General features: G+C 64.9%; 53 protein-coding genes (2 of these 53 cut by a window edge). 20 read left to right on the top strand and 33 right to left on the bottom strand.

Going from position 1 to position 56,528, the window contains the following annotated elements; translation table 11 throughout:
* Positions 1 to 574: the 3' portion of a lipoyl synthase gene (lipA, locus tag AYB31_RS18395; RefSeq protein WP_068830375.1), read on the top strand. The gene continues 479 nt to the left of window position 1, outside the view; the window shows 574 of its 1,053 coding nt (coding positions 480-1,053); its start codon lies beyond the left edge, outside the window; its stop codon occupies positions 572 to 574.
* Positions 575 to 647: 73 nt separating this feature from the next.
* Here the strand turns inward: lipA and lipB are convergent, their stop codons facing one another.
* From lipB to AYB31_RS18340, 11 genes are all read right to left on the bottom strand, one after another.
* Complete coding sequence (lipB, locus tag AYB31_RS18390) at positions 648 to 1,265, bottom strand: lipoyl(octanoyl) transferase LipB (protein WP_068830374.1); 618 nt, start codon at positions 1,263 to 1,265, stop codon at positions 648 to 650.
* Entirely contained in the window at positions 1,265 to 1,543 is a 279-nt protein-coding gene (locus AYB31_RS18385; protein WP_068830372.1) for a DUF493 domain-containing protein, read from the bottom strand. The genes lipB and AYB31_RS18385 overlap by 1 nt, the downstream gene beginning before the upstream one ends.
* A gap of 122 nt (positions 1,544 to 1,665) precedes the next feature.
* Positions 1,666 to 2,841, bottom strand: a complete 1,176-nt coding sequence (locus AYB31_RS18380) for a D-alanyl-D-alanine carboxypeptidase family protein (protein ID WP_068830370.1) — start codon at positions 2,839 to 2,841, stop codon at positions 1,666 to 1,668.
* Positions 2,842 to 2,937: 96 nt separating this feature from the next.
* Complete coding sequence (locus AYB31_RS18375; protein ID WP_068830368.1) at positions 2,938 to 3,948, bottom strand: septal ring lytic transglycosylase RlpA family protein; 1,011 nt, start codon at positions 3,946 to 3,948, stop codon at positions 2,938 to 2,940.
* Positions 3,945 to 4,961 (bottom strand): lytic murein transglycosylase B, encoded by a 1,017-nt coding sequence (mltB, locus tag AYB31_RS18370; RefSeq protein ID WP_082805354.1) that lies wholly within the window; start codon positions 4,959 to 4,961, stop codon positions 3,945 to 3,947. Before mltB ends, AYB31_RS18375 begins: the two co-directional genes overlap by 4 nt.
* Complete coding sequence (gene rodA, locus AYB31_RS18365; protein ID WP_068830364.1) at positions 4,958 to 6,106, bottom strand: rod shape-determining protein RodA; 1,149 nt, start codon at positions 6,104 to 6,106, stop codon at positions 4,958 to 4,960. The genes mltB and rodA overlap by 4 nt, the downstream gene beginning before the upstream one ends.
* On the bottom strand, positions 6,103 to 8,028 hold the full coding sequence (gene mrdA / locus AYB31_RS18360) for a penicillin-binding protein 2 (RefSeq protein WP_068830362.1): 1,926 nt from the start codon (positions 8,026 to 8,028) through the stop codon (positions 6,103 to 6,105). Before mrdA ends, rodA begins: the two co-directional genes overlap by 4 nt.
* Before the next feature lie 10 nt (positions 8,029 to 8,038).
* Positions 8,039 to 8,506, bottom strand: a complete 468-nt coding sequence (gene rlmH / locus AYB31_RS18355; RefSeq protein ID WP_068830361.1) for a 23S rRNA (pseudouridine(1915)-N(3))-methyltransferase RlmH — start codon at positions 8,504 to 8,506, stop codon at positions 8,039 to 8,041.
* Positions 8,507 to 8,515: 9 nt separating this feature from the next.
* Positions 8,516 to 8,875, bottom strand: coding sequence for a ribosome silencing factor (gene rsfS, locus AYB31_RS18350; protein WP_068830359.1), 360 nt, complete (start codon positions 8,873 to 8,875; stop codon positions 8,516 to 8,518).
* Positions 8,876 to 8,894: 19 nt separating this feature from the next.
* Positions 8,895 to 9,533: a nicotinate-nucleotide adenylyltransferase gene (nadD, locus tag AYB31_RS18345; protein WP_068830358.1), complete on the bottom strand. Its 639-nt coding sequence runs from the start codon at positions 9,531 to 9,533 to the stop codon at positions 8,895 to 8,897.
* A complete protein-coding gene (locus tag AYB31_RS18340; protein ID WP_068830356.1) occupies positions 9,533 to 10,798 on the bottom strand; it encodes a glutamate-5-semialdehyde dehydrogenase in 1,266 nt (421 codons plus the stop codon). Before AYB31_RS18340 ends, nadD begins: the two co-directional genes overlap by 1 nt.
* A 172-nt stretch (positions 10,799 to 10,970) precedes the next feature.
* On the opposite strand from AYB31_RS18340, the gene AYB31_RS18335 reads away from it, so the two are divergent.
* Together AYB31_RS18335 and AYB31_RS18330 are read left to right on the top strand one after the other, a co-directional pair.
* A complete protein-coding gene (locus tag AYB31_RS18335; protein ID WP_068830355.1) occupies positions 10,971 to 11,657 on the top strand; it encodes a DNA-3-methyladenine glycosylase in 687 nt (228 codons plus the stop codon).
* The gene (locus tag AYB31_RS18330) at positions 11,654 to 12,970 is read left to right on the top strand and encodes a bifunctional DedA family/phosphatase PAP2 family protein (protein WP_068830353.1); all 1,317 of its coding nucleotides are present in this window, start codon (positions 11,654 to 11,656) and stop codon (positions 12,968 to 12,970) included. Before AYB31_RS18335 ends, AYB31_RS18330 begins: the two co-directional genes overlap by 4 nt.
* Before the next feature lie 82 nt (positions 12,971 to 13,052).
* Here the strand turns inward: AYB31_RS18330 and AYB31_RS18325 are convergent, their stop codons facing one another.
* From AYB31_RS18325 to AYB31_RS18315, 3 genes are read right to left on the bottom strand one after another with little or no spacing between them, the layout of a single operon-like run.
* Positions 13,053 to 13,643 (bottom strand): LON peptidase substrate-binding domain-containing protein, encoded by a 591-nt coding sequence (locus AYB31_RS18325; protein WP_068830352.1) that lies wholly within the window; start codon positions 13,641 to 13,643, stop codon positions 13,053 to 13,055.
* A 34-nt stretch (positions 13,644 to 13,677) separates the two neighbouring features.
* Positions 13,678 to 14,394 carry an LrgB family protein gene (locus AYB31_RS18320; RefSeq protein ID WP_068830350.1) on the bottom strand — a complete coding sequence of 239 codons (717 nt, stop codon included), beginning with the start codon at positions 14,392 to 14,394 and terminating at the stop codon, positions 13,678 to 13,680.
* Positions 14,391 to 14,753, bottom strand: a complete 363-nt coding sequence (locus AYB31_RS18315) for a CidA/LrgA family protein (protein ID WP_068830349.1) — start codon at positions 14,751 to 14,753, stop codon at positions 14,391 to 14,393. Before AYB31_RS18315 ends, AYB31_RS18320 begins: the two co-directional genes overlap by 4 nt.
* 162 nt (positions 14,754 to 14,915) lie before the next feature.
* Here AYB31_RS18315 and AYB31_RS18310 point away from each other — a divergent pair, with 162 nt between their 5' ends.
* From AYB31_RS18310 to AYB31_RS18285, 6 genes are all read left to right on the top strand, one after another.
* Positions 14,916 to 15,371: a MaoC family dehydratase gene (locus AYB31_RS18310; protein WP_068830347.1), complete on the top strand. Its 456-nt coding sequence runs from the start codon at positions 14,916 to 14,918 to the stop codon at positions 15,369 to 15,371.
* 92 nt (positions 15,372 to 15,463) lie between these two features.
* Positions 15,464 to 17,179, top strand: a complete 1,716-nt coding sequence (locus AYB31_RS18305) for a C13 family peptidase (RefSeq protein WP_068830345.1) — start codon at positions 15,464 to 15,466, stop codon at positions 17,177 to 17,179.
* Between the two features lie 68 nt (positions 17,180 to 17,247).
* A complete protein-coding gene (locus AYB31_RS18300; RefSeq protein WP_068830343.1) occupies positions 17,248 to 17,889 on the top strand; it encodes an oxidoreductase in 642 nt (213 codons plus the stop codon).
* Complete coding sequence (locus AYB31_RS18295; RefSeq protein WP_068830342.1) at positions 17,889 to 18,500, top strand: class I SAM-dependent methyltransferase; 612 nt, start codon at positions 17,889 to 17,891, stop codon at positions 18,498 to 18,500. The genes AYB31_RS18300 and AYB31_RS18295 overlap by 1 nt, the downstream gene beginning before the upstream one ends.
* Positions 18,501 to 18,693: 193 nt before the next feature.
* The gene (locus AYB31_RS18290) at positions 18,694 to 21,282 is read left to right on the top strand and encodes an EAL domain-containing protein (protein ID WP_068830340.1); all 2,589 of its coding nucleotides are present in this window, start codon (positions 18,694 to 18,696) and stop codon (positions 21,280 to 21,282) included.
* A gap of 49 nt (positions 21,283 to 21,331) precedes the next feature.
* Positions 21,332 to 21,805 carry a YbaK/EbsC family protein gene (locus tag AYB31_RS18285; protein ID WP_068830338.1) on the top strand — a complete coding sequence of 158 codons (474 nt, stop codon included), beginning with the start codon at positions 21,332 to 21,334 and terminating at the stop codon, positions 21,803 to 21,805.
* A gap of 51 nt (positions 21,806 to 21,856) precedes the next feature.
* On the opposite strand, the gene AYB31_RS18280 is transcribed toward AYB31_RS18285, so the two are convergent.
* The 6 genes from AYB31_RS18280 to mpl form a co-directional block, all read right to left on the bottom strand.
* Positions 21,857 to 22,900, bottom strand: a complete 1,044-nt coding sequence (locus AYB31_RS18280; protein ID WP_068830336.1) for a TRAP transporter substrate-binding protein — start codon at positions 22,898 to 22,900, stop codon at positions 21,857 to 21,859.
* A gap of 110 nt (positions 22,901 to 23,010) precedes the next feature.
* Positions 23,011 to 24,336, bottom strand: coding sequence for a TRAP transporter large permease (locus AYB31_RS18275; RefSeq protein WP_068830335.1), 1,326 nt, complete (start codon positions 24,334 to 24,336; stop codon positions 23,011 to 23,013).
* Positions 24,333 to 24,842: a TRAP transporter small permease subunit gene (locus AYB31_RS18270; protein WP_068830333.1), complete on the bottom strand. Its 510-nt coding sequence runs from the start codon at positions 24,840 to 24,842 to the stop codon at positions 24,333 to 24,335. Before AYB31_RS18270 ends, AYB31_RS18275 begins: the two co-directional genes overlap by 4 nt.
* 131 nt (positions 24,843 to 24,973) lie before the next feature.
* Positions 24,974 to 25,258, bottom strand: coding sequence for a YceK/YidQ family lipoprotein (locus AYB31_RS18265; protein ID WP_068830332.1), 285 nt, complete (start codon positions 25,256 to 25,258; stop codon positions 24,974 to 24,976).
* Positions 25,251 to 25,880, bottom strand: coding sequence for a flavin prenyltransferase UbiX (gene ubiX, locus AYB31_RS18260; protein WP_068830330.1), 630 nt, complete (start codon positions 25,878 to 25,880; stop codon positions 25,251 to 25,253). Before ubiX ends, AYB31_RS18265 begins: the two co-directional genes overlap by 8 nt.
* A 359-nt stretch (positions 25,881 to 26,239) precedes the next feature.
* Positions 26,240 to 27,592, bottom strand: a complete 1,353-nt coding sequence (gene mpl / locus AYB31_RS18255) for a UDP-N-acetylmuramate:L-alanyl-gamma-D-glutamyl-meso-diaminopimelate ligase (protein ID WP_068830328.1) — start codon at positions 27,590 to 27,592, stop codon at positions 26,240 to 26,242.
* A gap of 206 nt (positions 27,593 to 27,798) precedes the next feature.
* On the opposite strand from mpl, the gene AYB31_RS18250 reads away from it, so the two are divergent.
* The 3 genes from AYB31_RS18250 to AYB31_RS18240 are packed head-to-tail and all read left to right on the top strand — an operon-like array spanning position 27,799 to position 31,741.
* A complete protein-coding gene (locus tag AYB31_RS18250) occupies positions 27,799 to 29,166 on the top strand; it encodes a glutamine synthetase family protein (RefSeq protein ID WP_068830326.1) in 1,368 nt (455 codons plus the stop codon).
* Between the two features lie 13 nt (positions 29,167 to 29,179).
* Positions 29,180 to 30,568: an aldehyde dehydrogenase family protein gene (locus tag AYB31_RS18245; protein WP_068830324.1), complete on the top strand. Its 1,389-nt coding sequence runs from the start codon at positions 29,180 to 29,182 to the stop codon at positions 30,566 to 30,568.
* A 12-nt stretch (positions 30,569 to 30,580) separates the two neighbouring features.
* Positions 30,581 to 31,741, top strand: a complete 1,161-nt coding sequence (locus AYB31_RS18240) for an iron-containing alcohol dehydrogenase (RefSeq protein ID WP_068830322.1) — start codon at positions 30,581 to 30,583, stop codon at positions 31,739 to 31,741.
* A gap of 369 nt (positions 31,742 to 32,110) precedes the next feature.
* Here AYB31_RS18240 and AYB31_RS18235 read toward each other — a convergent pair whose 3' ends face one another.
* The gene (locus tag AYB31_RS18235; RefSeq protein ID WP_068830320.1) at positions 32,111 to 34,015 is read right to left on the bottom strand and encodes a sigma-54-dependent Fis family transcriptional regulator; all 1,905 of its coding nucleotides are present in this window, start codon (positions 34,013 to 34,015) and stop codon (positions 32,111 to 32,113) included.
* A gap of 302 nt (positions 34,016 to 34,317) precedes the next feature.
* On the opposite strand from AYB31_RS18235, the gene exaC reads away from it, so the two are divergent.
* On the top strand, positions 34,318 to 35,838 hold the full coding sequence (gene exaC, locus AYB31_RS18230; RefSeq protein ID WP_068830318.1) for an acetaldehyde dehydrogenase ExaC: 1,521 nt from the start codon (positions 34,318 to 34,320) through the stop codon (positions 35,836 to 35,838).
* A 115-nt stretch (positions 35,839 to 35,953) separates the two neighbouring features.
* On the opposite strand, the gene qhpR is transcribed toward exaC, so the two are convergent.
* Positions 35,954 to 36,991, bottom strand: a complete 1,038-nt coding sequence (gene qhpR, locus AYB31_RS18225) for an AraC-like transcriptional regulator QhpR (protein ID WP_068830453.1) — start codon at positions 36,989 to 36,991, stop codon at positions 35,954 to 35,956.
* A 258-nt stretch (positions 36,992 to 37,249) separates the two neighbouring features.
* On the opposite strand from qhpR, the gene eat reads away from it, so the two are divergent.
* From eat to ppa, 6 genes are all read left to right on the top strand, one after another.
* Positions 37,250 to 38,614 (top strand): ethanolamine permease, encoded by a 1,365-nt coding sequence (eat, locus tag AYB31_RS18220; protein ID WP_068830316.1) that lies wholly within the window; start codon positions 37,250 to 37,252, stop codon positions 38,612 to 38,614.
* Between the two features lie 63 nt (positions 38,615 to 38,677).
* Positions 38,678 to 40,072 (top strand): ethanolamine ammonia-lyase subunit EutB, encoded by a 1,395-nt coding sequence (locus AYB31_RS18215; RefSeq protein WP_068830314.1) that lies wholly within the window; start codon positions 38,678 to 38,680, stop codon positions 40,070 to 40,072.
* Entirely contained in the window at positions 40,069 to 40,920 is an 852-nt protein-coding gene (gene eutC / locus AYB31_RS18210; protein WP_082805353.1) for an ethanolamine ammonia-lyase subunit EutC, read from the top strand. Before AYB31_RS18215 ends, eutC begins: the two co-directional genes overlap by 4 nt.
* A 119-nt stretch (positions 40,921 to 41,039) precedes the next feature.
* A complete protein-coding gene (locus tag AYB31_RS18205; protein ID WP_068830313.1) occupies positions 41,040 to 41,492 on the top strand; it encodes a GNAT family N-acetyltransferase in 453 nt (150 codons plus the stop codon).
* 48 nt (positions 41,493 to 41,540) lie between these two features.
* Positions 41,541 to 42,359, top strand: coding sequence for a zinc-dependent peptidase (locus AYB31_RS18200; protein ID WP_068830311.1), 819 nt, complete (start codon positions 41,541 to 41,543; stop codon positions 42,357 to 42,359).
* 77 nt (positions 42,360 to 42,436) lie between these two features.
* Complete coding sequence (gene ppa / locus AYB31_RS18195) at positions 42,437 to 42,964, top strand: inorganic diphosphatase (protein ID WP_068830309.1); 528 nt, start codon at positions 42,437 to 42,439, stop codon at positions 42,962 to 42,964.
* Between the two features lie 55 nt (positions 42,965 to 43,019).
* Here the strand turns inward: ppa and aspT are convergent, their stop codons facing one another.
* A complete protein-coding gene (gene aspT, locus AYB31_RS18190; protein WP_068830307.1) occupies positions 43,020 to 44,708 on the bottom strand; it encodes an aspartate-alanine antiporter in 1,689 nt (562 codons plus the stop codon).
* 64 nt (positions 44,709 to 44,772) lie between these two features.
* Positions 44,773 to 46,407, bottom strand: coding sequence for a mechanosensitive ion channel family protein (locus AYB31_RS18185; protein WP_068830305.1), 1,635 nt, complete (start codon positions 46,405 to 46,407; stop codon positions 44,773 to 44,775).
* 274 nt (positions 46,408 to 46,681) lie between these two features.
* On the opposite strand from AYB31_RS18185, the gene AYB31_RS18180 reads away from it, so the two are divergent.
* Positions 46,682 to 47,971: an OmpP1/FadL family transporter gene (locus AYB31_RS18180; RefSeq protein ID WP_068830303.1), complete on the top strand. Its 1,290-nt coding sequence runs from the start codon at positions 46,682 to 46,684 to the stop codon at positions 47,969 to 47,971.
* Positions 47,972 to 48,028: 57 nt separating this feature from the next.
* On the opposite strand, the gene AYB31_RS18175 is transcribed toward AYB31_RS18180, so the two are convergent.
* The 9 genes from AYB31_RS18175 to mutL form a co-directional block, all read right to left on the bottom strand.
* A complete protein-coding gene (locus AYB31_RS18175) occupies positions 48,029 to 49,324 on the bottom strand; it encodes an adenylosuccinate synthase (protein ID WP_068830301.1) in 1,296 nt (431 codons plus the stop codon).
* Between the two features lie 55 nt (positions 49,325 to 49,379).
* A complete protein-coding gene (locus AYB31_RS18170) occupies positions 49,380 to 50,567 on the bottom strand; it encodes an ATP phosphoribosyltransferase regulatory subunit (protein ID WP_068830300.1) in 1,188 nt (395 codons plus the stop codon).
* A gap of 34 nt (positions 50,568 to 50,601) precedes the next feature.
* The gene (locus AYB31_RS18165) at positions 50,602 to 50,787 is read right to left on the bottom strand and encodes a DUF2065 domain-containing protein (protein WP_068830298.1); all 186 of its coding nucleotides are present in this window, start codon (positions 50,785 to 50,787) and stop codon (positions 50,602 to 50,604) included.
* A 111-nt stretch (positions 50,788 to 50,898) separates the two neighbouring features.
* Positions 50,899 to 51,768, bottom strand: coding sequence for a protease modulator HflC (gene hflC, locus AYB31_RS18160; RefSeq protein ID WP_068830296.1), 870 nt, complete (start codon positions 51,766 to 51,768; stop codon positions 50,899 to 50,901).
* Positions 51,768 to 52,910 (bottom strand): FtsH protease activity modulator HflK, encoded by a 1,143-nt coding sequence (gene hflK / locus AYB31_RS18155; RefSeq protein WP_068830295.1) that lies wholly within the window; start codon positions 52,908 to 52,910, stop codon positions 51,768 to 51,770. Before hflK ends, hflC begins: the two co-directional genes overlap by 1 nt.
* A 96-nt stretch (positions 52,911 to 53,006) precedes the next feature.
* Complete coding sequence (hflX, locus tag AYB31_RS18150; RefSeq protein ID WP_068830293.1) at positions 53,007 to 54,308, bottom strand: ribosome rescue GTPase HflX; 1,302 nt, start codon at positions 54,306 to 54,308, stop codon at positions 53,007 to 53,009.
* A 12-nt stretch (positions 54,309 to 54,320) separates the two neighbouring features.
* Positions 54,321 to 54,575, bottom strand: coding sequence for an RNA chaperone Hfq (gene hfq, locus AYB31_RS18145; protein ID WP_021701802.1), 255 nt, complete (start codon positions 54,573 to 54,575; stop codon positions 54,321 to 54,323).
* A 98-nt stretch (positions 54,576 to 54,673) separates the two neighbouring features.
* Positions 54,674 to 55,645, bottom strand: coding sequence for a tRNA (adenosine(37)-N6)-dimethylallyltransferase MiaA (gene miaA / locus AYB31_RS18140; protein WP_068830291.1), 972 nt, complete (start codon positions 55,643 to 55,645; stop codon positions 54,674 to 54,676).
* Between the two features lie 33 nt (positions 55,646 to 55,678).
* Positions 55,679 to 56,528, bottom strand: partial view of a DNA mismatch repair endonuclease MutL gene (gene mutL / locus AYB31_RS18135; RefSeq protein WP_068830290.1) — the final stretch only. The gene runs 1,037 nt beyond the window's last position; only the last 850 of its 1,887 coding nucleotides appear in the window; its start codon lies beyond the right edge, outside the window; the stop codon is at positions 55,679 to 55,681.

Here is a 56,528-nt window from a genome sequence, read left to right as displayed (position 1 = left end):
GGCCATCAAGGCCAACACGCCGCAGGTGGTGGTGGAAGCCCTGACCCCGGATTTCGACGGCGACCAGCAAGCCATCGCCCGTGTGGTGGACTCCGGCCTGGAGGTGTTCGCACAGAACGTCGAGACGGTCGAACGCCTGACCCACGTGGTACGCGACCCGCGCGCCGGCTACGAGAAGACCCTCAAGGTGCTGGAGTTCGCCAAACAGCACCGCCCTTCGGTCATCACCAAGACCAGCCTGATGCTCGGCCTGGGCGAGACCGACGAGGAAATCCTGCAGACCATGGATGACCTGCGCGCCATCGGCGTGGACATCCTGACCCTCGGCCAGTACCTGCAACCCACCCGCAACCACCTGACGGTACAGCGCTGGGTCAGCCCAGAAGAGTTCAACCGTTTCCGTGACATCGGCCTGGAAAAAGGCTTCATGGAAGTCGCCGCCGGGCCGCTGGTTCGCTCCAGCTACCGCGCCGACCGCGTGTTCGAGAAGAACAACCTGGGTCTGGCAGCCCCGGTTCCGGTGCCCAGCCAGCAGCAGAACGACAGCCTGATTCCGGCGCTCAACCTGAACTGAGTGTTCTCTCGGGAAAACAAGAAGGCCCTGAAGCAGCATTGAGCAGCTGCTTCAGGGCCTTCTGCATTTCATCTCAGGCGTAGCCCAGACGCTCGCGCAGGGCGCGCTCCAGACGCTGTTCCACCTCGTCTAGCGAAGGCGGAGCCTGCAACAAGTCCTTGAGCTGGATCATCTTCAGGCCGGCATAGCCGCAGGGATTGATGCGCTGAAACGGCGTCATGTCCATATCGACGTTCAGCGCCAGGCCATGGAACGAGCAGCCATTACGCACCCGCAGGCCCAGCGAGGCGATCTTGTCGCCATTCACATACACCCCTGGGGCGTCGGCTTTCGGCGCCGCCTCGATGCCGTAGTCCGCCAGCACATCGACCAGCGACTGTTCCATGGCCGTCACCAGCTCGCGCACGCCCAGCTTCTGGCGGCGCAAGTTCAACATCAAATAAGCCACCAATTGGCCGGGACCATGATAGGTGACCTGGCCACCGCGCTCGACCTGGATCACCGGGATATCCCCAGGCGCCAGCAGGTGCTCGGCCTTGCCAGCCTGCCCCTGGGTGAATACGCGGGGATGCTGCAGCAGCCAGATCTCGTCAGGGGTCTGCTCATTGCGCTCGACAGTGAAGCTGCGCATGGCTTCCAGGGTCGGCAGGTACTCCACCAACCCCAGGTGACGCACGACAACTTTGGCCACTAGAGCACCATGTGCACGCGGCCCGTGGCCTTGAGGTCGAGGTGAATGGCCTGCAGTTGTTCCACACCGGTGGCAGTGATCAGCACCTGCACGGAGAGGAAACGTCCATTGCGACTGTCGCGCACCACCAGGCTGGTAGAGTCGAAGCCGGGCGCATGACGCTGCATGATCTCGACGATCAGGTCGGTGAAGCCCTCACCAGCCTCGCCGATCACCTTGATCGGGTAACGCTCGCAGGGAAATTCGATTTTCGGGGCAGATACTTCGCTATCGGTCATCGCGGTCTCTCCGGGTTTGTCGCCCGTGAAATGCAGGACGCCCCGATGGCGGGGCGTCCTTGTGAGTCATGAGCCTAATTTTGGGCCCGTACGGCAGCCTTTCAAGGCCGCCCTGCGACTCTCTAGTTGAACAGGCCGTAGAAGAACAGGCGGATGCTATCCCACAAGCGACGGAAGAAGCCGCCTTCTTCCACCTCTTCCAGGGCGATCAGGTTGGCGCTGTGCACCACCTCATCACCCAGTTTGACCTCGACCTTACCGATCACGTCACCCTGCTTGAGCGGCGCCACCAGTTGCGGGTCCAGCACCATCACCGCCTGCAGTTGCTTGACCTGGCCCTTGGGCAGGGTCATCGACAGGTCCTCGGCCAGACCGGCCTTGACCTGACGGGCAGTGCCTTTCCAGACGGTGGCCTGGGTCAGCTCCTCACCCTTCTTGTAGAAGGTCTGGGTCTCGAAGAAACGGAATCCATAGGTCAGCAGCTTCTGCGTCTCGGCGGCACGGGTCTTCTCGCTGTCGGTCCCGAACACCGCGGTGATCATGCGCGCGCCGTCGCGCACGGCGGAAGCCACCAGGCAGTAACCGGCTTCGTTGGTGTGACCTGTCTTCAGGCCATCGACGGTGCTATCGCGCCACAGCAGCAGGTTGCGGTTGCCCTGCTTGATGTTGTTCCAGAAGAACTCCTTCTGCGAGTAGATCGCATAGTGCTGCTTGTCTTCGTTGATGATGGCGCGCGCCAGGATGGCCATGTCATGGGCACTGGAGTAGTGCTCCGGGTCAGGCAGGCCGGTTGCGTTCATGAAGTGCGAGTTGTTCATGCCGAGCTTCTCGGCGGTGGCATTCATCATGTCGGCGAAGGCGTCTTCGCTGCCGGCGATGTATTCGGCCAGCGCGATGCTGGCGTCGTTGCCGGACTGGATGATGATGCCGTGCAGCAGGTCGTTCACCTTCACCTGGCTGTTCACCGGCAGGAACATGGTCGAACCACCGGATGCAGCACCACCGGTACGCCAGGCGTGCTCGCTGACGGTGACCATGTCCTCCTCGCCGATCTGGCCCTTGCGGATCTCCAGGGTGGCGATATAGGCCGTCATCAGTTTGGTCAGGCTGGCCGGCGGCAGGCGTTGGTCACCGTTGTTTTCCACCAGCACCTTGCCGCTGGCGGCATCCATCAGCACATAGGACTTGGCGGCCAGCTGCGGAGGCGCCGGAATAGCAGATTCGGCAGATACGACGAGTGGCGCGACCAACAGCGTGGCCAGCAGGGAAAGGCGTTGGGCAAAGCGGGAGATGTTCATCCGTCTCTCTGAAAGTTGCGTTTCAACAATGGCGCAGGCGGACTATTGTCCGCCTGCGTTCGGCACCGCCCTCCGGGCGGCGTACCAAAGGTTCACTCAGTCGGGCCGCACCAGGGTCGGCTCGCCGAGCTTGGCCAGGCGCACGCTGTCCTGCAGCTGCAGCGCCTCAGCCTGGGTTTCGACCGGGCCCAGACGCACCCGGTGCAAGATCTGCTGGTTGCGCACCACCGAGCTGATAAACACCTTGGCAGGCACCGTTTGGCTCAACTTGTCCTTGAGAAGTTCCGCAGCGTCCGGATTGGCGAAGGCGCCCACTTGGAGATACAGGCCAGAGGCTGCGGGCGAAGCGTTTTTTTTTACCTCGACCTGCACCGGCAGCACGGCGGCCGCGTGCTGTGCCGGCGGCGGGCTGTACTGCTCGACCGGCTGGGCCTGGACCACGGCAGCTGCAGCCTCGGGTGCCGGAGCAGCGGAGCTGGCCATCTTCGGCTGGGCCAGCACCATGGGTACGGGACGCCCCTGCGCCGCCCACCACTCGTGCGGGTCGATACCTTCCACCTTGACCCGGGCGGTACCGTTCTCGGCATAGCCGAGCTTCTTCGCTGCGGCGAAGGACAGGTCGATGATGCGATCGGAATAGAACGGGCCACGGTCGTTGACCCGCAGGATCACCGTCTTGCCGTTATCCAGGTTGGTCACCCGCACGTAGCTGGGCAGCGGCAGGGTCTTGTGCGCGGCGGTCATGCCGTACAGATCGTAGGCCTCGCCATTGGCCGTGGCCTGACCATGGAACTTGGTGCCGTACCAGGAGGCGGTACCGGTGGCGACATAGCGCCGGCCGTCCTGGATCGGGTAGTAGGTCTTGCCCATCACCGTGTAGGGGTTGGCCTTGAAGCGGCCGTAGTGCGGCATCGGCACGGCGTCAGGGATGCGCGACACGTCGACATCCCACCAGGGCGCGCCATCGCGGTGCGGACGGTTGAAGTCCATCGGCCCGGAAATCGGTTGCGAGCCAGGCGCCACCGGCTGCGGCGCGCGACTGCTGGAGCAACTGGCCAGCGCCAGGCCCAGGGCCGCCAGAGCCAATCCGCGCAGAGCCTTGCTCATGGCTTGCTCCGTCTGGCCAGCAACTCATTGGACAGCTGGTATACCGCCATGGAGTACATGGCGCTGCGGTTGTAACGGGTGATCACGTAAAAGTTGGGCAGCCCCATCCAGTATTCCTCGCCCTCGGCACCGTCGAAACGGAAAGCGGTGACCGGGACATCGTCGCGCAGCACATCACTGCTGGTCCAGCCCAGAGCACGCAGCTGACCGACATTCATCGTCGGATCGAGCCCCTGGGTCAGGCCGCTATCAGCCTGCTCGCCCTTGACCTGGGCACGACTGACCACCGGCTCGCCGGCCGTCCAGCCGTGTCGTTTGAAGTAGCTGGCGACGCTGCCGATGGCGTCCACCGGGTTGCTCCAGATATCGATATGGCCGTCGCCGTCGAAATCCACGGCATAGGCCCGGAAGCTGCCTGGCATGAATTGCGGCAAGCCCATCGCCCCGGCATAGGAGCCCTTGCGGCTAAGCGGTTCGACCTGCTGCTCGCGAGCCAGCAGCAGGAACTCGCGCAGCTGCTGGCAGAAGAACTCGGCACGCGGCGGGTAATCGAAGCACAGGGTGGAGAGCGCATCGAGCACACGCCAGCTGCCGGTATTGCCACCGTAGAAGGTTTCCACGCCGATGATCGCGACGATGATCTGCGCCGGCACGCCGTATTCCTGTTCGGCGCGAGCCAGTGCCTCGGCGTGCTGGCTCCAGAAATCCACACCCTTGCTGATGCGCGCTTCGGTGATGAAGATCGGCCGATAGTCCTTCCAGGGCTTTACCTTTTCCGCCGGCCGGGAGATGGCATCGAGAATGGCCTGCTTGCGTTCCACCTGATCGAACAGTGCAGTCAGCTGCTCACTGGCGAAGCCATGGTCGCGGGTCATTTCGGCGACGAACTCGGCCACCTGCGGCGAGCCCTGATATTCCCCGGCGGCCTGTGCCTGCCCGGCCATGCCGAGCAGCGCCACCATGGCGACACCCCAGCTACGCATTGCTTGATTCAAATTCAGCACTCTTGTCATGACTGGGCGATCCACTTGCGGTGCGTCTGAATCGCCATCAAAACCCCAAACCCAGACAACAGCGTCACCAGATGGGTTCCGCCATAGCTAATGAAGGGCAGGGGTACCCCCACCACCGGCAACAGCCCACTGACCATGCCGATGTTAACGAACACATAGACGAAGAACGTCATGGTCAGGCTGCCGGCCAGCAACTTGCCGAACAGGGTCTGCGCATTGGCGGTGATGACCAGGCCGCGAGCGATCAGCAGCAGGTAGACCAACAGCAGGATACACACCCCGACCATGCCGAACTCTTCGCTCAGCACGGCAATGATAAAGTCCGTATGGCTTTCCGGCAAAAAATCCAGGTGCGACTGGGTGCCGAGCAACCAACCCTTGCCGAATACCCCGCCCGAGCCAATGGCCGCCTTGGACTGGATGATGTTCCAGCCGGTGCCCAGCGGATCACTCTCGGGATTGAGGAAGGTCAGCACCCGCTGCTTCTGATATTCGCGCAGCACGAAGAACCACATGGCCACGGCAATCGGCACCACGGCCGCTACCGCACCGATGATCCAGCGCCATTGCAGGCCGGCCATGAACAGCACGAAGGCACCCGAGGCCAGGATCAGCAGCGAGGTGCCGAGGTCCGGCTGCTTGAGAATCAGCACGAAGGGTATGCCGATCAGTACCAGGCTGATGCAGATGTGCTTGAGCTTGGGCGGCAGATTGTGCCGTGCCAGGTACCAGGCGATGGTCGCCGGCATGATGATCTTCATGAACTCCGAGGGCTGGAAGCGAATCAACCCGGGGATGTTGATCCAGCGAGTCGCGCCCATGGCCGTGTGGCCCATCACCTCGACCACCGCCAGCAACGCCACGCCACCGATATAGGCCAGCGGCACCCAACGCGCCATGAAGCGTGGCTCGAACTGCGCGATGACCAGGGCAGCGACCAGGCCGATACCGAAGGAACTGCCCTGCTTGATCACCAGATCCCAGTTCTTGCCGCTGGCCGAATACAACACGAACAGGCTGCCCGCCCCCAGCACCAGCAGGATCAGCAGCAGCCAGCCATCGATGTGCAGGCGCTGCAGCAGGCTCGCGCGCCGCTTGAAGACGTCCTCGTCGGAGATACTGCGGTCGAATTCCTGGCGTTTCATGGCTGCTCGCGGGCCTCATCTGCTGCCGACTGCGGCGGCCGGTACTCGGGTTTCAGCTGACCATCTTCGCCCAGCAGCCAGGCATCCATCACCTGCTTGACCACGGGCGCGGCCACACCGGAACCGGACTCGCCGTTCTCCACCATCACCGCTACGGCGATTTTCGGCGCCTCGGCCGGAGCGAAGGCGACGAACAAAGCATGGTCGCGGTGGCGCTCGGCTATCTTGGAGCGGTCGTACTTCTCACCCTGCTTGATCGCCACCACCTGTGCCGTACCGCTCTTGCCGGCAATACGATAGACGGAAGTGGCACCGACCTTGGCCGCCGTGCCGCGCGGCCCGTGCACGACCATTTCCATGCCGTTGCGGCCATAGTCCCAGAACTTCGGATCACGCAGCTGGATATCGGGGGGCGTTTCGGCGCTTTCGATCAGGCCCGCCTGCATCAACTGCATGGCGCTGCGCCCTTCCGCATCGCGCAGCAGGTGCGGGCGAATCCACTTGCCGCGGGTGGCCATCAGGCTGACGGCCTGGGCCAGCTGCAGCGGCGTGGCCTGCATGTAGCCCTGACCGATACCGAGGATCAGCGTCTCGCCCGGATACCAGGCCTGACGGTAGCGCGCGCGCTTCCATTCGCGCGACGGCATCAGTCCGGCAGTTTCCTCGAACATGTCCAACGACACCCGCTGGCCCAGCCCGAAGCGGGTCATGTAGTCGTGCAGGCGATCGATGCCCATCTTGTGGGCCAGATCGTAAAAGTAAGTGTCATTGGAGCGCATGATGGCGTACTCCAGATTCACCGAGCCATCGCCATTGCGGTTCCAGTTGCGATATTTGTGGCTATTGCCGGGCAGCTGGTAGTAGCCCGGATCGAACACCCGGGTCTGCGGCGTGACCACGCCGGCATCCAGGCCGGACACCGCCACCATCGGCTTGATGGTCGAGCCTGGCGGATACAGCCCGCGCAACACCCGGTTGAACAGCGGCCGGTCGATGGAGTCGCGCAGCTCGGCATAGGCCTTGAAGCCGATCCCGGTGACAAAGGGGTTGGGGTCAAAGCTCGGCTGGCTGACCATGGCCAAGACTTCGCCGCTGGACGGCTCGATCGCCACCACGGCGCCACGACGACCGGCCAAGGCCCGCTCGGCAGCCTGTTGCAGCTGGATATCGAGGGTCAGAGTCAGGTCCGTACCCGGTACCGGGTCGGTGCGTTTGAGCACGCGCAAGACCCGGCCACGGGCGTTGGTTTCCACCTCTTCATAGCCGACCTGGCCATGCAGCAACGGCTCGTAGAAGCGCTCGATGCCGGTCTTGCCGATATGGTGGGTACCGCTGTAATTGATTGGATCGAGCTGTTTCAGCTCTTGCTCGTTGATCCGTCCGACATAACCCACTGAGTGGGCGAAGTGATCCTTCTGCGGGTAATGACGCACCAGTTGCGCGACCACCTCGACACCCGGCAGACGGAACTGGTTGACCGCGATGCGGGCAATCTGCTCCTCGGAAAGCTCGAACAGCACCGGCACCGGCTCGAAAGGGCGGCGCCCCTGCTGCATGCGTTTTTCGAACAGCGCCCGGTCATCGGGAGTCAGTTCCAGCACCTCGACGACCGCATCCAGCACCTGACGCCAGTCGCCGGCGCGCTCGCGGGTCAGGGTCAGACTGAAGCTGGGCCGGTTGTCGGCGATGATCACCCCGTTGCGGTCGAAGATCAGCCCACGGGTGGGCGGAATCGGCTGCACATGGATGCGGTTGTTCTCGGCCAGGGTCGAGTGGTGCTCGTACTGGATCACCTGCAGGTAATACATCCGCGCCACCAGCACCAGCGTCAGCAGCAGCACTATTCCACCGCCGACGAACACGCGGCGACGCACCTGGCGGGCGTCCCTCTCGTGATCCTTGAGGCGTATAGGTTGTGGCATCGACTACTGCTTACTTGTGATACGGATGGCCGGACAGCACAGTCCAGGCCCGATAGATCTGCTCGCCGAGCAGGATACGCACCAGCGGGTGCGGCAGGGTCAACGGCGACAGCGACCAGCGCTGCTCGCTACGTGCGCAGACTTCCGGCGCCAGCCCCTCCGGGCCGCCGACCATCAGGTTGACCGTGCGCGCATCCAGGCGCCAGCGCTCCAGCTCGGCGGCCAGCTGCTCGGTGCTCCATGGCTTGCCATGGACTTCCAGGGTGACGATACGTTCCCCCGGTTGCACCTTGCTCAGCATGGCCTCGCCCTCCTGACGGATCAGGCGGGCGATGTCGGCATTCTTGCCGCGGGTGGTCAGCGGAATCTCCACCAGCTCCAGCGGCAGCTCGGGCGGCAGACGCTTGGCATACTCCTGCCAGCCATCCTCGACCCAGCGCGGCATGCGCGAGCCAACGGCGATCAGTTTGATACGCACGTTAGCGACTTACTCGGCCGGATCCTGGTGCTGCGCACGGCTCTGCTCGGCGCCCTGCCACAGACGCTCGAGGTCGTAGAACTGACGAGTGGCAACCTGCATCACATGCACCACCACGTCGCCCAGGTCGAGCAGAGCCCACTCGCCGCCATCCAGGCCTTCGCTGCCCAGCGGGCGTACGCCCTGCTCCTTGACCTTGTCCAGCACCTCGTTGGCCATCGACTTGACGTGACGGCTGGAAGTACCGCTGGCGATCACCATGAAATCGGTGACGCTGGTCTTGCCGCGCACATCGATGGTGGTGATATCGGCACCCTTCATATCTTCCAGGGCCGCAACGGCGACCTTGACCAGTTCTTCGTTTTGCATCGTTACCTCATGAATCGATTTACTCACGGTACAGTCCGTGAGCATGGATATAGGCCAGCACGGCGTCGGGCACCAGATAACGCACCGAACGCCCTTGCGCCAGCAACTGGCGAACCTGGGTGGCAGACACCGCCAGCGGCGTCTGCCAGATGAAACTGATTTGCCCGCCAGGCCCGAGCAGGCTCAGCGGATCGTTCTCGCTGCGCGCCGCCAACAGGTCGCGCAACGCCTCGGGCGGCTCGTTACCGGTATCCGGCCGCTGCAGCACGAGGATGTGGCAATGCTCGAGCAGTTCCTGCCAACGATGCCAGGAGGGCAACCCGCAGAAGGCATCCCAGCCCAGCAGGAGAAACAACTGATCGTCCGCCGCCAGCTCACCACGCACCGATTCCAGGGTGTCGTAGGTGAACGACGGCTTGTCGCGCTGCAATTCGCGGTCATCGACCTTGAGCAGCGACTCGCCGGCCACTGCCAGCTCGACCATGGCCAGACGCTGCTCGGCACTTGCCTGTGGTGTTTCGCGATGCGGTGGACGGGCACTGGGAATCAACCGCAGCTCGTCCAGCCCCATGTACTCGGCCACTTCCAGCGCTGCGCGCAGGTGCCCGATATGCACCGGATTGAAGGTGCCGCCGAGCAGGCCAATACGTCGCGCCATCAGGTACGGATATGCCCGTCGCCGAATACCACGTACTTCTCGCTGGTCAGGCCTTCCAGGCCGACCGGGCCACGCGCATGCAGCTTGTCGGTGGAAATGCCGATCTCCGCGCCCAGGCCGTACTCGAAGCCATCGGCGAAACGGGTCGAGGCATTGACCATCACCGAGGCGGAATCCACCTCGGTGAGGAAACGCCGCGCATCACTGAAGTTCTCGGTGATGATCGCGTCGGTGTGCTGCGAGCCGTATTGGTTGATGTGCTCGATGGCCGACTCCAGCGAGTCGACGATGCGAATCGCCAGGATCGGCGCGTTGTACTCGGCATACCAGTCGTCTTCGCTGGCCTCCAGCACATCGGCACCCAGCAGGGCCCGGGTCGCGGCATCGCCACGCAGTTCCACGCCCTTGTCGCGATAGATCGCGGCCAACGGCGGCAGCACACGGGCGGCGATGGCCTCATGCACCAGCAGCGTTTCCATGGCGTTGCACGGCGAGTAGCGCTGGGTCTTGGCGTTGTCGGCGACACGAATGGCCTTGTCGACGTCGGCCGCCACATCGACATAGACATGGCAGACGCCGTCCAGGTGCTTGATCACCGGCACCTTGGCGTCACGACTGATGCGCTCGATCAGCCCCTTACCGCCGCGCGGCACGATCACATCGACGAATTCCGGCATGCTGATCAGCGCACCGACGGCGGCGCGATCGGTAGTTTCCACCACCTGCACCGCGCTGGCCGGCAAATCCGCCTCGGCCAGACCGAGCTGGATGCAGCGGGCAATCGCCTGATTGGAATGAATCGCCTCGGAACCGCCACGCAGGATGGTGGCGTTGCCGGACTTCAGGCACAGGCTGGCGGCGTCGATGGTCACGTTGGGGCGCGACTCGTAGATGATGCCGATCACGCCCAGCGGCACGCGCATCTTGCCGACCTGGATGCCGGACGGCAGGTAGCGCATGTCGCGGATCTCGCCGATCGGGTCCGGCAAGGTGGCGACCTGGCGCAGGCCCTCGATCATCGAGTCGATCACGGCCGGGGTCAGCGCCAGGCGATCGACCATGGCCGGCTCCAGGCCACTGGCGCGGGCGGCGGCCAGATCCAGCTCATTGGCGGCGGTCAGCTCGGCGCGCGCGGCGTCGAGGGCATTGGCGGCGGCCTGCAGGGCGCGGTTCTTCTGCGCAGTGCTGGCACGGGCGAGCACCCGCGAAGCCTCGCGCGCGGCGCGGCCCAGGCGGGTCATATAGTCGAGTACGGACTCGGTCATGGTCGGCAATGGTCTGGCGGCTGGAAAAAGTGGCTGATTATAGCCGGCGTGCCCCGCCGCGCCCAGCATCGCCGGGCAGACGGCGCCCATTGCCCGTAATTAACCGTCGTTCAGCCCGATTTCAGCCGAGCATTGCTAAGATCGCCAGCTTCCCAAGCCAGCCGGACCCTGCATGCGCGCACCCAGCCCACTGCCCGACAGCTTCTTCGATCGCGACGCCCAGACCCTGGCCCGCGACCTGTTGGGCAAGATCATCCGCCACCGCCATCAGGGCCACTGGCTCGCCGCGCGAATCATCGAGACCGAGGCCTACTACCTGGTCGACAAGGGCAGCCACGCCTCGCTCGGCTATACCGAAAAACGCAAGGCGCTGTTTCTCGATGGCGGGCACATCTACATGTACTACGCCCGCGGCGGCGACTCGCTGAACTTCAGCGCCCAAGGCCCTGGCAATGCGGTGTTGATCAAGTCGGCCACGCCCTGGATCGACCAACATTGCGCCAGCGACGCCCTGGCGCGCATGCAGGCGAACAACCCCGCAGCCGATGGCGGCACCCGCCCCAGCGAGCGCCTGTGTGCCGGCCAGACCCTGCTGTGCAAGGCCCTGGGGCTCAGGGTGCCGGACTGGGACGCGCGCCGCTTCGACCCGCAACGGCTGTTCGTCGAGGACGTTGGCCTGCGTCCGCCACAGATCATCCAGTGCCCGCGCCTGGGCATCCCGCACGGGCGCGACGAACATCTGCCCTACCGTTTCGTCGATGCCGCCTACGTTCGCCAGTGCACACGCAACCCATTGCGCCGCGGCCAGGTCGAAGGGCGCGACTTTTACCTGTTGAACAGCGAGGAGCTGCACCCATGAGCCATTGGTACGACGCCCTGGCCCTCTGGCTGGAAGCCAATCCACACTGGCTGGCGCTGGTCATCCTAGTGATGGCCTGCGTGGAATGCCTGGCCGTGGCCGGCCTGGTGATTCCCGGCACCGTGGTGCTGTTCAGCCTCGGCGTGCTGGCCGGCAGCGGCGCCCTGGAGCTGTGGCAGACACTGTTGCTGGCCTATTGCGGCGGACTGTTGGGCGACGTGATTTCCTACGGCCTGGGCCGCCGCTACCATCAGGACATCCGCAATCTGTCGTTGCTGCGCAAGCACCCTGCCTGGCTGAGCGGCGCAGAGCACTATTTCCAGCGCTACGGCGTGACCAGCCTGCTGGTGGGACGCTTCATCGGCCCGCTGCGGCCGATGCTGCCCCTGGTGGCCGGCATGCTCGACATGCCGTTCGTGCGTTTCTTGCTGGTCAGCCTGCTGGCGGCTGCCGGCTGGTCGGTGGCCTACCTGTTGCCGGGCTGGGCCACTGGCGCGGCACTGCGCCTGCCACTGCCCGCAGGCTTCTGGGGCGAGGCGGGCGCGGTCGCTGGCGGGGTGGCCCTGATGCTGGTGCTGGTGATCCACAGCAGCCTGCGCGAGCTGCGCTGGGCCACCCTGCTGGCCGCCGGCCTGTGTGCCGCGCTGCTGTTAGCCCTGCTACTCGGCGTAAACCACCTGCAGGCGCTAGATCAGGGCCTGATGGCGCTGGTGCAGGAACAGCGCGCCCCAGCCATGGACAGCCTGGCGTTGCTGATCACCGGGCTCGGCGATTTCCACACCCAGGCGGCGGCCGGGGTGCTGCTGACGCTGCTTCTGCTGCTGGCACGCCGTTTCCAGGCCGCGCTGTACGTGGGCAGCAGCATGCTGCTCACGGCACTGGCCAACACCGCGCTCAAACAGGCCTTCGCCCGCGCCAGGCCGGATGTGCTGCTGCAGCCGCTGGACACCTTCAGCCTGCCCAGCGGCCACAGTTCGGCGGCCTTCGCCTGCTTTCTCGCCCTCGGCGTGCTGGCCGGTCGCGGCGCATCGGCGCGCACGCGCCTGGCCTGGCTGCTGCTGGCCAGCATGCCGGCATTGGCCATAGCCCTGTCGCGGGTCTATCTGGGCGTGCATTGGCCGACCGACATACTCGCCGGCAGCCTGCTCGCCGGCATGGTCTGCGCGCTCAGCCTGGCCTGGCTGCAGCGACGCGCCCCCATGCAACCCTTGGGCGCCCGCGTCTGGTGGCTGATTCTGCCTGCCACCCTGGCACTGCTCGGTACGGTCAGCGCCTGGGCACTGCCGGAGGCGATTCAGCAGTACCGCTATTGACGGTCAGTAGACGCGAGAGGAAGAGCGGGCTGCTTCTCGTGGCGGGGCCGCTCTCACGACCCATAACCGCCGGAACCTCGACCTAGGCTGTCAGCTCGCCCTGCAGATCGTCGAGCAGCCCCTGGATATGCTCCAGTCGTTGCAGAGGCTCATCGAGCATCAGCGCCTGCAGTTTCTGCTCGATGGAGAACGGCAGCAGGTAGGCCAGTTGATTGGCCAGGGCCTGCTGGCCGCTCACCGCGCCGCCCATACCCAGACCGGATACCAGGGGATGCTCGGCCAGGGCAGCGAGCAAAGCGGCCAGGTCGGCATGTTCGGCCAGCAGCGGGGCATCGTCCGGCTCGTCGAGCCAGCTGACCTCGGCCAGCGCCAGCTGATCGGGCTGCACCACCACCTTGTCCACGTGAAAACGCCGCGCACCCTCAACGCGAATGCCCAGCAGGCCATTGGGGCGCTGCTGAAAGTCGCGAATCACGGCCTCACACCCCAGCGCGGCAAAACGGCTGGCCGCCTCGCCGACCTCCTCGCCTTCGAGAATGCCGACCACGCCGAAGCCCTCGCCCCGTTTCATGCAGGCGCTGATCATGTCCAGGTAGCGCGCCTCGAATATCTGCAGATCGAGCACACATCCCGGGAACAGCACGGTGTTGAGGGGAAACAACGGGAAACTCATGTAGACACTCTCCGTATCAAGCAGTCTGGCCGTATCAGGTGATCAGGGCCACAGCCAGCGGCAGGGCGATGGCGGTGATCATGCCCATCAGGCTCATCGCCAGGGCGGCGAAGGCGCCGCTTTCCTCGCTGTCCTGCAGGGCCCTGGCGGTCCCCACCGCATGGGCGGTGATACCCAGAGCCATGCCTTGGGCGGCGGGATGATGCACGCCGATACGGCGCAGCAGCTCCGGCCCGCAGATGGCACCGAGCACCCCGGTGATCAGCACGAACACTGCCGCCAGCGCGGCCACACCACCGATCTGCTCGGCCACCAGCATGGCGATGGGCGAGGTCACTGACTTCGGCGCCAGGGTCATCAGCATCATCCGCTCGGCACCGAAGGCCCAGGCCAGGCCCACACCCAGCACCGTCGCCAGCAGGCCGCCGAGCAGCAGAGTCAGCAGCACCGGCCAGAACAGCTGGCGGATGCGCCGCAAATTGAGGAACAGCGGCACGGCCAGGGCAACGGTGGTCGGCCCCAGCAGCACGCTGAGCAGGAAGGTGCTTTCGCGGTACTCGGCATAGCTCAGGCCGCACAGCAGCAATATGCCGATCACCACCGTCATCGATACCAGTACCGGCTGCAGGAAGAACCAGCGGGTCTTCTCGTAGGCCGCCAGCGCCAACTGATAGGCAGCCAGGGTGATGCCGACACCGAACAGCGGATGGTGAATCACCGCCTGCAACGCGGCCTGCCAGGTGCCACTCATGACTGCTGCTCCTTGCGCGTCTGCCGGTCGATCAACTTCTGCATCAACCAGCCGCAGAACAGCAGCGACAGCACCAGCGACAGGCCCAGCGCCCCCGCCAGGGCCCAGAAGTCGGCAGCCAGTTGCTCGGCATAGACCATGACCCCGACGGCCGGCGGCACCAGCAGCAGCGGCAGGTAGCGCAGCAGACCGCTGGCGGCCTCGTTGATCGGCGCGCCAACCTCGCCACGCAGCAGCAGAAAGACGAACAGCAGCAGCATGCCGATGATCGGTCCCGGCAGCATGGGCAGGAAAAGGATATTGAGGGCAGTGCCGAGCAACTGGAACAGCACCAGCCAGGTCAGGCCGCGAAGCAGCATGGAAGGGTCTCCGGCGGGAAGGCTGGCCATTATAGGCATGCCGAAGGGGACCCTATAAACCGCGACATTTGGCTTGACCCGAAGTTCTTCGTCGTGATGATCTAAGGCCAGCCAGGTTCATCGTAAAAACAACAAATAACCTCGCATCCTCAAGGAGGATCTATGCCGTTCGTACCCGTATCGCAACTGCAAGACTATGTGGGCAAGGAACTCGGTCACTCCGAGTGGCTCACCATCGACCAGGAACGCATCAACCAGTTCGCCGAATGCACCGGTGATCACCAGTTCATTCACGTCGACCCCGAGAAGGCCAAGCACACCCCCTTCGGCACCACCATCGCCCACGGTTTCCTCAGCCTGTCGCTGATTCCCAAGCTGATGGAAAACCTGATGATCCTGCCTGAAGGCATGAAGATGGGCGTCAACTACGGCCTGGATAGCGTGCGTTTCATCCAGCCGGTCAAGGTCAATTCGCGCGTGCGCCTGGCCCTCAAGCTTTCCGAAGTCACCGAAAAGCGCCCCGGCCAATGGCTGATCAAGGCCGAAGCCACCCTGGAGATCGAAGGCGAAGAAAAACCCGCCTACATCGCCGAACCGCTGAGCCTCTGCTTCGTCTGAGCCGCTCATTGCCGGTCGAACGGGGCGCTCAGGCGCCCCGTTTGCATTGGAGTGGGGCATACTCGAAGTCTACTTCGACCAGGACGTCCGCCATGCCCCGCCTCCTTGCCCCGCTGACCCTCGCCCTGCTGCTGGCCGCCTGTGGCGATGCCGAACCGCTGCTGCCGGCCGATGCCGTGCTGCCCGATGGCGGCCGCTACCGGGGCGAAGTGGTCAACGGCTTGCTGCAGGGCGAAGGGCGCATCGACTATGCCAACGGCATGTACTACCAGGGCCAGTTCAAGGATGGCCTGTTCGAAGGCTCCGGCGAATGGCACGGCGCCAGCGGCGAAACCTACAGCGGCACATTTCACCAGGGCCTGTTCGAGGGCCAGGGCGAACTGACCTTTGGCCATGGCGGGCGCTATCAGGGCGGCTTCAAGCAGGGCCGCATGCATGGCGAAGGCCATCTGCAGCAAGGCGGCATGAACTATCGCGGCGAGTTCCGCGACAACCTCTACCACGGCCTTGGCACCCTGGAGATGCCCGACGGCAGCCGCTACCAGGGCCGTTTCGTACGTGGCGAGCCCCAGGGCGAAGGCCTGCGCAGCAACGCCGCCGGGCAGTTCAGCGGCACCTTCAGCAAGGGCCGCCTGCAGGGCGAAGGCAGCTACCGCGGTGACGACGGCGAAACCTACAACGGCGGCTTCCGCAACGACCAGTTCCACGGCAAGGGCCGTTTCCAGAGTGCCGACGGCGAAGTCTGGAGCGGCCATTTCGTCGACGGCGAACTGACCGGCCAGGGCGAGTTCCGCGGCAATGACGGCAGCCACTACGAAGGCAAGTTCCGCTACTGGCGCTTCAACGGTGCGGGCAAGTTGAGCCTGGCCGACGGCAGCGTCTACCAGGGCAACTTCGCCAACGGCGAATACGCCGGCGACGGCACCCTCACTGCCGTCGATGGCAGCCAGACCCGCGGCACCTGGCGCCGTGGCGAGCTGGTCCGCGAGCACGATGGTGCGACGCGCCCCGACCCGCTGGAACTCGGCCTGCTGCAACAGGGCAGCCTGCTGCAGCAAAGCCTCGACGCCTTGCCCGCCTCGACTCCGGCGGTCGAGCTGTACAGCCTGACCCTGGCCGGCGACGGCAAGCAGAGCGTGTTCCTGCGCGAGGCCGACTACGTGGCCAACCTGCTGCACGAGCGCTTCGGCGCGCGCGGCAATATCAGCCTGACCAACCATCGCGACCACCTGGCCGACCGACCACTGGCCACCCGCGAGAGCCTGACCCGTGCCGTGCGCGCCCTGGCCGAGCGCAGCGGCCCGGAAGACCTGGTATTCATCTACCTGACCAGCCACGGCTCGCGCAGCCATGAGCTGAGCATCGACCAGCCACGCTTGGAACTGGCCAACCTCCCTGCCGACGATTTCGCGGCCCTGCTGGCGCCGCTGAAAGGACGCGACAAGGTCATCGTGATCTCTGCCTGCTATTCCGGCGGCTTCATTCCGCCGCTGCAGGACGAGCACACCCTGGTGATGACCGCCGCCCGCGCCGACCGGGTGTCCTTCGGCTGTTCCGAGGAGAACGATTTCACCTATTTCGGCCGCGCCCTGTTCGCCGAAGCCCTGAACCAGACCGACGACCTCGAACGGGCTTTTGAACTGGCCAAGCGCCATGTTGCCGAACGTGAACAGGCCGACGACTTCGAGCCCTCCGAGCCACAGCTGTGGGCGCCACAGCCTGTGCTCAAGCGCTGGAAGGCCCTGCGCGAAAGCCAGGCCGAAACGGCGCTGAGTGCCGCGGTGAACGAGCCCAAGAAAAATCCCTGAAATGCGACCCCGCGCGACTTGCTTCTGCTATTTCGTTCTAAGCTGAGCTGTAACTGCGGAGAAAAAGCATGTACCTGACCCCCCAGCACATACTGCTCGCCGGCGCGACCGGCCTCACCGGCGAGCATCTGCTCGACCGCCTGCTCAGCGAGCCGACCATCAGCCGAGTGCTGGCGCCCAGCCGCAGCCCGCTGGCCGAGCACCCGCATCTGGACAATCCAGTGGGTGAACTGGCCGCGCTGCTGCCCACACTGTCCGGGCAGGTCGATGTGGCCTTCTGCTGCCTCGGCAGCACCATCAAGCAGGCGGGCTCCCAGGAAGCCTTCCGCGCCATCGATCACGACCTGGTCCTGGCCTTCGCCCGTCGCGCCCGCGAGCTGGGCGCCCGCCACTTCGTGGTCATCAGCGCCCTGGGCGCCGATGTGAACTCCTCGGTGTTCTACAACCGGGTCAAGGGCGAGCTGGAAGGCGCCGTGCGCGCCATGGACTGGCCGCAACTGACCATCGCCCGCCCCTCCCTGCTGCTCGGCCCGCGCCGCGAGTTCCGCCTCGGCGAGCGCCTGGCGGCGCCCTTGTTGCGCTGGATTCCCGGCAAGTATCGCGGCATCGAAGCCGCCGTGCTGGCCCGTGCCCTGTGGCGCCTGGCCCTGGAGGAAGGCGACGGCGTGCGCGTGGTGGAGTCCGACGAGCTGCGCCGGCTGGGGCGCTGATGAGCTTCTACGACGAGAAGATCCTGCCGCACCTGATCGACTTCGCCTGCGGCATGGGTCATGTGATGAAGACCCGCTCGCGGGTGGTGCCCCAGGCCGAGGGACGGGTTCTGGAGATCGGCATCGGTACCGGCCTCAACCTGAGTTTCTACGATGCGCAGAAGGTCAGCGCCATAGTCGGTGTTGATCCCGCGGCGCAGATGCAGGACAAGGCCCGCCAACGCGCCGGGCAGATTGCCATTCCGCTGGAAATGATTGCCCTCGAACTGGGCCAGATCCAGGCTGCCGATGCCAGCTTCGACAGCATCGTCTGCACCTTCACCCTGTGCACCATCCCCGACGCGAGTGCCGCACTGCAGGAGATGCGCCGCGTGCTCAAGCCCGGCGGCAAGCTGCTATTCGCCGAGCACGGACGCGCACCGGACCTCAAGGTGCGGCTCTGGCAGGATCGCCTCACCCCGCTGTGGAAACCGCTGGCCGGCGGCTGCCATCTCAACCGCGATATTCCGGCGCTACTGCGAACCGGCGGCTTTCATATCCGCGACCTGCACAGCGGCTACCTCCCAGGGCCACGGCCGATGACCTGGGTCTGGTCCGGTTGGGCCGAGTAGCAGGCGGTTGAGCAAACGGGCCAGGCAACCCGCGCAGGCCCGCCCCAACAGGCGCTTTCGGCGCAGCCTGTCCGATCTGTTGCCAACATCGTGATGACGACACAATCGGTACAGCGATCGCCGACCTGGTCGAGCCAAACAAGCGTTTTGCTCCTATTGTTGAAACATCGACAAGGAACGGAATACGGCCTGGATGACAGCCCCCCACGCTCTTCGCGCACGCTGGCACCACACCCTGCTGCTCTGCCTGGCACTCGGCTGCAGCAACGCTGCGGTCGGCGCAAGCGAAATCCGGGTCGGTAGCTACGCCAACGAACCCAAGCTGCTGCTGGATGACAGCGGGCGCCTGAGTGGCATCTTCGGCGACCTGCTGGGCGAGATCGCCCAACGCGAGAGCTGGCGCCTGGTGCCCGTGCCATGTGACTGGCAGCAGTGCCTGGACATGGTCCGCGCTGGCGAGATCGATCTGTTGCCCGATGTCGCCTGGAGCGAAGAACGCGCCACCTTCCTCGACTTCCACCAGACTCCGGCGCTGTTCAGCTGGTCGCAGCTGTACAGCGCTCCGGGCGTGCGCCTGGACTCCATCCTCGACCTCAAGGAACAGCGGATTGCCGTGCTGGCCGGCTCGGTGCAGGAATCCCACCTGCGCAACCTGCTCGACAGCTTCGGCCTGCGTGCCGAGTTGCTGGCGGTCGACAGCCTGGAGCAGGGATTTCGCCTGGTGGCCGATGGCGCAGCGGATGCGGCGGTGGCCAACCAGCGTTTCGGCGATTACCACGCCGAGCGCTTCGGCCTGCACAGCACCACCATCATGTTCCAACCGGCGCGGCTGTTCTTCGCCACCCGCAAGGGCAGCAACGGCGAGCTGCTGGCGGCCATCGACCGTCACCTGAACGCCTGGCAGACCCAGGCGGATTCGCCGCTCTACCGCATCATCCAGCGCTGGGGCGGTCGCCCGCCGCAACTGGATATCCCGACCAGCTTCTGGTGGGGCCTGGCCAGCCTCGGCGGCCTCTTGTTGCTGGCCCTGGTAGGCACTCTGCTGCTGCGGCGCAAGGCCGCCGAGCAGACCCGCCACCTGAGCAACAGCGAGCTGCGCCTGAACACCATCCTCGACAGTGTCGAGGCCTACATCTATATCAAGGACCCACAATTTCGCTACCAGTACGCCAACCACAAGGTCTGCGAGCTGTTCGACCGCACGCGCGAGGAGGTGATCGGCGCAACCGATGAAAGCTTCTTCGACGCCGCCACCGTGAACAACCTGCGCACCAACGACCGCCGCGTGTTGCAGCAGGGTGAGCGGGTACAGCTGGAGGAAGTCAACCGCAGCCTCGATGGCGAGTGCGAGCAGGCCTACCTGTCGGTCAAGCTGCCGCTGCGCCGGGCCGACGGCAGCATCTATGCCCTGTGCGGCATCTCCACCGACATCACCGAGCACAAGAAGAATCTCGAGCAGATTCACCAGTTGGCCTTCTACGACCCGCTTACCGGTCTGCCCAACCGCCGCCTGCTGCAGGAGCGCCTGCAGCACGCCCTAGACCAGCACCAGCGAGGCCAGCAGGAAGGCGCGCTGCTGTTCATCGACCTGGACAACTTCAAGAACCTCAACGACACCCTCGGCCATGCCATGGGCGATCAGTTCCTCCAGCAGGTCGCCCAGCGCCTGCGCAGCCAGGTACGCCAGGAAGACACCCTGGCCCGCCTGGGCGGCGACGAGTTCGTGCTGATGATCGAGCGGCTGTCGGCACACCCCACCGAGGTGTTCAGCGAGATCGAGGTAGTGGCCAACAAGCTGCTGGCGAGCCTGGCCATGCCCTACGAGCTACAGGGGCAGTTGCACAACAGCACCGCGAGCATTGGCGTCACCCTGTTCTCCGACGCCGACGGCACCGTGGAAGAGCTGCTCAAACGCGCCGACCTGGCCATGTACCAGGCCAAGGGCGCCGGGCGCAACGCGGTACGTTTCTTCGATCCGCAGATGCAGGCCGAGGCGCTGGCCAGGGTCGGCCTGGAGAATGACCTGCGCCAGTGCCTGGCGGACGGCGAAGGCCTGATCCTGCATTACCAGCCGCAGGTCGATCAGCATGGCAACCTGATCGGCGCTGAGGCGCTGGTGCGCTGGCAGCATCCCGAGCGCGGCCTGATACCGCCGAACGACTTCATTCCGCTGGCCGAGAGCACCGACCTGATTTTCCCCCTCGGCCGCTGGATACTGCAGGAAGCCTGTCGGCAACTGGTGGCCTGGCGCGACCACCCGCAACTCGGTCGACTACCACTGGCGGTCAACGTCAGCGCTCGGCAGCTGCATCACCCCGACTTCGTCACCGAGGTACTGGATATCCTCGAGCAGACTGGCGCCGGCCCGGCGCGCCTGGAGCTGGAGCTGACCGAGAGCCAGCTGGCGGTGGATGTCGAGGTGCTGATCGGCCGCATGGAGCAACTGCGCATGCACAACGTGAGTTTCTCGCTGGACGACTTCGGCACCGGCTACTCGTCCCTGGCCTATCTCAAGCGCCTGCCCCTGTCCTGCCTGAAGATCGACCGTTGCTTCGTGCGCGATCTGCTCAGCGACCCGAACGACGCAGCCATCATCCGCACCATGGTCGCCCTGGGGCAGAGCCTGGATCTGGAGGTGGTCGCCGAAGGCGTGGAGACCATCGAACAGCGCGACGCCCTGTTGCAGTACGGTTGCCGGCTGTTCCAGGGCTACCTGTTCGCCGCCCCCGGCCCGGCCGAGCAGTTGCTGCGCTGGCAGGTGCAACCGACCATCAAGGCTTGACAGCCGGGTGAGCGACACCAAGGATTCCAGGCTTTCTGGAGGAACGCCCATGAGCCTGCAATCGGTGCGCGAATTCTTCGCCACACATGCACCCGACATCGCCATCATCGAGCTGCAGACCAGCACCGCCACCGTGGCCCTGGCGGCCGAGGCGCACGGTGTCGAGCCCGGCCAGATCGCCAAGACCCTGGCGTTCCGCGTCGCTGAGCGCGAAATTCTGGTGGTGGCACGCGGCGACGCCCGCATGGACAACCGCAAACTCAAGGAAACCTTCGGCGGCAAGGCCAAGATGCTCGACGCCGAGACCGTACAGGCGCTGACCGGACACCCGGTCGGCGGTGTCTGCCCGTTCGGCCTCGCCACGGCATTGCCCGTGTACTGCGACCGCTCGCTGCTGGCCTACGCCGAGGTGCTGCCGGCAGCCGGCGCCATCCATAGCGCGGTACGCATCTGTCCGCAGCGCCTGGCGACGCTGGTCGCAGCCGAGTGGGTCGACCTCTGCCAGCTGCCCGAGCCGGCCTGACGGACCGCTGCCCGCGGGCCCTGTGCGCGGCCCGCGGAAACATGCCGCACCTCAGTAGCGATAGGGCGGGCCGGCCTTCTCCATCAACGCGTTGTAGTTCTTGAAGATCTCCACCACCTTGGCGCAGCGCGGGCTGGTCTTGGCGATTTCCTCCCAGAACTTGTGCGCCTCCGCCTCCACCGTTTTCCACTCGGCATCCGGGATGGTGGTCAGCTTGAGCTTGTCGCCCTGTACCCGCAGCTTGGCCTCGCCGCCCCAGTACCAGTGCTGGCGGTAGTAGTGCGAGCTGTCCATGCACAACTTGAACAGGGTTTTCAGCTGTTCGGGCACCGCTTCCCATTTCTCGGTATTGGCGAAGTAGGAACCGATCCAGGCGCCGGAAATGTTGTTGGTGAGGAAGTACTTGGTCACGTTGGCCCAGCCCACCGTGTAGTCCTCGGTGATACCCGACCAGGCGATACCGTCCAGCTCACCGGTCTGGATCGCCACCTCGACATCTTCCCAAGGCAGGGTCACCGGGATCACCCCGAAACGCGAGAGGAACTTACCGGCCGTGGGGAAAGTGAACACGCGCTTGCCCTTGAGGTCGGCCAGCGAGTTGATCGGCTGCACGGTGGCGAAGTTGCACGGGTCCCAGGAGCCGGCGCCAAGCCAGGTCACGCCCTTGACCTCGCTGTAGGCCTCCTCCCAGATCTGCCGCAGGCCGTGCTGCTCGAACAGGGTCGGCACATCCAGGCTGTAGCGGCTGGCGAAGGGGAAGTAGCCGCCGAACACGGCCACGTCGACCGGGGCGGCGATCGAGTCGTCGTCGCTCTGCACCGCATCGATGGTGCCTTTCTGCATGGCGCGAAACAGCTCGCCGGTCGGCACCAGCTGGTCGGCGAAATACAGCTGGATCTCCATCTGCCCTTCGGCAACCTTGTTGAAGGCTTCGATGGAGGGCTTGATCACGTGCTCGGCCAGCGCCGGGCCGGCATAGGTCTGCAGGCGCCAGGTGATCTTCTTCGGCTCTTCGGCATAGATGTGCGCCGAGCCCAGGGCTGCGGTACCACCGGCTACAGCGGCGGTCTGCAGGAACTTGCGTCTCGTACTCATGCTGTCCTCTCCAAGCTGTGCTGGGTACCGCACCATTGCGGCCCCCATCTTTCCCGAACCGCCGCTTGTACTGCCCAGCCCCGGGCGCCGGTTCGAAAGCTCAGCGCCGCTCAGCCACCGTAGTGCCAGTGCGGTAGCCACAGGGCGATCTGCGGATACACCATCACCAGCATCAGGGTCAGGCCCATGATCACCACGAAGGGTGTCACCGACACATAGATGTCACGCAGGCTCACCTCGGGCGGGGCCATGGCGCGCATCAGGAACAGGTTGTAGCCGAATGGCGGGGTCATGTAGGCCATCTGGCAGGTGATGGTGTAGAGCACGCCGTACCAGACCAGATCGAAGCCCAGCTGCCCCACCAGCGGCACGTAGAGCGGCGCGACGATCACCAGCATGGCGGTGTCGTCGAGGAACATGCCCATGATGATGAACGACAGCTGCATCAGAATCAGGATTTCCCAGGGCCCCAGCCCCAACTGGCCAACGAAGAAGCCTTCGATCGCCTTGACCGCGCCAAGCCCGTCGAACACCGCGCCGAAGCACAGCGCGGCGAGGATGATCCACATGAACATGCAGCTGATGGCCAGGGTCTTGCGCAGGGTCTCTTCCATCACCGTGCGGGTCAGCCGACCCTTGACCAGTGCCGCCAGGGTGGCTGCCGTGGCGCCAACCGCCGAACTCTCTACCAGGCTGGTGTAGCCCATCAGGAACAGGCCGGTCATGGAGATGAAGATGAACAGCGGCACGATGCCGGCGCTGAGCAGGCGCAGCTTCTCGCCCCAACTGATCTGCGCACGCTCCTCGGCCGGCAGTACCGGCCCCAGTGACGGCTGCAGGCGGCAACGAATGGCGATGTAGAGAACGAACAGCGCGGCCATCAGCAAACCAGGAATGGCCCCGGCCAGCCACAGCTGGCCCACCGGCTGGCGCGCGATCATGCCGTACAGCACCAGCACCACGCTGGGCGGGATCAGAATGCCCAGTGAGCTGCCGGCCTGGATCACCCCGGTGACCATGATCTTGTCGTAGCCACGCCGGAGCAGCTCAGGCAAGGCAATGGAGGCACCAATGGCCATGCCGGCGACGCTCAGGCCGTTCATCGCCGAGATCACCACCATCAGGCCGATGGTGCCGATGGCCAGGCCGCCGTGCAGCGGGCCCATCCAGACGTGGAACATCTTGTACAGGTCTTCGGCGATGCCCGATTCGGAGAGCATGTAACCCATGTAGACGAACATCGGCAGGGTCAGCAGCGGGTACCACTTCATCAGCTTCATTGCCGCGCTGAACGGCAGCTCTGCACCGCCGTCGCCCCACATCATCAGTGCCGCCGCCGCCGCGACGAAGCCGATGGCGCCGAACACCCTTTTGCCGGTGAGCAGCAGCAACATCATCGAGGAGAACATCAGCAGAGCGATCAGCTCATAGCTCATTCCAGCGTCTCCCCACGGGCGGCGGCCACATCCTTGAAGAAGATGGCGATGGACTGCAGCAGCATCAGCGCCACACCGATGCACATCACCACCTTGATCGGCGCCATACGCGGCGACCAGGACGAGTAGCTGGTCTCGTCATACTCGATGGCGTACTGGGTCGAGGAGATGCCGCCGAACAGCAGCACACCCAGGTAGAAGATCAGAAAGCCGGCGGTGAGCACATCGACGATGGCCCGTGTGCGCGGCTGCCAGTGGCTGTAGAGCAGGTCCATGCGTACGTGGGCGTCGAGCTGCATGGAATAGGCACCGCCCAGCAGGAAGTAGGCGACCATGAGGAACTGGGCCATCTCCAGGGTCCAGAGAGCCGGTTCGAACAATGTCTTGCTCAGCGAGGAGTAGAGCAGCACCCCCAGCATGACGAAGATCAGGTACATGGCGCAGCGGCCGATGACTCTATTCATCCGGTCTACTGCACGCACATACGCTCGGATTGCCTTGTGCATGTCCTTGCCTGCGCAGCCGATATTTTTTCGTCAGCCTAGTCGATGATTGGCCGATGCCAATCCGCGCTTGCAAGAAGAAGGCCTATACGCCAGCGGCAACCGCTCTAGCGTCCACCTTAGCGCCCGAAAACTTAATTGCCGCCAGTAACGCCGAGGCCTACGCCCAGTTCGGCAGCCACCGCGAACGGCAACAGCAGGGTGTCGAGCAGGGCACTGGCCGGCAGGTCGAGGCCCGGGTACCTAGGCGCGAGCGCACCAAAACGGTCGAGCGGACAACAACCACCGTGCAACGTGTACCAGTCCAGGCGGGTGCCGGAATAGATGATCGGCGTGCCCGGCTTGGCCGCATCCAGGGTGCGGACGCTGGCGCAGCCGCCGAGGCCGAGCACCAGCGCCAGGCATAGCGCCTTAATCATCGCTGCTCAGGTGATGCTCGCCCCAGCGCGGCAGCATGTCCTGAGGAACGCCCAGGCAATTGAGGATGCGCGCCACCACGAAGTCGACCAGGTCATCCAGGGTCTGCGGCTGGTGATAGAAGCCCGGCGAGGCCGGCAGTATGGTCACCCCGAGGTTGGACAGCTTGAGCATGTTTTCCAGGTGGATGCTGGAGTACGGCGCCTCGCGCGGCACCAGGATCAGCTGGCGACGCTCCTTGAGCACCACGTCGGCGGCACGCTCGATCAGGTTGTTGCAGGCCCCGGTGGCAATCGCCGACAGGGTGCCGGTGCTGCACGGCACCACCACCATGGCGCTCGGCGCACCGGAGCCGGAGGCCGGCGGCGCCATCCAGTCTTCCTTGCCATACACGCGGATCTGCCCCGGCGCGGCGCCGGTGTATTCGCTGAGAAACTGCTGCATGGCCTGGGGCTTGGCCGGCAGGGTGACGTCAGTCTCGGTGGCCAGCACCAGTTGCGCGGCCTTGGAGATCAGGAAATGCACCTCGCGGTCCTCCTGCACCAGGCAGTCGAGCAGGCGCAGGCCGTACTGGGCGCCGGAGGCACCGGTCATGGCCAGGGTGATGCGTTCGGGACCACTCATTTAACCTCCAAGAATCTGCAGGGAAAAACTGCGTAGCTACCCCTACAGCAGATGTATTTCGACCAGTTGCCTATCAACCGCATCTACAACCCAACCTAGCGGCCGGCCAATCTTCCCTTGAATATTTGGCTCAAGGAGTCGAAGGATCTCGTGAGCCTGCTGGACGGTGAGCCCATCCATCAGCGATACGACTCCCCAGGCCCTCGCCCGATCACTGCCAAGTTCATAGGGAGCGGAATCACGCGCTAATACGCGAATAACACAGTCTCGATGCGTCGAAAGCGTAAGGCTCGCCTTGCCATCACTACGGGAGGAAAGCTCAATCTTCACAGTTTCACTCCGCCCAGCCCAACCAACCTCTACTCCACCAGAGCCTTGGCCAACTTGCCATGCAGACCGCCGAAGCCACCGTTGCTCATGACCACCACCTGGGTGCCGGGCAGCGCCATGGCCTTGACCCCTTCGATGATGCCTTCCAGCGAGTCGCACACGACGGTGGGCACGGTGGAGCTGGCCACGGTGGCCGCCAGATCCCAGCCGAGGTTGGCCGGCGCGTACCAGAACACCTGGTCGGCCTGGGTCACCGAACCCGGCAGGCCGTCGCGGTGGGCACCGAGCTTCATCGAGTTGGAGCGCGGCTCGATCACCGCGATCAGCGGAGCATCGCCGATCTGCTTGCGCAGGCCGTCGAGGGTGGTGGCGATGGCGGTCGGGTGGTGGGCGAAGTCGTCATAGATGGTCACGCCGCGGACTTCGGCGACCTTCTCCATGCGCCGTTTGACGCTCTTGAAAGTGCTCAACCCGGCAACACCCAGCGCCGGCACCACGCCGACATGCCGCGCAGCGGCCAGGGTGGCCAGGGCGTTGGCCACGTTGTGCTGGCCGGTCAGTTGCCACTCCACCGTGCCTTCGACCTTGCCGTCGAACAGCACCTCGAAGCGCGAGCCGTCTTCGCTGAGCAGGCGCGCCTGCCACTGGCCACCCTCACCAGTGGTCTGCACGGGGGTCCAGCAGCCCATGTCGATCACCCGCTTGAGCGCGGTTTCGCTCTCCGGGTGGATGATCAGCCCCTCGCCCGGCACGGTGCGCACCAGATGGTGGAACTGCCGCTCGATGGCCGCCAGGTCGAGGAAGATGTCCGCGTGGTCGAATTCCAGGTTATTGAGGATCGCGGTGCGCGGGCGGTAGTGGACGAACTTGCTGCGCTTGTCGAAGAAGGCGCTGTCGTACTCGTCGGCCTCGACCACGAAGAACGGCGTGCCGCCCAGGCGTGCGGAAACCCCGAAGTTCTGCGGCACGCCGCCGATCAGGAAGCCCGGGCTCATGCCGGCATGTTCCAGCACCCAGGCCAGCATGCTGCTGGTGGTGGTCTTGCCATGGGTACCGGCGGCGGCCAGCACCCAGCGCCCCTGCAGCACGTGGTCGGCCAGCCATTGCGGGCCGGAGACATAGGGCAGGCCCTTGTTCAGCACATACTCCACTGCCGGGTTACCGCGGCTCAGGGCATTGCCGACCACCACCAGATCCGGTGCCGGCTCGAGATGGGCCGGCTCGTAGCCCTGCATCAGCTCGATGCCCTGGGCTTCGAGCTGGGTGCTCATGGGCGGGTAGACATTGGCGTCGGAGCCGGTGACGCGATGGCCCAGCTCCTTGGCCAGCACGGCCAGCGAACCCATGAAGGTGCCGCAGATGCCGAGGATATGAATGTGCATGAATGACCTCTGAATACCGGCCCCTGGGGCCCGGACGAAATTGGCCGCAGGTTAGCACAGCCGCCGTGCGCATCGGACTGGGGGTCGACTGGAGCGGTTCCGGATAGCGGCAGATTTTCGACTAGAGTCTATGGCAGCCGGCAAACCCGGCCCGTGTCCCGACAACAAGAATCAGGGTCAAGAAGACCCGCAAGGGAGTACTACGGATGACTGCCCCCCTCACCCTCGCCCAGCTGCGCCAGCACGCCGAGGCTGGCACCGTCGACACCGTCCTGGCCTGCATGGTCGACATGCAGGGCCGCCTCATCGGCAAGCGCTTTCAGGTCGAGTTCTTCCTCGACAGCGCTCACGAAGAGACCCACGGTTGCGACTACCTGCTGGCCGACGACATCGACATGGAGCCGGTGCCCGGCTACGCCGCCGCCAGCTGGAAGCGCGGCTACGGCGACTTCGTGTTCAAGCCCGACCTGGCCACCATGCGCCTGGTGCCCTGGCTGGAAGGCACCGCCCTGGTGCTGTGCGATATCCAGGACCACCACCACCAGGACCTGCCGCACAGCCCGCGCGGCATTCTCAAGCGGCAGATCGCGCGCCTGACCGAACGCGGCTACAAGGGCATGTTCGCCTCGGAGCTGGAGTTCTACCTGTTCGACCAGAGCTACGAGAGCATCCACGCCCAGCATTATCGCGACCCGCGCACGGCCAACTACCACATCGAGGACTACGGCATCCTGCAGACCATTCGCGACGAGCCGGTGCTGCGTGCCATCCGCAAGCACCTGCAGGCTGCCGGCATCGCCGTGGAAAACTCCAAGGGCGAATGGGGCCCCGGTCAGGAAGAGATCAACGTGCGTTACAGCGATGCGCTGACCATGGCCGACAGCCACAGCATCATCAAGCACGCCAGCAAGGAGATCGCCCTGCTGCAGGGCAAGGCCATCACCTTCATGGCCAAGTGGAACTACAACCTGGCCGGCTCCAGCAGCCATATCCACAACTCGTTGTGGAGCATCAAGGGCAACAAGCCGCTGTTCTACGACGCCAAGGCCGAGTTCGGCATGTCCAAGCTGATGCGCCAGTGGGTCGCCGGCCAGCTCAAGTACGCCAGCGACATCACCTACTTCCTGGCGCCCTACATCAACTCCTACAAGCGTTTCCAGGCCGGCACCTTCGCCCCCACCCGCGCGGTGTGGAGCAACGACAACCGTACCGCCGGCTTTCGCCTGTGCGGCGAAGGCGGCAAGGGCATCCGCATCGAATGCCGCATCGGCGGCGCCGACCTCAACCCATACCTGGCCTTCGCCGCGCTGATCGCCGCCGGCCTGGCCGGCATCGACGAGCAGCTGGAACTGCCAGCGCCCTTCTCCGGCGATGCCTACGAACACGACGAGCTGCCCGAGGTGGCCAAGACCCTGCGCGGGGCGAGCGATGCCCTCGAGCGTTCGAAGATGCTGCGCACGGCCTTTGGCGACGAAGTGGTCGAGCACTACCTGCACACCGCGCGCTGGGAGCAATTCGAGTACGACCGCCGGGTGACCGACTGGGAACTGCGCCGCGGCTTCGAACGTTACTAGCGGAGGACTGACGATGAACCATATCCGCCTGATTTCACCGGTCGATGGCAGCGTCTACGCCGAACGCCCACTGATCGGCAGCGCCGCCCTGGAACAGGCTCTGCACGAGGCTACCCAGGCGCAACGCGCCTGGCGCGAGCTAACCATCGAGCAACGCGCCAGCTACTGCCTGAAGGCGGTGGACGCCATGCTCGCCATGCAGGACGACATCGTCCCCGAACTGGCCTGGCAGATGGGGCGCCCGGTGCGCTATGGCGCCGGCGAACTGCGTGGCTTCGAGGAACGCGCACGGCACATGGTCGGCATCGCCGCCCGCGCCCTGGCCGATGTGGTGCCGCCGCCCAAGGACGGTTTTCGCCGCTATATCCGCCGCGAACCGCTGGGCACCGTGCTGGTGATCGCCCCCTGGAACTACCCCTACCTGACAGCGGTGAATGCCATCATCCCGGCGCTGATGGCCGGCAATGCGGTGCTGCTCAAGCATGCCAGCCAGACCCTGCTGGTCGGCGAGCGCTTCGCCCTGGCCTTCGAGCGTGCCGGCCTGCCCCACGGCCTGTTCCGCAACCTGGTGCTGGACCACGGCCAGACCGCCACCCTGATCGCCTCCGGCCAGGTGCAGCAGGTCAACTTCACCGGCTCGGTGAACGGCGGCAAGCTGATGGAGAGCGCCGCCGCCGGCCATTTCATCGGCGTCGGCCTGGAGCTGGGCGGCAAGGACCCGGCCTATGTGCGCGCCGACGCCAACCTGGCCCACGCTGTGGAAAACCTGGTGGACGGCGCCTTCTTCAACTCCGGTCAGAGCTGCTGCGGCATCGAGCGCATCTATGTGGACAAGGCGCTGTACCCGGCCTTCGTCGAGGGCTTCGTCGAGCTGACCAGGCAGTACGTGCTGGGCAGCCCACTGGAGCAGGCCACCACGCTCGGCCCGCTGGTACGCGCCCAGGCCGCCGAGTTCGTCCGCGGGCAGATCACCGAGGCCAAGGCCAAGGGTGCCAGGGCGCTGATCGACACCACTCACTTCGCGGGTGACGCGCCCGGCACCCCCTATATGGCGCCGCAGGTGCTGACCGAGGTGAACCACGAGATGGCGGTGATGCGCGAGGAAAGCTTCGGCCCGGTAGTCGGCATCATGCCGGTGGCCAGCGAGGCCGAGGCCATAACCCTGATGAACGACAGCCCCTACGGCCTCAGCGCGGCGATCTGGACCGGCGACCTGGACGCCGCCGAGCGCATCGGCCAGCAGCTGGAAACCGGCACCGTGTTCATGAACCGCTGTGACTATCTCGATCCGGCCCTGGCCTGGACCGGGGTCAAGCACACCGGCCGTGGCGCCACCCTGTCCAGCCTGGGCTACGAGCACCTGACCCGGCCCAAGTCCTTCCATCTGCGTCACCAGCTCTGACAGGAGTCCGCCATGAGCAAGACCGCCAACTGGAACTACCCCACCTCGATACGCTTCGGTGTCGGCCGCATCCGCGAGCTGCCGGAGCTGTGCCAGAGCGTCGGCATGCAGCGCCCGCTGCTGGTCACCGACCGCGGCCTGGCAGGTGCGCCGATCACCACCGCCGCGCTGGACTCGCTCAAGGCCGCCGGCCTCGGCGCCGCACTGTTCAGCGAGCTCAAACCCAACCCGGTCGGCGCCAACCTGGAGGCCGGCCTGGCCGCCTACCATGCCGGCAAGCACGACGGCGTGGTCGCCTTCGGCGGCGGCAGCGGTTTGGACATGGGCAAGCTGATCGCCTTCATGAGCGGGCAGAGCCGCCCCGTGTGGGACTTCGAGGACATCGGCGACTGGTGGACCCGTGCCGATCCCAAGGGCATCGCGCCGATCATCGCCGTGCCGACCACCGCCGGCACCGGCTCGGAAGTGGGCCGCGCCGGCATCCTCACCGACGAGCGCACGCACACCAAGCGCATCATCTTCCACCCGCTGATGATGCCGAAGATCGTCATCAGCGACCCGGCGCTGTCCGTCGGCATGCCGGCCTTCATCACCGCCGGCACCGGTATGGACGCCTTCTCCCACTGCCTGGAAGCCTACTGCGCACCGGGTTTCCACCCCATGGCCGAGGGCATCGCCGTGGAAGGCATGCGCCTGGTGCAACAGTCGCTGGTGCGCGCGGTAAAGACGCCGGACGACCTCGACGCCCGCGCCGACATGCTGGCCGCCGCTGCCATGGGTGCCACTGCCTTTCAGAAGGGCCTGGGCGGCATGCATGCCCTGGCCCACCCCATCGGCGCGCTGTACGACAGCCACCACGGCATGACCAACGCCGTGCTGATGCCCTACATCCTGAAGTTCAACCGCTGCGTGATCGAGGAGCGCATCACCCGCCTGGCCGCCTGGCTGGGCCTGGCCAATCCCGGCTTCGACAGCTTCCTCGAACTGGTCATGCAGCTGCGCCGCGACAGCGGCGTGCCGCACAGCCTGGCCGAGATGAAGGTGACCGACGAGCACGCCGCGCTGGTGGCCAAGATGGCGGTGGTCGATCCCTCCGCCGGCGGCAACCCGCGCGAACTGACCGAAGCCGACTGCGCCAAGCTGTTCGACGACGCCTTGCACGGCCGCCTCTGAGGCGCTGAATGAAAAAACGCCAGGCCTGTGCAACGCAGGCCTGGCGGCACCTGGGGCAAGCCCCGAACAGCTTGTCCACAGCCTTACCCAGGGTTTCTGTGGGCAAGCGGCGAAAGGTGCCTGTGGACACATCACTGACTGAAAATCGCCCAACCGAGTACAACGCCCACAACCTCGGGCGCAGCACCATCTGCGCACAACTTATCCACAGACTGGCACACAGTTACTGTGTTTAACCTCAGCGCCAAGTCACTGAATATGCTCGAAATTCGACCATCCCGCGGCAGCCCTTATGGCGCCTGGGCAAGCACCGGCTGCCGACAGCTTATCCACAGCTTCATCCACGTCAGCTGGGGGTAACTGAATCGCTCAGCCGTGACGGCGAATACCGTGGCGCTGCAGCTTGCGGTACAGGGTGTTGCGGCTGATGCCGAGCTCCGCCGCCACCCGGCTGACGTGCCAGTGCTGCGCATTGAGCAGGCGCAGTAAGGTGTCGCGCTCGGCCTGGGCCAGGGGATCTTCGGTCAGTGCAGAGACCGGCCACTGCGGCGCAGCCGCACGCAGTTCGCCGGGCAGATCGTCGAGGCCGATCCAGTCGTCCTCGCACAACGCCAGCAGCGTGCGCAGCACGGTGCGCAACTGGCGCACGTTGCCCGGCCAGGGGTAGTCCAGCAGGGCCTGGCGCGCCGCACGATCGAGGCGCACGTTCAACCCTTTGCCCTCCTCGGCCAGCAATTGATCGAGCAGGGCCTCGCGGTCCTCGCGCTCGCGCAGCGGCGGCAGGCGCAGCTGCAGGCCGTTGAGGCGGTAGAACAGGTCTTCGCGAAATTGCCCCGCGGCGACCAGAGCGGCCAGGTCGCGATGGCTGGCGCTGATCAGACGCAGGTCCACCGGCTGCGCCTCCAGCGCGCCGACCGGCACCACCGCGCGCTCTTCCAGCACCCGCAGCAGCCGGGTCTGCATGGCCAGCGGCATGTCGCCGATCTCGTCGAGAAACAGGGTGCCGCCGTCGGCCTGCTGCAGCTTGCCGCGCATGCCCTCCTTGCGCGCACCAGTGAAGCTGCCGCCGCGGTAGCCGAACAGTTCGCTCTCGATCAGCGCCTCGGGGATCGCCGCGCAGTTGATCGCCACGAACGGCTTGCCGCGCCGCGAGCAGGCCTGGTGCAGGGCGCGGGCGAAAGCCTCCTTGCCCGCGCCGGTTTCGCCGCCGATCAGCAGCGGCACGTCCCGTTCATAGACCTTGAGGCCGCGACGAAAGGCCTCGGCGAGCTGGCCATCCTGCAGGCACAGGCCTGGTGCCTGGGCCGGCACGGCGCGCGGCGCCAGCGCCGCCGGCGTGCTGCGCCGTTGGCCACGCAGCATGGCGTGCAGCAACTGGCCGTCGTGGGTACGCAGCGGCCAGGCTGCACCGGGCTGCGGCGAGGCACGGGCGAACAGCTCGTCGAGCGGTACATCGAACAGGGTCTCCAGCGAGCGCCCGAGCAATTCGGCGCGGGCCATGCCGAGCAGGTTCAGCGCGCTCTGGTTGGCCGCGCGCACCCGGCCTTCGCCGTTGAAGGCCAGCAACCCCTCGCTGAACAGGCCGATGTACTCGGCCTGGGCATGGAAGCGCAGCAGCCACTCGTTCTCGTAGCTGCGCAGGAAATAGCAGCCCTCGATGGCCTTGGCCGACAGGTTGACCAGCGCCATGGTGTGGAACTGGCTCTGCCGCGACACATCGCGGCGCGCCGAGGACACGTCGAGCACCGCCAGCAAATCGCCATGCGGATCGAACACCGGGCTGGCCGAGCAGGTCAGGCCGGTGTGGCGCGAGCGAAAGTGTTCGTCCTGGTGGATGGTCAGCGGCTGGCGCTCGACCAGGCAGGTGCCGATGCCGTTGGTGCCCTCGCAAGCCTCGCTCCAGTCGGCGCCCAGCCACAGCCCGGCACGCTCGAAGGTGCGCTGCTCGGCCTGCTGGGTCACGCAGTTGAGGATCACCCCGCGCGCGTCGGTGAGCAGCACGGCATTGCCGGAGCCGGCCAGCTGCCGATGCAGGCTGCTCATCTCGCCGTTGGCGATCTCCAGTACCTGGCGCGAGCGCTCGCGGCATTCGAGCATGCGCGCGTGCTCCAGCACGGCCGGGGCCATGGCCTGGGCCGGGTCGAGATGGTGCTGCTCCAGGCAGCGCAGCCAGGAGCGCGCCACCGAGGGATCTGCCGCGGGGCCGGCCAACGCCGCCCCGCTCTGCGCCACGTTCAGCACGCGCTGCACGTGGCGGTTCTGTTGAGTGCGCATTGTTATTGTTCTCCGCTGCGGGAATTCGGGAGGCACCCCAGACCCGCGTTCCGGCAGCATCCTCCAGCATTCAGGGCAATGCAACGGCGAAGTGACCAGTGAGTCTCCGACTGTCCCGTTAATGGGACAAAGTGTCACCCCGCCCTGTACCAGGCCTGACACTGCAGCCCACCGCCCACCTCCAAGCCACACGCGCAGCCCTAGTGCCGCGCTGGATACGGCCCACTGGCCCAGCGCTTGCTCTGTTCCCATCAGCGTCTCGACGCACTCCCGAACAAGCACAAGAGCCAGGAGAATTCCCCATGATCTATGCCCAACCCGGCACCCCCGGCGCCATCGTTTCCTTCAAGGCGCGCTACGGCAACTTCATCGGCGGCGAGTTCGTCGCCCCGGTAGGCGGCCGGCACTTCACCAACATCTCGCCGGTCAACGGCCAGCCGATTGCCGAGTTCCCCCGCTCCGACGCCGCCGATATCGACAAGGCGCTGGACGCCGCCCATGCCGCCGCCGATGCCTGGGGCCGCACCAGCGCGCAGGAGCGCTCCAACGTCCTGCTGAAGATCGCCGACCGCATCGAAGCCAACCTGGAATTGCTGGCCGTCACCGAAACCTGGGACAACGGCAAGGCCGTGCGCGAAACCCTCAACGCCGACATCCCCCTGGCCGCCGATCACTTCCGCTACTTCGCCGGCTGCATCCGCGCCCAGGAAGGCGGCGCCGCCGAGATCGACGCCGGCACTGTGGCCTATCACATCCACGAGCCGCTGGGCGTGGTCGGGCAGATCATCCCGTGGAACTTCCCACTGCTGATGGCCGCCTGGAAGCTCGCTCCGGCCCTGGCCGCCGGCAACTGCATCGTGCTCAAACCGGCCGAGCAGACACCGCTGGGCATCAGCGTACTGATGGAGCTGATCGGCGACCTGCTGCCGGCCGGCGTGCTCAACGTGGTGCACGGCTTCGGCAAGGAAGCCGGCGAGGCGCTGGCCACCAGCAAGCGCATTGCCAAGATCGCCTTCACCGGCTCCACCCCAGTCGGTTCGCACATCCTCAAGTGCGCGGCGGAGAACATCATCCCCAGCACCGTGGAGCTGGGCGGCAAGAGCCCGAACATCTACTTCGAGGACATCATGCAGGCCGAGCCGGCCTTCATCGAGAAGGCCGCCGAAGGCCTGGTGCTGGCCTTCTTCAACCAGGGTGAGGTGTGCACCTGCCCGTCGCGCGCGCTGGTGCAGGAGTCCATCTACCCGACGTTCATGGCCGAGGTGATGAAGAAGGTCGCCGCGATCAAGCGCGGCAACCCGCTGGACACCGAAACCATGGTCGGCGCCCAGGCCTCCGAGCAGCAGTTCGACAAGATCCTCAGCTACCTGGAGATCGCCAAGCAGGAAGGCGCCGAGGTACTGACCGGCGGCGGCGTGGAGAAGCTTAGCGGCGACCTGGCCAGCGGCTACTACGTGCAGCCGACCCTGCTCAAGGGCCACAACAAGATGCGCGTGTTCCAGGAGGAGATCTTCGGCCCGGTGGTCGGCGTCACCACCTTCAAGGACGAGGCCGAGGCCCTGGCCATCGCCAACGACACCGAGTTCGGCCTCGGCGCCGGCCTGTGGACCCGCGACATCAACCGCGCCTACCGCGTGGGCCGGGCGATCAAGGCCGGTCGCGTATGGACCAACTGCTACCACCTGTATCCGGCGCACGCCGCCTTCGGTGGCTACAAGAAGTCCGGCGTCGGCCGCGAGACCCACAAGATGATGCTCGACCACTACCAGCAGACCAAGAACCTGCTGGTCAGCTACGACATCAACCCGCTCGGCTTCTTCTGAGTCATCCAAGCTAGACAGCGCCGCCTGCGGGCGGCGTTGTCATATCTGCCGGCTGAAAACCTGTTTTCAACGACGCCTGGCCGACGGCCGACGCGCAGCAGTCTTTGGACCGGTTTCAGCCGTCGCGCCACTGCCGCGGACTGACGCCGAACCAGCGGCGGAACGCCCGCGAGAAGGCGCTGGTTTCCGAGTAGCCGAGCAGCGGCGCCAGTTCGGAGATCGGCCGGCGCTGACGCAGGTAATGCACGGCCAGCTCGCGACGGGTCTGCTCGACCAGTTGGGTGAAGCTAAGGCCGGCATCGCGCAAACGCCGCTGCAGCCCCAGCGCAGTCATCCCGAGCTGCTCGGCGATCAGCTCCAGGCCCGGTTCGCCGCGCACCAGCGCCAGGCGAATCTGCGTGCTGGCATCTTCGACCAGGCTCGGCCCGGCATCCTGCTCGCCCAAGCGGCGAATCACGTCCTGCACCAGGAACAGCAGGTTGGCGTCGCGTTCTGGCATCAGCCGGCCCTGCAGGTCACCCTTGGACACCAGCAGCGAGTTGCACGGCCGGGCGAACTGCACCGGCGCACCGAATACCTCGACATGCTCCTGCCACTGTTCCGGCCGGCGGTGCTCGAAGGTTACCGCGCGTGGCGCCCAGTCTTCGCCGAGCACATGGCGCAGCAGGTTGGCGACCATGCCCATGGTCAGTTCGGCGTCCTGACGGCGGTCGAGAATGGCATCGTGCTGCACCTGGTAGTCGAAACGGTAACACTCGCCGCAGTCGACCAGGCGAATCAGGCTGCTGTGCTGGTGATAGGGAAAGGCCGCGGCGAAGTTGCGCAGGGCATCTTCCAGGGTCTCCGAACACAGCCCCACATACCCCAGCAGGCCCAGCGCCCGCGGACGGAACTGCTGGCCGTAGCGCAGGCCGAAATTGTCGCAGCCGGACTGCCGCGCTGCCTCTTCCAGCACCTGGCAGTAGCTGGTCAGCGGCAGGCTGAGCGTGGGGTGGCGCAGTTGCTCCGGGTCGATGCCGGCGCGGCCGAAGACCCGGTCGAGATCGCCGCCCTGGCCGGTGATGAAACCGTCCAGACCACTGGCGGCGGCCGACAGCACACCGACATTGCTGGCGGGGTTGAGACTGGCACTGGCGAACAGGGATTGGCTCATGGCATCGGCCGCGCTGGTAAAAGGATGAAACACTTAAGCAAATGCCATGCCTCGACCACACCGACCGCTCGATAAAACCGCTAACGGCGAATTGCCCCAATGCAGGGCAGAACCCTCGAACCGAGCCCCGCCTCGGCGCGCACCGATTTGACCGCAGATGACCGAGACGGTCGGCCAGGGTCAAGTTCCACCGCCCCCCACGCCCTACCATCGACCTCAGTCAACCGCGCATGCCCCCTGGGCAGAGGAATGAGAAAAATGACGACGAAACTGAAACCGACATTGGGAACCTTGCATCTCTGGGGCCTCGCCGTGGGCCTGGTTATTTCCGGCGAATACTTCGGCTGGAGCTATGGCTGGGGCACCGCCGGCACCCTGGGCTTTTTGATCACCGCGCTGATGGTCGCGGCCATGTACACCTGTTTCATCTTCAGTTTCACCGAGCTGACCACCGCCATACCTCATGCCGGCGGCCCCTTCGCTTACAGCCGCCGAGCCTTCGGTGAGCGTGCCGGGCTGATCGCCGGCCTGGCCACGCTGATCGAATTCGTCTTCGCCCCGCCGGCCATCGCGATGGCCATCGGCGCCTATCTCAATGTGCAGTTCCCCGAACTGGACCCACGCCACGCCGCGGTCGGCGCCTACCTGGTGTTCATGACCCTGAACATCCTCGGCGTCAGCATCGCTGCTACCTTCGAGCTGGTGGTCACGGTACTGGCGGTCGCCGAGCTGCTGGTGTTCATGGGCGTGGTGGCGCCTGGCTTCAGCTTCAGCAACTTCGTGGTCGGCGGCTGGGCCGGTAGCGACAGCTTCGGTCTGCCGGCGATCTCCGGCATCTTCGCCGCCATCCCCTTCGCCATCTGGTTCTTCCTCGCCATCGAGGGCGCGGCCATGGCCGCCGAGGAAGCCAAGGACCCCAAGCGCACCATCCCGCGCGCTTATATCAGCGGCATCCTGACCCTGGTGTTCCTGGCCATCGGCGTGATGGTGATGGCCGGCGGCGTCGGCGACTGGCGCGAGCTGTCGAACATCAACGACCCGCTGCCGCAGGCGATGAAGGCGGTGGTCGGCGACAACTCGACCTGGCTGCACATGCTGGTGTGGATCGGCCTGTTCGGCCTGGTGGCCAGCTTCCACGGCATCATCCTCGGCTACTCGCGGCAGTTCTTCGCCCTGGCCCGCGCCGGCTACCTGCCGGCCGGCCTGGCCAAGCTGAACCGTTTCCAGACCCCGCACCGGGCGATTCTCGCCGGCGGCGTGATCGGCATCGCAGCGATCTACAGCGACGGCCTGATCAACCTGCAGGGCATGAGCCTGACCGCAGCGATGATCACCATGGCGGTCTTTGGCGCCATCGTCATGTACATCATGAGCATGCTCAGCCTGTTCAAGCTGCGCCGCAGCGAACCCAACCTGGAGCGCGCCTTCAAGGCGCCGGGCTACCCCGTAGTGCCGGGCATCGCCCTGGTCCTGGCGCTGGTCTGCCTGGTCGCCATGGTCTGGTTCAACACGCTGATCGCCGCAACCTTCCTTGGTCTGATGGCCGCCGGTTTCCTCTACTTCCAGTTCACCGCCCATCACCGCGCCAACGCGCCGACCGATGCGCTGCTGAGCCAGGCCTGAGGCAAACCCGTCCAGCCCCGCCGGCCAACGCCGGCGGGGCACGTTCATTGCAGGAATCACGGCATGAGCAGCTATTCCCACACCGTCGACGGCAACACCTGGCGCTTCGACAGCCTGCGTGAAGTCATGGCCAAGGCCAGCCCGGCGCGCTCCGGCGACTACCTGGCCGGCGTCGCCGCGGGTAGCGACGTCGAGCGGGTGGCCGCGCAGATGTGCCTGGCCGAGATCCCGCTCAAGCGTTTCCTCGACGAGGCGCTGATCCCCTACGAACAGGACGAAGTCACCCGCCTGATCATCGACGGCCACGATCGCGCCGCTTTCGCCCCGGTCAGCCATCTCACGGTCGGCGGTTTTCGCGACTGGCTGCTCGGCGAGGCCGCCAACGAAACCAGCCTGCGCGCCCTGGCCCCGGGCCTGACGCCGGAGATGGCCGCCGCCGTGTCGAAGATCATGCGCGTACAGGACCTGGTGCTGGTGGCGCAGAAGATTCGCGTGGTCACCCGCTTTCGCAATACCCAGGGTCTGCGCGGGCGCATGTCCACTCGCCTGCAGCCCAACCACCCGACCGACGAGCCGGCCGGCATCGCCGCCAGCATTCTCGACGGCCTGCTCTACGGAAACGGCGACGCCATGCTCGGCATCAACCCGGCCAGCGACAGCATCGCCGCGATCAGCGAGATGCTGCGCATGCTCGACGGCATCATCCAGCGCTACGAGATTCCCACCCAGGCCTGCGTGCTGACCCACGTCACCACCTCGATCGAGGCGATCAACCGCGGCGTGCCGCTGGATCTGGTGTTCCAGTCCATCGCCGGCACCGAGGCGGCCAACGCCAGCTTCGGCATCAACCTGGGCATTCTTCAGGAAGGCTACGAGGCCGGCCTGTCGCTGGCCCGCGGCAGCCTGGGCAACAACCTGATGTACTTCGAAACCGGTCAGGGCAGCGCCCTGTCGGCAGGCGCTCACCACGGCGTCGACCAGCAGACCTGCGAGACCCGCGCCTATGCGGTGGCCCGCCACTTCAAGCCGTTCCTGGTCAACACCGTGGTCGGCTTCATCGGCCCCGAATACCTGTACAACGGCAAGCAGATCATCCGCGCCGGCCTGGAAGACCACTTCTGCGGCAAGCTGCTGGGCCTGCCGATGGGCTGCGACATCTGCTACACCAACCACGCCGAGGCCGATCAGGACGACATGGACACCCTGCTGACCCTGTTCGGCGTGGCCGGCATCAACTTCATCATGGGCATCCCCGGCTCCGATGACGTGATGCTCAACTACCAGACCACCTCCTTCCACGATGCGCTCTACGCGCGCCAGACCATGGGCCTGAAACCCGCGCCGGAATTCGAGGCCTGGCTGCAGCGCATGGACATCCTGCGCCAGCACGACGGCCGCCTGGAGCTGGGCCGGCAACTGCCCGCGCCCTTCCGCAAGGCCCTGGAGCAACTGGCATGAGTGCATTCGTCGACAGCCAGGGCGAGCTGCAGGACGCCAGCGTCGTCAGCCTGGAACCCGAGGCAACGGTAATCGCCAATCCCTGGCAGGCTCTGCGCCGCCTGACCCCCGCGCGCATTGCCCTGGGCCGTGCCGGCACCAGCCTGCCGACCCAGGCGCAGCTGGATTTCCAGCACGCCCATGCCCAGGCCCGTGATGCCGTACATCTGGCCTTCGATCACGCCAGCCTGGCCGCCGGCCTGGCCGAGCGCGGCCACAGCTGCCTGCACCTGCGCAGCGCCGCTGCCGACCGTCATATCTACCTGCAGCGCCCGGACCTGGGCCGGCGCCTGCACCCGGATTCCGCCGCCCTGCTGCGCCAGCAACCGCAGGGCCATGACCTGGCCATCGTCATTGCCGACGGCCTGTCGGCCCTGGCCGTGCAGCGCCACGCCCTGCCCTTTGTGCAGCGCCTGGAAGAACTGACGGCGGCCGAGGGCTGGAGCCTGGCGCCGGTCACCCTGATCGAGCAGGGCCGCGTCGCCGTGGCCGACGAAATCGGCGAGCTGCTGGGTGCGCGCATGGTGGTGATCCTGATCGGCGAACGCCCCGGTCTCAGCTCGCCGGACAGCCTCGGCCTGTACTTCACCTGGGCGCCCAGGGTCGGCCTGACCGATGCCTACCGCAACTGCATCTCCAACGTGCGCCTGGAAGGCCTGAGCTACGGCGTGGCCGCGCACAAGCTGCTGTACCTGATGCGCGAGGCCTGCCGCCGCCAGCTGTCCGGGGTCAACCTCAAGGACGAAGCCCAGGTGCCCAGTCTCGCCCCCGGCCTGGAGGGGCCACGCAATTTCCTGCTGGATTCATAAGCAGATCAAACGCTCGCTTGGATTGCGCTTTCCAGCCGCTTTAGGGCAGCATCGGGCCTGACCACTGGCACAGCATCTGCATCGCCAGTCACTCCAGTCCACTGACACCGAGGCCTGCCATGCGCATTGTCCAAGCCACCCTGGAGCACCTGGACCTGCTGACCCCTCTGTTCATCAAGTACCGTGAGTTCTACGGCGAACTGCCTTTCCCCGACTCCTCGCGCAAGTTCCTCGAGACCCGTCTCAAGCGCAAGGAATCGATCATCTACCTGGCCCTGGCCGACGACGAAGACAAGCTGCTCGGCTATTGCCAGCTGTATCCCAGCTACTCCTCGCTGTCGCTCAAGCGCGTATGGATTCTCAACGACATCTACGTGGCCGAAGACGCCCGCCGCATGCTGGTCGCCGACCGCCTGCTGCAGACCGCCAAGCAGATGGCCAAGGAAACCCAGGCCGTGCGCATGCGCGTGGCCACCAGCGTGGACAACGAAGTGGCGCAGAAGACCTACGAATCCATCGGTTTTCGCGTCGACGAGCGCTTCAAGAACTACACCCTGGAACTCGGCGACTGACAGTCGCCGCACCATCAAGGGGCAAGACTCCCCGCAGAGAACCGCCCCATGTGGTCATTCCGCGCCTGGCGGCGCCGGCGCATCCTCTCCCGCTCGCCCTACACCACCCGCCACTGGCATGAGGTGCGCGGGCGCCTGCCCATCCTCGATGGTTTGAGCGAGGCGGAAGAACAGCGCCTGTTCCAGCGCGCGATCCTGTTCCTGCACCACAAGCGCCTGACCGCTCTGCTCGGCGTCGAGCTGGATGAACTGGATCGCCTGACCCTGGCCGCTATGGCCGAACTGCCGCTGCTGCACCTGGCGGACCTGGACTGGTACCAGGGTTTCCACGAGATCGTGCTGTACCCCGACGACTTCGTCAGCCCGCAGCGTCACCGCGATGCCGCCGGCATCGAGCATGAATGGGACGCCGAACACAGCGGCGAGGCCTGGCTGCAGGGCCCGGTGATCCTCGCCTGGCCGGGCGTGCAGAGCAGCGGCGGCTGGGACGCCTACAACCTGGTGATCCACGAGCTGGCGCACAAGCTGGACATGCTCAACGGCGACGCCAACGGCCTGCCGCCGCTGCACCGCAATATGTACATCGAGGCCTGGGCCACGGCCATGCAGAGCGCCTACGAGCAGCTGAATGCGGTTCTCGACGCCAATCCCGAAGCTCACACCGAGATCGACCCGTACGCGGCGGAGAATCCGGCGGAGTTCTTCGCCGTCACCAGCGAGTACTTCTTCAGCGCCCCCGACCTGCTCGCCAGCGCCATGCCCGAGGTCTACCGACAGCTCGGTCTGTTCTACCGCCAGGACCCACTCGCACGCCTGCTGCGGCTGCAACAGGATCATCCGGACTATCGCGACACGACCAACGGATAAGCATGCGCCCGTGGTATCGCCACGGGAATGTGCCTATAATCCGCGCACTTTTTTAGGCCCACCCTGGGGAGTCGCCCATGAGCTACAGCAAAGTCCCGGCCGGCAAAGACGTGCCGAACGACATCTACGTCGCCATCGAGATCCCGGCCAACCACGCGCCGATCAAGTACGAGATCGACCACGACACCGACTGCCTGTTCGTCGATCGCTTCATGGCCACCCCGATGTTCTACCCGGCCAACTACGGTTTCATCCCGCACACCCTGGCCGACGACGGCGACCCCCTGGACGTGCTGGTCGTGACCCCCTACCCGGTCGCTCCGGGCTCGGTCATCCGCTGCCGTCCGGTTGGCGTGCTGAACATGACCGACGAAGCCGGCGGTGACGCCAAGCTGATCGCCGTCCCGCACGACAAGCTGACTCAACTGTACGTGGACGTGAAGGAATACACCGACCTGCCGGCCCTGCTGCTGGAGCAGATCAAGCACTTCTTCGAGAACTACAAGGATCTCGAGAAAGGCAAGTGGGTCAAGGTCGAAGGCTGGGGCAACGCCGACGAAGCCCGCGCAGCAATTCTGAAGGCGGTTGCGGCTTACCAAAAATAAGCCAATACCACCCCCTGAAGGCCGGCCACAAGCCGGCCTTTTTATTGCCTGCGATTCAGGCCGTGAGCGCGATGATCACCGGCCCACAGACCGCCAATAGCACATTGGAGATGGCGTAGCAGACGGTGAAGCCGATCACCGGGGTGTTGCTGCCGGACTGGTCGATGATCTTGTTCATCGATGCCGCCTCGGTCTGCGCCCCGGCCAGGGCGCCGAGCAGGATCATGGGATGCAGGCGCAGGATGTAACGCCCGAAGTACAGCGTCACCAGCGGCGGCAAGAGCGTCACCACCACGCCGGAAACCAGTATCGCCACGCCGTGCTCCGCCATGGCAGTGATCGCCGCCGGGCCGGCCAGCAGACCCACCACCGCACCGAAGGCGGTCAGACCGAACTCGGAGAAGGCCCATTGCGCGGCGGGCGGCATGGCGCCAAGTTCGGGGTGACGCGAATTGAGCCAGCCGATCACCAGCGCCACCACCAGTACGCCGCCACCGATCCCCAGCTCCACCGGAATCATGCCGACATGGGTCGAGACCAGCCCCAGCAACGAACCCAGGGCCATGCCCATGGCATGCACGGCGATATCGGTTCGGTAGTTCTTCTTGCGAGTCCGCCCCAGGCGCGCAGCCAGCCCCTCGACGCTGACGGTACGGCCTGCCAGCGAAATCACGTCACCCCGACGCAGCACGGTGTCGGGCAGCAACGGCAGATCCAGCCCCTGGCGGGTGATGCTGCGCACGAAGCAGCCCATGCGCTCGACACCGACCAGCTGCGACTTGATCTGGTGAATGGTGTGTCCGACGAACTCCTTGCTGGTCAGCACGATTTCGGCTTCTCGGGTCGGGAATGACATCGACTCCGGATGATCGACTTCCGCGCCGATCCAGCCAGCCAGCTCGCCGACCGCCTCACGCAGGGCATAGACCCCCAGGATGTCGCCATCGAGCAGTACCAGGGCCGTATCGCGCTCCAGCACCTGCCCATCGCGCACCACGCGCTCGACGCTGAAGGCCGGATGCAGGGCCTCCACCGCGGCAATGGTCTGGCCTGCTGCCGAATGCCCGTCCTGCACCCTATGCGCTCGCACCACGATCCGGGTGTAGGGCACGGTGATGGCATCCTCGGCCTTGGCGATGCCCAGCTCCAGCTCCAGCTCGCGAGCCGAGCTGCGCACATCGATACCGAGCAACTTGGGTGCCACGCTTCCGACGAAGACGATCAGCCCGATGGTGCCGAACAGGTAGGTGATGGCATAGGCAATGGCCATGTGGCTGTTGAGCTCGGCCTTGGCCGCGCTGCTGATGTCCAGATGACTGATGGCACTGCTGGCGGTGCCCATGATCGCCGTGTCGGTCAACGCCCCGGCCCCCAGCCCGGCGGTAAAGCCGGCATCGAAGCGGTATATCCAGAACATCAACAGGATGCTGCCCAGGGCCGTGGCACAGAGCACCACCGACAACACGACCAGTTTCAGGGTGCCGCGGTTGAGGCTGCCGAAGAACTCCGGCCCGCTCTTGAAGCCGATAGCGTAGATGAACAGCACGAAGAACACCGACTTGAGCACATGCGGCACCTCCAGACCGATCTGGCCGATCAGCAGCCCCATCAGCAGCGCACCCGCCACCGAGCCCAGGTGGAAGCTGCCCAGGTGCAGGCGACCGATCAGTACGCCCAGGGAAATGGCCAGGAATACGGCAATTTCCGGGGTTGCCCGCAGCACGTCGAAAATGAACTCGAACATTGACTACTCCCTATCGTCGGCACCTTGTGCCTGAATGACGCTGATCGACCCTTCCTGCACCGCTCTAGCTATCCGGTGACTCCTTGGCAGGGGCGGCGTACCACTTCTCGCGCGGCACCAGCTTGTCGCTCTGCGGATCGCCCAGGTAATGCGGCGACATGATCTGTACGCCGTATTCGTTGAACACGTCCTGAATGTTGGCGTGCAGCACGCTTAGCAGTTCGGCGCGCGGACGCGGCATGCTGGGCACGGCCTGTGCGACCAGACGGTACTCCGGGTAGAAGTCCGACAGTGCGGTCTGGAACACCTGCGGCGCCGGATTGGCCAGGATTCCTTCGGTTCGGCGTGCAGCTTCCAGCAGCATGGCCTCCACCTGGCGCCAGGGCGTGTCGTAGCCGATGGTGACCACCGTATCCACCACGTAACCCTCACCGCTGACGGTACGCGAGTAGTTCTTGGTTACCGAGCCGGTGATCATCGAGTTTGGAATGGTCAGCATCTCGCCAAGCCCGGTACGGATGGTGGTGGTGAACATGCCCATCTCGGTCACCGTCCCCTCATGGCCGCCCACCTGGACGAACTCGCCGGGCCGCAGGGTGCGCGAGTAGGTCAGGATCAAGCCCGCCGCGGCCTGGCCGACCACGCTGGACGCACCCAGCGAAATCATCAGGCCGATCAGCACCGAGAGCCCCTTGAATGCCTCGGTACCGGCCCCCGGCAAATAGGGATAGGCCATGGCCAGGGCGAACAGCCAGATGGCCAGCGAGGTAAGACGGGTGGTCGGCTGCAGCGTTTCGTGGCTCAGCCAGCTGATGGTGCCCGGGCGCGCCATGCGCTTGAGCAGGCTGCGCATGAAGTCGCTGATGCCACGGGCGATGAAGAAGATCGCCACGGCCACGGCCAGACCCGGCATGGCGCCGAGAATGCCATCAAGCAGATAGCGCGCCATCTGCAGCAGGTGGATATTGAGGCTCTCGCCCCAGGGTCGGGTATAGGGGAACTGCGACAGCACGAAGCTCAACCACTGGTAGCTGAACAGCAGCACCAGCGCCCAGTACAACAGCCACAGCAGGCGATCGACCAAGTAGTAGAGGTTCTGCATGTCGATGATCTGCGTATGCCCCACCTGAAGCAGGTGGGTGTGACGCTGCATCACCTTGGGAATCAGATCGAGCAGTTTGCGCCGGACGAAGCGCACTGCTCGCAACAGACCGATAAAGAGCAAGGTAGCCACTGCCGAGAAGCCGGCAGCCTTGAGCAGGAAGCGCACATTGCGCGCCTCGCCGTTTTCCATCACGACCAGGCGCAGGTTCTCGGCGGCCGCTTCCGCCGCCTCGCGCACCGAATTCTTGCCAGCCTCGAGGTCCTGCGGCGTGACGATGAAGGCACGTCGGTAGCCCAGCAGCACCAGATAACTCTTCTGGATCGGGTCGATACTGACCTGCAGGTCCTCATCCCCTGCCAGCGCCTCGTCTATCACAGCTCGCGCGCGCCGCGACCGCAGTTCCGGCGTCTCGCCCAGCAAGGTGCCGCGAAAAACAATTACGCTACGGTTGGCGATCTTCAGCTCCGCAGCCTCCGCCGGTGGCGCTGCAGCGGCCTTCTGCTCTGCCGTCTCAGTCGTGTCTGCCGCCAAGGTCAATGCCGACCAGAATATGCCCATTGCCAGGGCACCCCATGTACACATCCGACTCCCCATGACACTTACCCCAGAGGTTTGCGAGCCTTATCTGCACAGGGGCTAGCGCCCTGTGACACTCCATTGCACAGCTGAATCTCAAGAGTAGCGCAGCTCGGACAACACGCATGGCGACGGGCCTGGCTAGCGATCTGCCCGAGTCGAACGGCCCTGGCCTGCGGTGTGGATGAGAAGGCTTTCTGGTGAACGCCTGCTACTTTTCTTGGGGGGCCCATCCAAGCACTGATGCCTCGCTGAGCCGTATCAACCGCATGCACCACAAGGAGTGCTCAACATGCCGGGACACTACCGCCCAAACCGACGCATTCTCTGCGCGGCACCTCTGCTAATAGCATCCGGCCAGCTCTGGGCCGGCGGCATCATGATCTACGAAGCCGGCAACGAAGGCTCCGGCCTGGCCAATGCCGGGGCGGCCGCGCTGGCCAGCGACCCCAGCGTACTGATGAACAACCCCGCGGGCATCATGGAACTGCCCGGCACCCAGGTGGCGCTCAATGCCCAGGTGATTCTTGGCGACATCAGCTTCTCCCGCGATGGCAACAATGACTTCTCCGGCAACGAAGGTGGCAACATCCTCAAATACCTGCCCGGCAGCAGCTTCTTCATCAGCCACCGACTCAACGAGCGAGCCAGCATCGGCTTCGGGATGTACGGCAATTTCGGCCTGGCCGTGGACTACGACGACGACTGGGCCGGCCGCTACTTCACCCAGGAGTCGGCCATTCTCGGCCTGTCGCTGCAGCCGACCTATGCCTACAAGGTCAATGACGACCTCTCCATCGGCTTCGGCCCGCGTCTGATGTACGGCTACTTCCGCACCGAGGTGGCGATCAACAACAACCTGCTGGGCCTGGCGGACCGCGAGGACGGCCAACTGGAGTACAAGGACACCGATGTCGGCCTCGGCTTCAATATCGGCGCGCTCTACCGCCTCAACGAGCGCACCCGTATCGGCCTCGCCTACACCAGCAAGGTCGACCTGGAGTTCGACGACAAGGCCAGCCTCGACAACATCAACAACCCGCTGCTGAACCTGGCGCTACGCCGTGCCAATCCCGACGGCCTCGAGATCGACGTGACGGTGCCGCAGACCGCCGTACTCAGCCTGGCCTATGACCTAGACCCACAATGGAAGCTGCTGGGTAGCCTCGGCTGGCAGGACTGGAGCGAATTCGGCAAGTTCGGTGTGGAAGTGGACGCGGACCTGGCCAACACCGATACCAGTGTCGACCGCCAGTACAAGGACACCTGGCATGCCTCCCTCGGCACCCAGTATCAGGCCACCCGCCAGCTGCGTTGGAGCATGGGCCTGGGTTACGACAGCTCGGCCGTCGATGACGATGACCGCACGGCGGACAACCCGATGAGCGAGACCTGGCGGCTGGCCACCGGCATCAACTACGCCGTGGATGAAGGCTTCGATCTGCACCTGGCCTACACCCTGGTCTGGCTGGGCGATATGGAGATCAGCCAGACCAAGAAACGCTCCGGCGACAGCCTGTCCGGCAGCTACGACAACAGCGCCCTGCATATCCTCGGCGGGGGCGCTGTCTGGCGCTTCTGAACGCAGACGCCAGGCACAAAAAAGGCCGCATCAGCGGCCTTTTTCATTACTACAGCATCAGCCGAACGGGTGACGCAGCACGATGGTTTCGTTGCGATCCGGGCCGGTGGAGATGATGTCGATCGGCGCGCCGACCAGTTCTTCCACACGTTTGATGTAGTTGCGGGCGTTGACCGGCAGCTCTTCCAGGCTCTTGGCACCGAGCGTGGACTCACTCCAGCCAGGCATCTCCTCGTATACCGGCTGCAGGCCGATATAGCTGTCGGCATCGGTCGGCGCATCGACCAGCAGGTTGCCGGCGGCATCCTTGTAGCCCGTGCAGATATTGATGGTTTCCAGGCCATCCAGCACGTCCAGCTTGGTCAGGCACAGACCGGAAATACTGTTGATCTCGATGGCACGACGCAGGATCACGGCATCGAACCAGCCGCAACGGCGGGCGCGACCGGTGGTGGAACCGAACTCATGCCCACGCTTGGCCAGGAAGGCACCGGTTTCATCGAACAGCTCGGTCGGGAACGGACCGGAACCGACGCGCGTGGTGTAGGCCTTGGTGATACCGAGGATGTAATCCAGGTACAGCGGGCCGAAGCCGGAGCCCGTGGCGGTACCACCAGCGGTGGTGTTGGAGCTGGTGACGTAGGGGTAGGTACCGTGGTCGATGTCCAGCAGCGAGCCCTGGGCACCTTCGAACATGATGTCCTTGCCGGCGCGACGCAGCTCGTGCAGGTCGGCAGTCACGTCGGTCATCATCGGGCGCAGCAGCGCGGCGAAGGCCATGCACTCGTCCAGAGTGGTCTGGAAGTCGACCGCCGGCTCTTTGTAGTAATTGGTCAGAACGAAGTTGTGATAGTCCAGCAACTCGCCCAGCTTGGAAGCGAAGCGCTCACGGTGGAACAGATCGCCGATGCGCAGACCGCGACGAGCAACCTTGTCCTCATAGGCCGGGCCGATGCCGCGACCGGTGGTGCCGATCTTGGCATCGCCACGGGCCTTCTCGCGCGCCTGGTCCAGTGCCACGTGATAAGACAGGATCAGCGGGCAGGACGGACTGATACGCAGGCGCTCGCGCACCGGTACACCCTTCTCTTCCAGCTTGGTGATCTCGCGCATCAGGGCGTCGGGGGCAACCACCACACCATTGCCGATCAGGCACTGCACGTTCTCGCGCAGAATGCCGGATGGAATCAGGTGCAGCACGGTCTTCTCACCGTCGATAACCAGCGTGTGACCGGCGTTGTGACCACCCTGGTAGCGCACCACGGCGGCGGCCTGCTCGGTCAGCAGGTCGACGATCTTGCCCTTGCCCTCATCACCCCACTGGGTGCCCAGGACCACGACATTCTTACCCATAACACTTGTCCTCTCTAGGAAAGCTCGATGCCGGCGCTAGCCGGCGGAATACTCGTCAGGACGCCAGCGGCGCCACTTGCCAACGTCCTTCGTGCAGCTGCAGCTGGCGGTCGCAACCGGCCTCTGCCGCCGCACTGGCATCCTGTCCAGGCAGTGCCTGAACCACGCGCACACCCTCGCGGCGCAGGCGCTGTACGGCCTGCCACAGGTACAAATCATGATGGTCCGGTGCCCAGACACCGGCAGCTGCCTCTGCAACCTGCATGGAACCCAGGGTGACCAGGGTTTTCAGGTCGGTGGAGAAACCGGTTGCAGGGCGGGCTCGACCGAAGTTGCCGCCGACGTCGTCATAGCGGCCACCCTGGGCGATGGACTGGCCCACGCCCGGCACGAAGGCGGCGAACACCACGCCCGTGTGGTAGTGGTAGCCACGCAACTCGCCAAGGTCGAAATACAGAGGCAGTTCGGGATAGCGCAATTCGAGCTGATCGGCGATGGCTACCAGCTGATCCAGCGCGGCATGCACCTCTGCCGGCGCCTCGACCAGGCAGGCCTGGGCCAGGTCCAGCACCTCGCGACCGCCACACAGTTCGACCAGCGCCCGCAACATGCTGGCCAGGTGCGGCTGCAGATTCTCGGTCAGCGCAGCCACCTCATCGACTGCCTTGCGTTGCAGAGCATCGAACAACTGCTGCTCGGCATCCCCGGAAAGGCCGGCGGCGCGCGCCAGGCCACGGTAGATACCAACATGCCCGAGGTCCATGTGCACATCCGGCACACGAGCCAGTTCGAGCATGTCGAGCATCAGGCTGATGACTTCCACATCGCTGGCCGGGCTGGCATCACCATACAGTTCTGCACCCAGCTGGATCGGGCTGCGCGAAGTGGACAGCGCGCGCGGCTTGGCGTGCAGCACGCTGCCCGCGTAGCACAGGCGGCTCGGCCCTTCGCGGCGCAGGGTGTGAGCGTCGATGCGCGCCACCTGCGGAGTGATATCGGCACGGAAGCCCATCTGCCGGCCAGACAGCGGATCGGTCACCTTGAAGGTGCGCAGATCCAGGTCCTGACCGGCACCGGTCAGCAGGGACTCAAGATATTCGATATGTGGAGTGACGACGAACTCGTAGCCCCAGCGCTGGAACAGGTCCAGCACCTGGCGGCGCGCCATCTCGATCAGCGCCGCTTCCGGCGGCAGTACTTCTTCGATGCCATCTGGCAGCAGCCAGCGGTCTACCGTTGCCATTTCGCCATTCCCCTCTCGGTACGGGCGGCAGCCTTCAGTGAAGCAGATAAAGGAGGGCAGTCCCCAGCAGCATGCTGGTCAACCCCATGAGGCGCAGCTGACGATCGGGCAGCTGTGCCAGTTGCGTGATTGCACCACGCCAACGTCGTGGATAGAGGAAGGGCAGGACGCCTTCCAGCACCAACATCAGACAAATTGCGATGCCTAGTTCCTGCCACATGGTTCCCACAGACGCAAAAAAGCCGGGCTTTTTTCCCGGCTGACTCATGATAACACGTTTTCCCCAACGGGAACCCCGACACGGCCGAACGGCCGCGCCGGAGTGCTCGCATCAGGGCTTGGACTGCTGCAGATAGCGGAAAAATTCGCTGTCCGGGTCCAGAACCAACACATCGCTTTTGTTGGCAAAGCTGTCGCGATAGGCGCCCAGACTACGGTAAAAGGCGTAGAACTCGGGATCCTGGCCATAGGCCTTGGCATAGATGGCTGCTGCCTTGGCATCACCATCACCGCGAATTTCTTCGGATTCACGGTAGGCCTCGGCCACGATCACACGCTTCTGCCGGTCGGCATCGGCACGAATGCCTTCGGCCAGCTCGCGACCCTTGGCACGGTGCTCGCGGGCCTCTCGCTCACGCTCCGAACTCATGCGGTCGAACACGCTGCGGTAGACTTCCTTGGGCAGGTCGATGGCCTTGACCCGCACATCAACCACCTCGATCCCCAGCTCTTTCTGCGCCATGCCGTTGAGCGACTTGGTGATGGCCGCCATCAGCGCATCGCGCTCACCGGAGACCACCTCATGCAGGGTGCGGGTACCGAACTGGTTGGCCAGTGCAGTGATCAGGCGCTGGGACAGACGGTCATCGGCGATCTGCCGAATGCCCGAAGTCGCCGTGTAGTAGCGCTGCGCGTCGGCCACACGCCATTTGGCATAGGCATCGACCATCACCGCCTTCTTCTCCAACGTCAGCACGCGCTGAATCGGCGATTCCAGGGTCAGCAGACGAGCGTCGAACTTACGCACCTGGTTCATCACCGGCACCTTCACGTGCAGACCAGGCTGCACATCGGCTTCGGCAATCTTACCGAACTGCAGGAGCACGGCCTTTTCCGTCTGAGTGACGATATACAGGCTGTTCCAGGCCGCTACGGCCAGAATCACCCCGACAATGAGGGTAAACAGAGACTTGTTGCCCATCAGCGGCTCTCCCTCGAACGCAGGTCACGCTGCTGCATGTCCTTGATGATGCGCGAACTGGCATCGTTGCCACTGCTCGAGGCAGCCGGCGCAGAGGCGCCCGGGCGCGACTCGATCATCTTGTCCAGCGGCAGGTAGAGCAGATTGTTCTGCCCGGCCTTGCCGGTCACCAGCACCTTGCTGGTATTGCCGAAAACTTCCTGCATGGTGTCCAGGTACAGACGCTGGCGAGTGACTTCCGGAGCCTTGCGGTACTCGGTCAGCAGCTTGCTGAAGCGATCCGCTTCACCCTCGGCGCGCGACACGACTTCATCGCGGTAGCCATTGGCGTCCTCGATGATGCGCTGAGCCTGACCGCGAGCCTCGGGCACCACGCCGTTGGCGTAGGTTTCGGCCTGGTTCTTCTCACGCTGCTCGTCCTCACGGGCACGAATCACGTCGTCGAAGGCATCCTTCACCTCGGCCGGAGCCGTAGCGCGCTGGATGTTGACCTGGGTGATGGTGATACCGGTGCCGTAGTCATTGAGGAAGTCCTGCAGGCGCTTGCTGACCTCCAGGCCCATCTGCTCACGACCAAGGGTAATCACCTCATCCATCGAAGTGGAGCCGGCGACGTGGCGCAGGGCACTTTCGGTGGCGTGCTGCAGGCTCACCTCTGGCGCATCGACATTAAGCACGAAGTCCTTGAGGTTGCTGATCTTGTACTGCACGGTCAGCGGCACCTCGACGATATTCTCGTCCTCGGTGAGCATCTGCCCTTGCTTGGAGAACGAACGTTCGCGAGTGACGTTCTCCTGGAACTTCTTGTCGATGGGCGGGAAATAGATATTGAGGCCCTGGCCGACCGTGTCGTGGTATTTGCCCAAACGCAGGATCACTGCCTGCTCCTGGGCATCGACGATGTACACGGCGTTCCACAGCCACACCGCACCCAGCAGTGCGAGGCCGATCCAGAGCAGGCCAAAACCGCCACCCTGACTGTCGCCATTACGTTTCTTGCCACCACCGAAGATACCGTTGAGGCTCTCCTGCAGTTTGCGGAAGGCTTCGTCGAGGTCCGGTGGCCCCTGGCGTCCACCGCCTTTGCGGCCGCCCCAGGGATCCTGGTTGTTCGAGTTGCCACCCGGCTCATTCCAAGCCATAGCGCTCTCCATCTGATAAAGCAAAGGCGCGCCCACGGCGCGCCGGCCCATGCTACAGAAAGCCCGTTACCCGCCGCAAAAACGACGGCACAGGCTTTATTGCAAAGTATGTTGCGCGAGAAACTCCTGCGGCACCAACCCTGCTCGGCTGACCACACGATTGAGCTCAGCCCGCGGCAGGCGTATGGCCAACAAGGTATCACCCTCTTCGTTGTGCTCCTCGTTTTGTACCGCATTCAGCTCGAAGAACTGCGCCCGCAAACGCCCCAGGCGTTGCGGCAGGCACAGGGTGCCGACAAACAGGTCTTCGCCGAGCAGCTCGGCAATTGCCTGGCGCAGCAACTCCAGACCCTTGCCATCGCGTGCCGACAGCCATACCCGCTCGGGCTTACCGTCGCCATTACGCTGAATCTGCGGTTCGACACCTTCCAGCAGATCGATCTTGTTGTACACCTCGAGCATTGGCAGCTCATTGGCACCAATCTCACCAAGCACCGCCATGACCTGCTCAATCTGCTGATCACGCTCCGGCTCATGGGAGTCGATCACATGCAGCAGCAAGTCGGAATTGCTCGATTCCTCCAGCGTGGCGCGGAAGGCTTCGACCAGCTTGTGCGGCAGATGACGGATAAAGCCGACGGTATCGGCCAGCACGACCGGCCCCAGATCATCCAGTTCAAGGCGGCGCAGTGTCGGATCGAGTGTGGCGAACAGCTGATCGGCCGCGTACACCTCGGAAGTCGTCAGGGTATTGAATAGCGTCGACTTGCCGGCGTTGGTGTAACCCACCAAAGACACCGACGGGATGTCAGCACGCCGCCGCCCACGCCGGGCCTGCTCACGCTGGCTGCGCACCTTCTCGAGTTTCTGCTTGATCTGGCGGATGCGCACGCGCAACAGGCGGCGGTCGGTTTCCAGCTGGGTTTCACCCGGACCGCGCAGACCGATACCGCCCTTCTGGCGCTCGAGGTGGGTCCAGCCACGCACCAGGCGCGTGCTCATGTGGTCCAACTGGGCCAGTTCGACCTGCAGCTTGCCCTCATGAGTTCGGGCGCGCTGGGCGAAAATATCGAGAATCAGACCGGTACGATCAAGCACGCGACACTCGAAGACGCGCTCGAGGTTACGTTCCTGACTGGGTGTGAGGGTGTGATTGAAGATGACCAGATCGGCCTCTTCGACTTTGACCAGGTCGCGGAGCTCCTCGACCTTGCCACTGCCGATCAGGAACTTGGCGCTCGGCATGTGGCGCGACACGGTGACCAGAGCCACCATGTCCGCGCCCGCGGAGAGCGCCAGGTCCTGGAACTCCTGCGGATCTTCGGCCGCCTCGGGATTACTGCCTTCCAGGTGAACGAGAATGGCTCGCTCACCGCCGCCGTGGCGTTCAAAGAACAAAGCAGGCCCCTATCAAGCGTTGCCCGGCTCGACCTGCTCGCCTTCGGTAGCACTAGGCAGGCGCACCGGACGACTCGGCACCACGGTGGAAATAGCGTGCTTGTAGACCATCTGGCTGACAGTGTTCTTCAGCAAAATCACGAACTGGTCGAAAGATTCGATCTGGCCCTGCAGCTTGATGCCGTTCACCAGATAGATGGAAACCGGTACGCGTTCCTTACGCAGGGTATTCAGGTAAGGGTCTTGTAGCGAATGCCCTTTTGACATGTGCCGCACTCCTTAAGGGTCAAATGTAGTAACGCAAAGATGGCTTATGCCGTATAAGCCTCAAAAACCAAGGATAGACGGCGAATAGACGAGTCCCATCACAATATGGTGACCGTCTGTAGGTATTTCAAGGCGCGAGTCAGATTGTCGTCAGCCAGGCTGTCCAGCCAATGCAGGTTTTGCCAGCCGCGCAGCCAGGTGAACTGGCGCTTGGCCAGTTGGCGCGTGGCGATAACGCCCCGCTCCACCATGTCCTCGTGGCTCAGGTCTCCCTCCAGGTAATCCCACACCTGGCGGTAGCCCACCGCACGAATCGATGGCAACCCTGCGTGCAAGTCCCCCCGCGCCCGCAACGCTTCGACCTCTTCGACGAAGCCCTGTTCCAGCATCAGGCGAAAACGCAGAGCAATGCGCTCATGCAACACCTTGCGCTCGACCGGAGCTATGGCGAATTGCGCCACAGTATAAGGCAAATGCGCCATTCCGGGCGTCTCTGCGCCGGGATTTTGCGCGGCCTGACGGTGCCGATGCTCGCTCATGCTGAGGCCGCTGACCCGGTAGACCTCCAGCGCGCGAATCAGTCGCTGCGGGTCATTCGGATGGATACGCGCCGCCGACTCTGGATCGACCCGCGCCAACTCCCGATGCAGCACCTGCCAGCCCTCGGCGAGCGCCCAGGCTTCCAGCTCGGTACGCACCGCTGGATCGGCGCTGGGCATATCGGCCAGCCCATCCAGCAATGCCTTGTAATAAAGCATGGTACCGCCGACCAGCAGCGGGATCCGGCCACGTGCGGTGATATCGGCCATGGCCTCCAGCGCGTCAGCGCGAAACTCGGCCGCCGAGTAGCTCTCGGACGGATCACGGATATCCACCAGACGATGCGGGTAACGCGCCAGCGTGTCCCTGTCCGGCTTGGCCGTGCCGATATCCATGCCGCGATAAATCAGCGCCGAGTCGACACTGACCAGTTCGCACGGCAGAGCGTCGGCCAGAGCCAGCGCCAGATCGGTCTTGCCGGCAGCGGTCGGGCCCATCAGGAAGATGGCGGGAGGCAAAGGTGTCGACATCGAAACAGCGCTCCAGGCGCAATAGGCTCCGGCTCAGCGGCCGCGCAGGAACAGCTTGTCCAGGTCGTCCATGCCCAACTGGGTCCAGGTCGGACGCCCGTGATTGCATTGACCACTGCGCTCGGTATGCTCCATATCGCGCAGCAGGCCATTCATCTCGGGCAGAGTCAGACGCCGGTTGGCGCGCACGGCACCATGACAGGCCATGGTCGCCAGAAGCTCATTGAGATGAGCCTGAATACGATCACTGGTGCCGTACTCCAGCAGGTCGGCGAGAACGTCGCGCACCAACTGGGTCGCCTCTGCCTGCTTGAGCAGGGCCGGGATCTGGCGAATCGCCAGGCTTTCCTCGCCCAGGCGCTGCAGCTCGAAGCCCAGGCGCTGGAACCACTCAGCATGCTCCTCGGCACAATCCGCCTCGCGCTGGCTCAGGGCGATGGACTCCGGCACCAGCAGTGGCTGACCACGCAGCCCCTCGCTGGCCATGGCGGTTTTAAGGCGCTCATAGGTAATGCGCTCGTGGGCCGCGTGCATGTCCACCAGCACCATGCCCTGAGCATTCTCGGCGAGGATGTACACGCCCTTGAGCTGAGCCAGGGCATAGCCCAGCGGCGGAATATCGCCCTGAGATTGCGGCAGACCGGCTGGCGCTGCATCGGGCAACGGCGCGAAATACTCGCGATAGGCCCCCTGGTTCTCCGCCTGAGGCATGCCGCCCTGCGGGCGTGGCGCCTGGTAGCCTGCCCCGGCCGAGCGCCAGACCGACGACTGCTGCACCTGCGGCTGCTGCTCCAGCACATGAGCCGCAGCCAGGCCCATCTCGCCTTGCGGCCCGAACTCGCCGGCGGCCTGACCAGTGGGACGGACGATCTGCCCGACAGCA

Origin of the sequence: Pseudomonas sp. BMS12 (genome assembly GCF_001592875.1) — a bacterium.
Classification (GTDB): domain Bacteria; phylum Pseudomonadota; class Gammaproteobacteria; order Pseudomonadales; family Pseudomonadaceae; genus Aquipseudomonas.
The sequence above is the reverse complement of the archived record's forward strand: the minus strand, read 5'-3'. Positions and strand labels throughout refer to the sequence as shown.

Excerpts from the sequence above, each read along its gene's own strand:
- qhpR (WP_068830453.1), bottom strand. The coding sequence starts at position 36,991 with ATGAGCCAATCCCTGTTCGCCAGTGCCAGTCTCAACCCCGCCAGCAAT.
- rsfS (WP_068830359.1), bottom strand. The coding sequence starts at position 8,875 with ATGCAAAACGAAGAACTGGTCAAGGTCGCCGTTGCGGCCCTGGAAGAT.
- AYB31_RS18290 (WP_068830340.1), top strand. The coding sequence starts at position 18,694 with ATGACAGCCCCCCACGCTCTTCGCGCACGCTGGCACCACACCCTGCTG.
- AYB31_RS18175 (WP_068830301.1), bottom strand. The coding sequence starts at position 49,324 with ATGGGTAAGAATGTCGTGGTCCTGGGCACCCAGTGGGGTGATGAGGGC.
- AYB31_RS18310 (WP_068830347.1), top strand. The coding sequence starts at position 14,916 with ATGCCGTTCGTACCCGTATCGCAACTGCAAGACTATGTGGGCAAGGAA.
- AYB31_RS18180 (WP_068830303.1), top strand. The coding sequence starts at position 46,682 with ATGCCGGGACACTACCGCCCAAACCGACGCATTCTCTGCGCGGCACCT.
- AYB31_RS18275 (WP_068830335.1), bottom strand. The coding sequence starts at position 24,336 with ATGAGCTATGAGCTGATCGCTCTGCTGATGTTCTCCTCGATGATGTTG.
- AYB31_RS18205 (WP_068830313.1), top strand. The coding sequence starts at position 41,040 with ATGCGCATTGTCCAAGCCACCCTGGAGCACCTGGACCTGCTGACCCCT.
- mltB (WP_082805354.1), bottom strand. The coding sequence starts at position 4,961 with ATGACAAGAGTGCTGAATTTGAATCAAGCAATGCGTAGCTGGGGTGTC.
- AYB31_RS18320 (WP_068830350.1), bottom strand. The coding sequence starts at position 14,394 with ATGAGTGGCACCTGGCAGGCCGCGTTGCAGGCGGTGATTCACCATCCG.
- AYB31_RS18305 (WP_068830345.1), top strand. The coding sequence starts at position 15,464 with ATGCCCCGCCTCCTTGCCCCGCTGACCCTCGCCCTGCTGCTGGCCGCC.
- AYB31_RS18200 (WP_068830311.1), top strand. The coding sequence starts at position 41,541 with ATGTGGTCATTCCGCGCCTGGCGGCGCCGGCGCATCCTCTCCCGCTCG.
- AYB31_RS18250 (WP_068830326.1), top strand. The coding sequence starts at position 27,799 with ATGACTGCCCCCCTCACCCTCGCCCAGCTGCGCCAGCACGCCGAGGCT.
- eat (WP_068830316.1), top strand. The coding sequence starts at position 37,250 with ATGACGACGAAACTGAAACCGACATTGGGAACCTTGCATCTCTGGGGC.
- miaA (WP_068830291.1), bottom strand. The coding sequence starts at position 55,645 with ATGTCGACACCTTTGCCTCCCGCCATCTTCCTGATGGGCCCGACCGCT.
- AYB31_RS18280 (WP_068830336.1), bottom strand. The coding sequence starts at position 22,900 with ATGAGTACGAGACGCAAGTTCCTGCAGACCGCCGCTGTAGCCGGTGGT.
- hflK (WP_068830295.1), bottom strand. The coding sequence starts at position 52,910 with ATGGCTTGGAATGAGCCGGGTGGCAACTCGAACAACCAGGATCCCTGG.
- mpl (WP_068830328.1), bottom strand. The coding sequence starts at position 27,592 with ATGCACATTCATATCCTCGGCATCTGCGGCACCTTCATGGGTTCGCTG.
- AYB31_RS18240 (WP_068830322.1), top strand. The coding sequence starts at position 30,581 with ATGAGCAAGACCGCCAACTGGAACTACCCCACCTCGATACGCTTCGGT.
- AYB31_RS18235 (WP_068830320.1), bottom strand. The coding sequence starts at position 34,015 with ATGCGCACTCAACAGAACCGCCACGTGCAGCGCGTGCTGAACGTGGCG.
- eutC (WP_082805353.1), top strand. The coding sequence starts at position 40,069 with ATGAGTGCATTCGTCGACAGCCAGGGCGAGCTGCAGGACGCCAGCGTC.
- ppa (WP_068830309.1), top strand. The coding sequence starts at position 42,437 with ATGAGCTACAGCAAAGTCCCGGCCGGCAAAGACGTGCCGAACGACATC.
- AYB31_RS18265 (WP_068830332.1), bottom strand. The coding sequence starts at position 25,258 with ATGATTAAGGCGCTATGCCTGGCGCTGGTGCTCGGCCTCGGCGGCTGC.
- AYB31_RS18295 (WP_068830342.1), top strand. The coding sequence starts at position 17,889 with ATGAGCTTCTACGACGAGAAGATCCTGCCGCACCTGATCGACTTCGCC.
- exaC (WP_068830318.1), top strand. The coding sequence starts at position 34,318 with ATGATCTATGCCCAACCCGGCACCCCCGGCGCCATCGTTTCCTTCAAG.
- AYB31_RS18215 (WP_068830314.1), top strand. The coding sequence starts at position 38,678 with ATGAGCAGCTATTCCCACACCGTCGACGGCAACACCTGGCGCTTCGAC.
- AYB31_RS18325 (WP_068830352.1), bottom strand. The coding sequence starts at position 13,643 with ATGAGTTTCCCGTTGTTTCCCCTCAACACCGTGCTGTTCCCGGGATGT.
- AYB31_RS18245 (WP_068830324.1), top strand. The coding sequence starts at position 29,180 with ATGAACCATATCCGCCTGATTTCACCGGTCGATGGCAGCGTCTACGCC.
- nadD (WP_068830358.1), bottom strand. The coding sequence starts at position 9,533 with ATGGCGCGACGTATTGGCCTGCTCGGCGGCACCTTCAATCCGGTGCAT.
- ubiX (WP_068830330.1), bottom strand. The coding sequence starts at position 25,880 with ATGAGTGGTCCCGAACGCATCACCCTGGCCATGACCGGTGCCTCCGGC.
- AYB31_RS18375 (WP_068830368.1), bottom strand. The coding sequence starts at position 3,948 with ATGAGCAAGGCTCTGCGCGGATTGGCTCTGGCGGCCCTGGGCCTGGCG.
- AYB31_RS18315 (WP_068830349.1), bottom strand. The coding sequence starts at position 14,753 with ATGCTGCTTCGCGGCCTGACCTGGCTGGTGCTGTTCCAGTTGCTCGGC.
- AYB31_RS18270 (WP_068830333.1), bottom strand. The coding sequence starts at position 24,842 with ATGCACAAGGCAATCCGAGCGTATGTGCGTGCAGTAGACCGGATGAAT.
- AYB31_RS18165 (WP_068830298.1), bottom strand. The coding sequence starts at position 50,787 with ATGTGGCAGGAACTAGGCATCGCAATTTGTCTGATGTTGGTGCTGGAA.
- mrdA (WP_068830362.1), bottom strand. The coding sequence starts at position 8,028 with ATGCCACAACCTATACGCCTCAAGGATCACGAGAGGGACGCCCGCCAG.
- AYB31_RS18185 (WP_068830305.1), bottom strand. The coding sequence starts at position 46,407 with ATGGGGAGTCGGATGTGTACATGGGGTGCCCTGGCAATGGGCATATTC.
- hflC (WP_068830296.1), bottom strand. The coding sequence starts at position 51,768 with ATGGGCAACAAGTCTCTGTTTACCCTCATTGTCGGGGTGATTCTGGCC.
- AYB31_RS18170 (WP_068830300.1), bottom strand. The coding sequence starts at position 50,567 with ATGGCAACGGTAGACCGCTGGCTGCTGCCAGATGGCATCGAAGAAGTA.
- rodA (WP_068830364.1), bottom strand. The coding sequence starts at position 6,106 with ATGAAACGCCAGGAATTCGACCGCAGTATCTCCGACGAGGACGTCTTC.
- AYB31_RS18385 (WP_068830372.1), bottom strand. The coding sequence starts at position 1,543 with ATGACCGATAGCGAAGTATCTGCCCCGAAAATCGAATTTCCCTGCGAG.
- AYB31_RS18330 (WP_068830353.1), top strand. The coding sequence starts at position 11,654 with ATGAGCCATTGGTACGACGCCCTGGCCCTCTGGCTGGAAGCCAATCCA.
- aspT (WP_068830307.1), bottom strand. The coding sequence starts at position 44,708 with ATGTTCGAGTTCATTTTCGACGTGCTGCGGGCAACCCCGGAAATTGCC.
- AYB31_RS18340 (WP_068830356.1), bottom strand. The coding sequence starts at position 10,798 with ATGACCGAGTCCGTACTCGACTATATGACCCGCCTGGGCCGCGCCGCG.
- AYB31_RS18285 (WP_068830338.1), top strand. The coding sequence starts at position 21,332 with ATGAGCCTGCAATCGGTGCGCGAATTCTTCGCCACACATGCACCCGAC.
- AYB31_RS18380 (WP_068830370.1), bottom strand. The coding sequence starts at position 2,841 with ATGAACATCTCCCGCTTTGCCCAACGCCTTTCCCTGCTGGCCACGCTG.
- AYB31_RS18335 (WP_068830355.1), top strand. The coding sequence starts at position 10,971 with ATGCGCGCACCCAGCCCACTGCCCGACAGCTTCTTCGATCGCGACGCC.
- AYB31_RS18300 (WP_068830343.1), top strand. The coding sequence starts at position 17,248 with ATGTACCTGACCCCCCAGCACATACTGCTCGCCGGCGCGACCGGCCTC.
- hfq (WP_021701802.1), bottom strand. The coding sequence starts at position 54,575 with ATGTCAAAAGGGCATTCGCTACAAGACCCTTACCTGAATACCCTGCGT.